This window comes from Pseudescherichia sp., from assembly GCF_031998825.1.
Classification (GTDB): Bacteria; Pseudomonadota; Gammaproteobacteria; order Enterobacterales; family Enterobacteriaceae; genus Pseudescherichia.
The window spans coordinates 1-57671 of record NZ_DAMACX010000011.1; the positions used below are offsets into that span (position 1 = coordinate 1).

Consider the following 57671-nt stretch of genomic DNA (forward strand, 5'->3'; position numbering starts at 1 on the left):
CTATCCACCACTGGACGCATGCCTGAGGTTCTTCTCGTGCCTGATATGAAGCTTTTTGCTGGTAACGCCACCCCGGAACTAGCACAACGTATTGCCAACCGCCTGTACACTTCTCTCGGCGACGCCGCCGTAGGTCGCTTTAGCGACGGCGAAGTCAGCGTACAAATCAACGAAAATGTACGCGGTGGTGATATTTTCATCATCCAGTCCACTTGTGCTCCAACGAACGACAACCTGATGGAGTTAATTGTCATGGTTGATGCGCTGCGTCGTGCTTCCGCAGGCCGTATCACCGCCGTGATCCCCTACTTCGGCTATGCCCGTCAGGACCGCCGCGTGCGCTCCGCGCGTGTGCCCATCACCGCAAAAGTGGTTGCCGACTTCCTCTCCAGCGTTGGCGTTGACCGTGTCCTGACCGTTGACCTGCACGCAGAACAGATCCAGGGCTTCTTCGATGTCCCAGTTGATAACGTATTCGGCAGCCCCATCCTGCTGGAAGATATGCTGCAGCTGAATCTCGATAACCCGATCGTTGTCTCTCCGGACATCGGCGGCGTGGTTCGCGCTCGTGCTATTGCTAAGCTGCTGAACGATACCGATATGGCCATCATCGACAAGCGTCGCCCGCGTGCCAACGTCTCTCAGGTTATGCACATCATCGGCGACGTTGCCGGCCGCGACTGCGTGCTGGTTGACGACATGATCGATACCGGCGGTACGCTGTGCAAAGCGGCAGAGGCGCTGAAAGAGCGTGGCGCCAAGCGTGTCTTCGCCTACGCCACCCATCCGATCTTCTCCGGCAATGCGGTGAACAACCTGCGCCACTCGGTGATCGACGAAGTGGTCGTCTGCGACACTATTCCGCTCTCTCCTGAGATCAAGGCGCTGCCAAACGTGCGTACTCTGACGCTCTCCGGCATGCTGGCCGAAGCGATTCGTCGTATCAGCAACGAAGAATCCATCTCCGCGATGTTCGAGCATTAATCGCAACGTATGACAAAAACCCGCCTCGGCGGGTTTTTTTGTGCCTGAAAAACATTTGTATGATGTATTCACGCATTATCTGTTATTCACATGGAGGATAATGCGTGCATGAATGACTACCCTTGTGAAGATCATGAACCTTGCAGAGATTTTACCCTTTCGCACGCTGATTGAAGCGTGCTGGAAAGAGAGATATACCCTCCCGCGTTTCACCCGTGACCTGGTGGCAGGCATCACCGTCGGCATTATTGCCATTCCACTGGCGATGGCGCTGGCTATCGGTAGCGGCGTAGCACCTCAGTACGGCCTCTATACCTCGGCAGTGGCCGGGATTGTCATTGCCCTCTGCGGCGGCTCGCGCTTTAGCGTCTCCGGCCCGACGGCGGCATTTGTGGTGATCCTCTATCCGGTCTCCCAGCAGTTTGGTCTGGCGGGCCTGCTAGTGGCGACGCTGATCTCCGGACTCTTTTTGATTCTTTTCGGCCTCGCCCGCTTTGGCCGCCTGATCGAGTACATACCGCTGCCCGTCACCCTGGGCTTTACCGCCGGGATTGGCATCACCATCGGCACCATGCAGATAAAAGATTTTCTGGGTCTGGAGATGGCCCAGGTGCCGGAGCACTACTTACAGAAGGTTGGCGCGCTGGTGATGGCGCTGCCTTCCCTTAATCTGGGCGATGCCGCCATCGGCGTGGTGACGCTCGGGGTGCTGATACTCTGGCCGCGCCTCGGGATCCGCCTGCCGGGTCATCTTCCCGCCCTGCTGGCAGGTTGTGGGGTGATGATGCTGGTTAAGCTGGCCGGTTTTGATGTGGCAACCATCGGCTCGCGCTTTCACTATCTGCTGGCTGACGGGACCCAGGGCAACGGCATTCCACAGCTTCTGCCCCAGCTGGTGCTGCCCTGGCAGATGCCCGGATCCTCTTTTACCCTGAGCTGGGCCTCCGTTCAGGCGCTGCTGCCCACCGCTTTTTCAATGGCGATGCTCGGGGCGATTGAATCCCTGCTCTGCGCGGTAGTGCTCGACGGCATGACCGGCACCCGGCATAAGGCCAATAATGAGCTGATCGGCCAGGGGCTGGGCAACCTGATTGCTCCCTTCTTCGGCGGTATTACCGCTACCGCGGCGATCGCCCGCTCGGCGGCTAACGTACGTGCAGGAGCAACCTCGCCCGTAGCAGCAATTATTCATGCTCTGCTGGTGATCCTTGCCCTGCTGGCGCTGGCTCCCCTGCTCTCATGGCTGCCGCTGTCGGCGATGGCCGCCCTGCTGCTGATGGTGGCATGGAACATGAGCGAGGCGCATAAGGTCGTTAACCTGCTGCGGCGCGCCCCCCAGGACGACATTATGGTCATGCTGATCTGTATGTCGCTGACGGTGCTGTTTGATATGGTTATCGCCATCAGCGTCGGCATCGTACTGGCGTCGCTGCTGTTTATGCGCCGCATCGCCCGCATGACGCGCCTCGCTCCGGTTAACGCCGGGGTGCCCGATGACGTTACCGTGCTGCGGGTCATCGGGCCGCTCTTCTTCGCCGCTGCCGAAGGGCTGTTTAACGATCTGGAGACGCGCATCGCCGGCAAACGTATCGTGGTGCTGAAGTGCGACGCGGTGCCGGTGCTGGATGCCGGGGGGCTGGACGCCTTCCAGCGCTTTGTCAAACGGCTGCCGGAAGGCTGTGAGCTGCGGGTCAGTAACCTGGAGTTTCAGCCCCTGCGCACGATGGCGCGCGCAGGCGTTAAGCCGATTGCCGGGAGGCTGGCGTTCTACCCCAACCGTGACGCGGCGTTGGCTGATCTGTAATGATTAGGGTGCAGCGTACCGGCGCTGCATCATTACCCCAATCGCCTGCTGTAGCCAGGCCAGCACCTCGGGGGTCATCCAGGTCCCCTTCATTAACAGCGGCTCCTGCTGCATAGCAACGCGGAACTTCTGCTGGGTAGTTGGATCCTCTCCCGCATAGGACTGGAAAAGTTCGAGCCAGTTATGCGCCAGCTGCTGGCCACGTTCAGAGGCAGGATCGTACTCCTCCCGCGTGGCCTGGTGCAGCTTTGCCACCAGCAGAGGCCACTCCATCAGTCGGTCAAAGTAGTGCGTCCGGGTAAAGGCCATCTCCTGCGGAGTAAGATAATGCTGCCAGATAGCCAGCTTGCTCTCAGCAAAGGCGCGGGTAATGTAGTCGATAATCTGCGGCGTAATCCCCGTCCGCTCGCGCATCTGCGGCTCCACGCTGTGCATCTCGTTGAGGCGGGTCAGAAATTCCGGCTTGCCCCCCGTATCCTGCTCCAGGCGATCCATCCAGCGGATCGCCAGATCCATCGCTTTGGCATCGGTTTCGGCAACCTGTTGCGCCATCAGCGACTGCGCTTCCGCGACCAGCGCCGCCCAGACAGAAGCCAGCTGTTCGCCTTCGGCGGCAAACGGCAGCTGCTGTAGCTCTTCTTTAGTAAACCAGCGATCGTACATATTCATTAACTCCAGAGTCTGTAGCCAGGACTCCAGATCCGGCTCGCTCTCCTCTTCCAGTCCCGTTCGTAGCGCACAAAGCTGGTCGCGCAGGGTATGAACAGTGCGTAGCTGCCTGTCCAGCAGCGCGATCTGCGCATCGAGCAGATCGGGAAGCGAGAGCGTATCCTGCTCCAGAAAATCCTTGATTTCGGCAAGCTCCAGCCCCGCTTTTGCCAGCGCCTGGATCATATGCAGGCGCTGTACATCGGCAAGGTTATAGAGCCGGTAGCCTGCTTCGCTTCTGGCGGAGGGCAGCAGCAGCCCGGTTTGCTCGTAGTGGTGTAGCGTGCGAACGGTGATGCCAGCACGTTTCGCCAGCTCGCCTACCTGAATTAACATTGCTGCTCCTTGTCCTGACCAGTAGCGCCACTCTGGGCCCTTACGTTACGTGAGGGTCAAGGGACTAGCAAAAAAAAGCGTAAAAAAAACGACTCTCATGAGTCGTTTACTGTTTCGTAGGCCGGGTAAGCGTAGCGCCACCCGGCGAAATGAGTGGCATCCATCAGCTATGCTTATGCTGATCCCGGCGGCAGCGTTTGTCGTAGTGGCGTACCCACCAATATTTATCGCACACCTGTTCGTGGCCGCCGATGCGTGCGCCAGCCAGCCAGAGGATCGCGCCAAGGAAAATGCTCAGTATGGCCCCGTGAGCGAAGTACTGCGGCAGGTTAAGCTGCGGGAGCTGATTTAAGATAGAGTAACCGACGCCAACCACCATCACCACTAACCCTAAACCCATAAGCGCATTTCCAAGTCTCGATGCGTTTTTGCGTTTCATATGTCACCTCCGGCGTTGTGGGCTGAACGGGAAATATCCCCAATCCTTATGGGTAAAGTATAGGCAGGGCTTATTTTGTAGGGTGCGGGCGGGATCACAATTACAAACATCATACTCACAGAACTTTACATATAACCCCCTGAACTCAATCATTTTCTAATAGTTATTAAGAGTAATTATTTCTAATTTTATCTTTTAGCCGCAGAATTTTGTCAACGCCCGCGCTACCACGTAAACTACGCGCCAAAGAGTGAACTTTTCAGGAAAAGAGACGTGACGATTAAACTGATTGTCGGCCTTGCCAACCCGGGCGCGGAGTATGCCGCCACCCGCCATAATGCCGGTGCCTGGTATGTCGATCTGCTGGCCGACCGCTACCGCGCTCCGCTGCGGGAAGAGCCTAAATTCTTTGGCTTTACCTCACGCATTAACCTTGCCGGAGCAGACGTACGCCTGCTGGTGCCGACAACCTTTATGAACCTGAGCGGTAAAGCCGTAGCGGCGATGGCAACCTTCTATCGCATTAACCCCGATGAGGTGCTGGTGGCGCACGATGAGTTGGATCTGCCCCCAGGCGTGGCAAAATTTAAGCTGGGTGGCGGTCATGGCGGCCATAACGGCCTGAAAGATATCATCAGCAAGTTTGGCAATAACCCCAACTTTCACCGCTTACGGGTGGGAATTGGCCATCCAGGGGATAAAAACAAGGTTGTTGGCTTTGTGCTGGGCAAACCGCCCGCCTCTGAACAGAAGCTTATTGATGATGCCGTTGACGAAGCGGTGCGCTGCACCGAGCTGTGGCTGAAAGAGGATCTGGTGAAAGCCACCAATCGCCTGCACGCTTTTAAGGCCCAGTAGCCCTGAGCGATGCCATTTTTGCCGCGCAGCGCGTCTGTAACGTGTATAATAGGCGAAGCTATTAACTTTTCTGCAATCTGTTTTGTCTAACAGGTTGATTATCAAGATATTAAGGTGATGTAAACCATGGGATTCAAATGCGGTATCGTCGGCTTGCCGAACGTCGGTAAATCTACCCTGTTCAACGCGCTGACCAAGGCGGGTATCGAAGCTGCCAACTTCCCGTTCTGTACTATTGAACCAAACACCGGCGTGGTGCCGATGCCGGATCCGCGCCTCGACCAGCTGGCGGAGATCGTTAAGCCGCAGCGTATTCTGCCGACCACGATGGAGTTCGTTGACATCGCCGGTCTGGTAAAAGGCGCATCCAAAGGTGAAGGCCTGGGCAACCAGTTCCTGACCAACATCCGTGAAACCGAAGCCATCGGTCACGTGGTGCGCTGCTTTGAGAACGACAACATCATCCACGTTAACAACAAAGTGGATCCGGCTGACGATATCGACGTTATCAATACCGAGCTGGCACTTTCCGACCTGGACACCTGCGAGCGCGCCCTGCAGCGCGTGCAGAAGAAAGCCAAAGGCGGCGATAAAGACGCGAAAGCGGAACAGGCGGCCCTGGAGAAATGCCTTCCCCAGCTGGAAAACGCGGGCATGCTGCGTGCGCTGAAAAACCTGACGGATGAAGATAAGGCTGCCATCAAGTACCTGAGCTTCCTGACCCTGAAGCCGACCATGTACATCGCGAACGTCAACGAAGACGGTTTCGAGAACAACCCGTACCTGGACAAAGTGCGTGAAATCGCTGCTGCGGAAGGTTCTGTAGTGGTTGCTGTCTGCGCCGCCGTTGAGTCCGACATTGCCGAGCTGGACGATGCCGACCGTGACGAGTTTATGGCCGAGCTGGGTCTGGAAGAGCCGGGCCTGAACCGCGTTATTCGCGCCGGTTACGAGCTGCTGAACCTGCAAACCTACTTCACCGCCGGTGTGAAAGAGGTTCGCGCTTGGACTATCCCGGTGGGCGCTACTGCCCCGCAGGCCGCGGGTAAGATCCACACCGATTTCGAGAAGGGCTTTATCCGCGCCCAGACCATCGCCTTTGAAGACTTTATTACCTATAAAGGCGAACAGGGTGCCAAAGAGGCCGGTAAGATGCGTGCCGAAGGGAAAGAGTACATCGTTAAAGATGGCGATGTGATGAACTTCCTGTTCAACGTGTAACGCTTCCTGCTTCAGATGTAAAAATGTCCACGCTACGGCGTGGATTTTTTTATATATAAATGTCAATTATTTTTCTCAAAACCTACCTTTTTTTGCACTAAATTCTCAAATCAATTTCCTGCCAAATTTTAACTCCTTGTTATAAATACTTTTTTTCATGCTCACCTCGAACTCAACTTCCTGCCTCATTTTTTAACATGTTGTTATCCATAATGTTTATCTAAAACTTGCCGTTAATTATGATTCATGGCGAGGCATATCACCGTAAATCTTTGATAGCGGACTGATGTGACACGACCTGTCACTTTGACATGACATTATGCACGCGCTCAGATAACAATGGACAAACTGCAAATGAGTAAAACAAACACACAGCTAGCGCTTCGTATTGCCGATCTTCTGCTGCGCCTGAATAATGGCGAAACGCTCCATCTGGCTAAGATGGCTAAAGAATATGGCGTTAGTACGCGCACTATACGTCGCGATATCGAAGAGAGACTGCTCTTTCTTGAGCTTCAGCGTGACGAGAAAAACGGCGGCTATACCCTCCCCCCAGCAATGTTAGGTCGATTCGATAGTAACAGCATTGAGCTCTATTCTCGCATCGCTGGGATTAAAGGGTTATTTCCGACGCTTGATAAACAAATGCTAAAAGCCATCCTACACCCTTCTGGACAGCATAATTTTTTGGTTCATGGTCATAAGTACATTTCAGATGACATTCAAAATGAGAACTTCCCTCGGCTGCAACGTGCAATTGATGAGCATCGGGTCGTTTCATTTCGCTTCCAACGTAAGGAAGAGCAACGAACCTATACAGTTGAACCCTATAAGCTCATAAATTACAACGGTATCTGGTATCTGGCTGCCCGGCATGAAGAGAGAATTAAAAATTTCACCCTGAGTAAAATAGCCGCTCTCGATTGCTCATTCCAGCTCTTCACGCCTGATGTGGCGCTGCTTCAGGGTATTAAACAGGAAGAGAGCGTTTGGGGAAGTGAAGAGAAATTTGAAGTAGTGCTGAAAGTATCCGCTGATGTAGCTGAATACTTCCAGCGCCGCCAGCTTCTCAATCATCAGATCATAGAGAAACAGATCAGCGATGGCAGTTTAATTATCTCTACTCAAATTTCACACAAAACCGAGATAATCCCGGTAGTGCAGTATTGGATCCCACATATGAAAATTATTGCTCCAGAAAGCCTACAGAAAGAGCTGGAGCAAGGAATTAAAAACTGGCTAGATGAGTAAAACATGGCTCCATTAAAAATACGCATCAAACGAAAGAATAAGAAACAGCCGCCCCGTAATCCTGGACGCCCTTTGACCAAGGTGAACATCCTTGTTGCTGCGACAATGAGCGCTGGCAAAACATCGCTTATCAACGCACTTCTCGGTACCGACCTGCTGTGGTCAGCTAATGAGGCGGCGACCGCGACAATTACACGCATTCACCATAACAATCGTGATGAAAAGGTTATCCGAGGGATCAGTTTTACCTGGGAGGGAGAGAGCCATCAGATAGCCGAAGCGGTGGACAATCAGCTCCTGCATGCGTGGAATGCCAGCCCGCATGTGAAACATATTGAGCTGAGCGGGCACCTAAGCGCCTTTGCCAATAGCCGTTTTATGCCGGTAATTTATGATACTCCCGGTGCAAATAACAGCCAGGACAGTACCCATGCGCTGCTGCTCAAAGAGGCGCTCAACGAGTGCGATGATGGGATTATCATCTATGTACTCAATGCCACACAGCCCGCAACGCGTGATGATGCGCATCTGTTGGGCGAGATCAAACAGCATCTGGATACGACCCCAGAAAAACGCATCATCTTTATTCTTAATAAAATTGATCAGCTGGATGAGGAGCGTGGCGAAACGCTGGCGCGGGCCGTAGAGGCCACTGCAATGTATTTGGAAAATAGCGGCTTTTCTGCGCCGATTATTATTCCCGCTATGATGAGCTCCTCACTAGTCGCGAGAAAAATGCTATCTCGCCTCAGCATTACGCGTATGCAGAAAAACCATCTGCGCAACGAACTGCTGCGTTTTCGTGTGAATAAGCACGCCCTGAATGACGTTGCTCGTATCCCCGAAAAAATACGCAAGATATTAAGCAAAGAATTGATGCGTAGCATCCCCTCTTCCGAACACAGCAATGAGTTTTGCGATAGCGAGCTGCGTCAGTTTACCGATTATAGCGGTGTGCGGACGTTGGAACTCTATCTGAAACATTACCTTTGAAGAGCAAAAAATGAATAAAATTTATATCGAACATAACCCGTTTATTGTTGAAACCCATTTTTTAATTAATGGTTCCGAGCCAGCCGAAGGATGCAAGCTTTCAAGCTTTAAAGAGCTCCGTCTTCAGGTATGGGTCGAAACCCTTTTTGATGAGCTCAGCCGCCTGCTTAACGGCGATACGGCGTTCAGTATTGAGTTCAAGGGTGTCGAATCCGATTATATGGATATCCTGGCATCCGCCGAAGCGGCCCGTCTCAAAGGCATGACCATTGAGCTTGAACCGATTGGGGTCACTGAAGTGCATCATCGCCTTAATGCGATCCAGGCGCTGATGGAAGAAGCCAGACAAAATCCGCAGTTCAACGATTACATTGAGAATAATGAGAAGGTCAGCACAGGTTTTCAGGCCGCGTTTGACCGTGACTTCAACCTGTACGTCGTGGCGACCATGTCATCCGGCAAATCCACGCTGATCAATGCCATGCTTGGTCAGGATATTTTGCCGGCAGCCAATGAAGCGACAACGGCCACTATCGCCCAGATTACTGACGATAAAACGTTAGGCTCGTCGTTTATGGCGCGTCGTATAAACAGCTCGGGGACAGCAAGCGATGAGGTAGCGGTTTCCGCTGAGCTCATGAAAGAGTGGAATATGATGGAGGACACCCGTCAGATCGAGCTGCGGGGCAACATTGTTTCCATGCAGGAGCGGGATAACGTTCGCCTGGTGCTGACCGATACCCCAGGGCCAAACAACAGCCAGGATGACGAACACGAGCGCGTCACCATGAGCTACATTCAGGATTCTCAGCGCAACCCGCTCATCCTGTATGTGCTTAACGCCTCTCAACTGGGTATTAATGACGATCAGCATCTGTTGCGTCTGGTCGCACAAACCATGAACCGCGGAGGCAAACAGAGTAAGGATCGTTTTATTTTTGCAGTTAATAAAATGGATAACTTCGATCCGGAAAGCGGCGAAAACGTCAGCGCAGCGCTGGAGCGCGTTAAAACGTATCTACAGAATAATGGTATTCAGAATCCTCAGGTTTACCCCATTTCGGCAAACCTGACTCGCCTGCTGCGTAAAAACCCTGATGCCCGCACCCGCAAAGAGCGCGGCGATCTTAACACCATGACTGAACTCTTCGAGGAAGAAGCCAGCATGGATCTGCCTTCCTACATGCCGCTGACTTCCCGGGTAAGACGCGCTCTGGACGATCGTAAGCTAATGCGAGTGGAGTACCGCAGTGGGTTACCCGCCGTTGAGGTTATGATCGACGAGTATATTAATAAATACACCTTCCCGAATCGGCTGAAACGGGCCTATGAGGCACTCAATCAGGCGATTGAGAAAGGCATGCGCGAAGCCGAGCTGACCGAGCAGCTGGAGCAGGATGAGCGCGAGCTGGCTTACCTGGCCGAGCAGATTACGTTACTGGAGCAAAAACGAAAAGAAGGTGCCAATACTGAAGTTTATAAGCAAAGCCTGCGACAAAACGGTAAGTCATTGCCGCCGCATATTGCCCAGTCATTTACTAAAAAAATAGCGCCTGTTTTAGCCGCTATCAAAGAGCAAGGTAACGAGTTCTTAAAGCATGAGCATGAAACCCAGGCCAACGCACAAAGACTCCTGCATGCCGTAGAGTACGATGCGCGTTTTCGTTTTAAAGAAGTAGTTAACGAGTACGAGTCCGCATTTCAAACTTCACAAGAGCTTATAAAAACGGAGCTGCAGGAAGAGTACAACCGTTATATTAGCGCGCTCTTTGAAAATACCCGTGAGCTAAAGCTGCCTTTACTGGAAGGGTTAAAAGCCAGTATGAGCGACTTCTCGCTTAACCTAAGCCTGGATGGAAGCATTAAAGAGAAAGAGGAGCGTTATAACCAACGTGAAGTGAAGGACTCGTCATGGTGGAACCCCTTCAGCTGGGGCCGAACCCGCACCGTCTGGGATAGCCGCACCGTCGAATACGTCGATATGCATGAGCTTTGGAATATAAAGCGCGGAGAAATTGAAGGTAATTTTAAAGACTTGATGAGCGCCGCACGGAAAAAAACCGAAGCGGATAAAGACCGCCTCGTTGAGAGCTATATCGCCTTTATCGAACGTGAATTTGAAAGCAAATTCAATGAACTTATTGTAAGCCTGAAAGAAAAACTCACTGACCATGAAGCCCGGGAGATCGCGGTGGCTAAAGCTCGCGAACAGAAAGCGTGGATTGGTGAATTCAAGTCACGTCTCGACAAAACGTTGAGCCTTGCGGAGTAACAACATGGATCAGACATTTCGTACCGCTTTTTTAGCTGCTCTCAATAGCCCACAGCGCGATTTCGCCCTGTTAAACGCCATGCTGGACGAAGCGAATACAACACGGCAAGGCATGTTTGAGCCGCACAAAGAAGATAGCGTTTGCGAGCCAATCAATACCGACACCATTGACTGGGACAGCCACTACTTTGCCCTTCAAAGCATGAGCCTTCAGCATAATTTTTCACTGGAGCGGGCCACCCATCTGATCGCCCTCTGTCAGTGGCTGACGGAGCACAAGCATGCGGGATTTGCACTCGCTGAAAACAGACATAACGATAATGGAAACAGCAGCATGTACAACGAAGAGTCAACCCACTTTACACCAAGCCAGAGCCTGCTTGCGGCCATGGAATCAGACTCAATCAACCGCATCCGTTCAGCGCTGGTCGTCGAACTGGAAAATAACCGCCTTGATGCGCAGGCGGTGCGCCAGGCTTTAAAATGGGTTGATGCTCGCACATCAGGTCTGTTTGAACCCTACGAAGAAAATAGCTTAGCGCTGGGTTTTGAACAGGATAAAAATAAGTGGGATACCGATTACTATTTTTTGCAATCGGCTTACCTGAACATGAATTTTTCGCGGGAGCGGTTCGAACACCTGATGGCGATCTATCAAGTGCTTCGTGACCGCGCGGTTGCCGGTTTCACTTATCAGCCGAAACTGTCCCAGCCTCAGCCTCAGCCTCAGTCCCGTCCCGATGCGCGGCCAGCCACGGAGCCGCGTCCATACAGGCCTGCACCTGCCGCGCCGGAACGTCGCAGCGGCTCATCGCCGCTGAATGTCGCCATGCTGGCCGGTGGCGCTGTCGCCGCGCTGGCGCTATTAATTCTCGCGCTGCTGTAGGGGGCCATCTATGCAAAAACAGATGATGCCGCTCCAGATCCAGGAGATGGAGCAGCGCGCGGCAGGGACGCTCGCTTCTGCCAACACGCTGATTAATCGCAGCTATCTGGCTGAGATGCGTCACTATCCGGTACAGCCGCTCGAAGAGTATCAGGGCGTGCCGATTCACCGCGCCGGTGATATCCGCGTGTTTCGTATTGAGCGGATTGTGCAGGAAAATAAGCAGTCGGTGCTGGAGAGCACCACTGCCGCCTACACCGCGTTAGGCGCCGCGGGTTATAGCGTCTTTTTATTGCTGAAATCCGATGGTCGGGAAACCGATGTCTATATTGGCACGCGTGGTACGCCGGGTAAAATGCTGGGGCAAAACTCTGGTGAACTGCTTAATGAAACCTTCAAGGGACACTTCCCCGGCAGCAAGCTGGTTGCGCAAAATGCGGAACAAACCGCACAGTTACTGGATGGTGCGCTGGCGCAAAAAGAGAACCCGTCCTCGGCGGTAACCGCCGTGACGGGCGTACCGTCGCTGGCAACGGAAGACAGCGAACATTTTATGCAGGGGCTGGAGCATTTTATTGATGCCGCCGAAAGCCGCGTCTATCAGGCGATTATCCTTGCAGAGCCGGTTACGCCGCCAGAGCTGGACCGCATTCGCACCGGTTATGAAAAGGTCGCCACGCAGCTCTCTATCCTCGCTAAACGCCAGTACTCGTTTGGCGTGCAGGATAGTGACAGCGTAGGGCTAAGCATCAGCGAAGGCCTGAGCCACTCTCTCGGAGAGAGTTTAGGCATGACGGTCTCTCAGGGCACCTCATTCACCCGCGGAACCAACCACGCCACCAGCGTGGGCTCCTCAAGCAGCGAATCTACTTCCGGGGTGATTGCTGACATCATGGCGGGCTATAAAAATGGCAGCCAGACATCGCTCGGCGCGGCGTTCAAAGGTGTGCTGCAAGGCGCTGCCCTTAACCGTAGCCACTCCACCAGCATGAACGAGAGCACCACCGTTGGCACATCCGAAACGCAGGGCAGCAACGCTTCCCAAAGCGAGTCGCGTACGCTGAACCGGAACGATACCACCACCCGTACTGACAGCCAGACGCTGAATAAAACAAGCGGGAGTAGCCAGCAGATTTCTCTGGAGGTACATGACAAAACCATCGAGAACCTGCTGGCAAAAATCGATCACCATCTGGATCGGGTGAACGAAGCGCGAACCTATGGCGGATGGCAAACAGCCGCCTACTTTATCGGTGACAGTACAGCCTCATCCGAATCACTGGCCAGCATCTTCCTGGGACTGATGCGCGGTACACGCTCCAGCACTGAGGATTTTGCGTTGACGACGTGGAACTCGCAAAGCAAGCGGCCCATTCTGGACTGGTTATCGGTGCTGGCCCATCCCCTGCTCAAACCGGCCATTGCTCCCATGCTGCCTATCGACTGGCTAACGCCAGCGACGCTGGTTTCAGGTAAAGAGATGGCTATTCAGCTAAGCCTGCCGCGCCGCTCTACCTCAAGCGTTGCGGTTCTGCACACGCAGTCCTTCGGACGCAAGGTTCAGCGACTCGACGGCCCGGACCCGTCGGCTAAGAACGTACGCACTCTCCGGCTGGGTCAAATGCGTCACCTCTGGAACGATCTGGATACGGCGATTGAGCTTGACGTTGATCAGCTCTCCAGCCATATGTTTATCACTGGCTCCACTGGGGCAGGCAAAAGCAATACCGTTTACGCCATCCTTGAACAGCTGGGTCAACACCGTATTCCCTTCCTCGTCATCGAACCGGCAAAAGGAGAGTATAAACAGGTATTCGGCCAGCGGGACGATGTGTCGGTCTTCGGCACGAACGGGCGCTTTTCGCCGCTGTTGCGCATTAATCCCTTCCGTTTCCCTGAAAGTACGCATGTATTTGAACATATTGACCGTCTGGTTGACGTGTTTTCTATGTGCTGGCCAATGTATGCCGCCATGCCTGCCGTGCTGAAAGATGCCATTTTACAGGCCTATACCGTCTGCGGTTGGGATCTCGTTACCTCTGAAAATCGCTGGCAGCCAGCGCTTTTTCCAACGTTTGCCGATCTGTTGGAGCAACTTCGGCAGGTGATTGAACAGTCGGAGTGGTCCCAGGAGGTGAAAAGCAACTACATCGGCTCGCTGGTCACCCGCGTCAACTCTCTTACCAATGGGTTAAACGGGCAAATTTTTAGCGGTGATGAAATTGATAACGCTGTTCTTTTTGACAGCAATACGGTTATCGATTTGAGCCGCATCGGCTCGCAGGAGACAAAATCGTTCATTACCGGCATTCTGGTTATTCGCTTGAACGAACACCGTGCCGCAATGCCTGAGATGAATCAGGCGCTGCGCCACGTTACCGTACTTGAAGAGGCCCACCATCTGTTAAAACGCAGCGCTGGCGGTCAAGGCAGCGAAGGCGCAGATATTACCGGGAAAGCGGTGGAGATGCTTGCCAACGCCATCGCTGAGATGCGAACCTGGGGCGAAGGTTTTATCATTGCCGACCAGTCGCCGTCAGCCGTAGATATGGCGGCCATCCGCAATACGAATACCAAAATTATCATGCGTCTTCCTGAAGAGATGGATCGTCGCACCGCTGGCAAATCTGCCACGCTAAGCGACGAGCAGCTTGACGAACTTGCTCGCCTGCCGCGCGGCGTCGCAGTCGTGTATCAAAACGACTGGCTGGAGCCGGTTCTGTGCAGGGTATCGAAGTTTGAATCACCCACCGTGCCGTGGCGATATACGCCATCGGAGTCGAGCGCCAAAACAGATCTACACTCCTGGGAGATGTTACTTGGCTGGTTGCTCAGTAAACGTCTGCCCCGCCCCGTGTCCATCACGCCTGCCATGCTGCCAGACGTTGTCGATGCTCTGCCTTTACCCACCCGCAGTAAAATCTTGCTGCGCTCGCTCATTGCCGAGTTTAGCGCCCATCGCACCTTACGTATTCAACATGACGGACAGTTCCGTCAGCTGGCGAAAACAGTTGTTGATCTGCTTGATTGCCGCCGCGAAGTCGTGTGCCGGGTACGCGAATGCGCTGATTTCAGCGCCGTGAGCGACGCGCTCGATACGCTGCTGAATCAGCGTATCGGTCATTTACCGCAAACGCTACGCATTGCGGTGCAACAGTGCCTGATGAAAGACCTCTCGGGCGAATCAGAAACGTGGCTAAAAATATATGCCGGATGGCGTAAGCATATACAGGAAATAGTGCAATGAGTGAAATTATCGTTCTGAAAGAGGTGCTTGAACAAGGCATGGATGAGCTTCTTGAAGCCCTCGCTGAAGGGATCGATAGCGCAGATATTGATATTGATAGCCTCGATAAATCCGTGGTCCAGGGCGACGCGCCACTCACTGAACTGAGCGACGAAATGCGCGACACTTTACGTGAAAAAGGCTATAGCGAAGAGATCATCGAGCGTATTGGCAGTGAAGAAGAGGCGCAAATTTATCTGGACGCTGGGTTGGAGTGTGAGACGGTCAATGGTAAAGATGTGCTAGTACAAAACGAAATCGATCCGGATCAAGTGGACGAGTTCGGTATGACCAATCTTGAGCGTATGGAAAAAGGCCTGCCGCCCAAAGATGCCAGCGGTAAACCGTATGAACTCCATCACATTGGACAAAATGCCGACTCCCCCCTGGCGGAGCTGACCAAAAGTGAGCATATGGGCGGCGGCAATAATAAGATCCTGCACGACGTAAATAAAGATTCTGAAATTAATCGCGGCGATTTCAAAACGGAGCGCGCCGAGCACTGGAAAACACGCGCGGAAGAAATTAAAAATCAACGAAGCGAGGTGGCAGCATGAAGCAGCTAAAGTCATTTATTGAACAACATGAGGCAATTTACCGTCCGGTAGATGCGGCGACGATTAATGCGGCAGAACAGGCGCTTCATATTACTTTCACCCCGGACTATAGAGCCTGGCTGGAAAACGTCGGGGTTCTCTCTTATGAAGCCACCGAAGTGTTTGGGCTGGGCGTTAAGGAGACCGCGTGGTTAAGCATACTGCGCTCTACAGTTGAATTGCGCCAACAATACCCCGGCTTCCCTGCCTCGGCGGTTCCGCTAATGGATGCGGAGGATGGTCACTATTATCTCTATGACAACGCGACCGGCAAAATTGTTCGTTGGTCACCGCTGTCTGGCATAATAGAGACGCTGAGCGTTTCACTGGAAACCTTCGTGCTCCAGCACATTGAGCAATAAATCGCGCTTGATTAACGTGTAACTCATTTTTCGCGGCACATTAAAATCCACGCCCCGGCGTGGATTTTTTTATGGTCTGGTGGCAGCCCTCATTTCCGTATCATAAACAGCACCGCCCCGCCCCCGGCGATCAGGCAGCCTGCCGCCAGCAGCAGCGCGGGTTCCAGCGAGGAGAAGAGCGCGACGCAGGCAGAGGAGACCAGCGGCCCCGTCAGCTGCCCGGTGGCATAGCCAGCCGTCAGCATTCCCACCATTTTCGCCATCTCACCGTTTGACACTTCCCGCGCAAGGCGCATCGACAGCTGCATAATGGACAAGAAGCACAGCCCGGTCAGCACGGTCGACATCAGCAGTCCTGCCGCGTTGTTGGCTATGACCGGTGCCGCAACCCCTACGCCCTGCACGATCATCGCTAATGCCAGGCTGATACGCGTATTCACGACGGCGGCGAACATAATCACCAACAATACTCCCGCTACCGCAGAGAGTCCGAACAGCGGCCAGAAAAAGGCAGCCTGGTTACCGCTGCTGAAGACAGCATGCGCCATCTGTGACAGGAAGGTCGCAGGCAAGATGTAACCAAAACCCGCAAGCGTATATACGCCGAGCAGCACCTTAAGGTTTCGCCCTACGGGTACCGCCCCCCTTTTCTTCTGCATTGCAGGTAACTCATGCGGCAGGCGACGAAAGATCAGCAGGATCGCGACGAGGGCAACGGCGCCATAGACATACCATGCCTGAGAGGAGTTGACGTGTTGCGCTGACATAATCCATGCCAGAACGCCGGTCAGCGTAATGCCTATACCCGGACCGCTGAATACCGCTGCGGAGAGACGTGGCGCATTTTTCGCTGCCAGCTCCAGCTGCGTCCAGGAGGTGACGATAATCAGTGCCCACGCGCCGCCCACGCCTGCAATAAAGCGGAAAAGGCATTGCAGGACAAACGAAGAGGTTACCCCTGAGAGAAGCGTGACCAGCATAGCGGCAAGCAGCCCCGTTTTCAGGTAGGTAGTGTGATTGCTCTGCATGCGGCTGACATGAATCGCGCCCAGCAGATAGCCGATATAGTTCATGGCGGCAAGGATCCCCGCACTGGACAGATTGAGAAATCCATCGTTAATCATTACCGGGATCTGCGGCGTAAGTGAAAAACGGCCAATACCCATCACCACCACCAGCGTGATTATTCCGGTGAGCATAGTGCTGATGCTCCCGGCGGCTAAACGCCCAGCGCGTAGGGTTTCTGGTATCTGTTGCGATGACATATTTCAATTTTTCCCATAACTACTCTATTCTGTGCGGCAATCGTAAGTGCTAACGCCTCCAGCAAAAATGGGGGGGATTATCCTATGACTATGAGTCATAGCCAGGAGAGGCTGATGTCCCGCAACGAGGACGTGAAACATTTTCTCACCCGCCGCCGCGCGGCCGTCGATCCCGCTGAGTACGGCTTTGTCACAACCGGACGACGGGTAAAAGGTCTGCGGCGTGAGGAGGTTGCGCAGCTGGCTGCCGTGAGTGTCAGCTGGTATACGTGGCTGGAACAAGGCAGAAGCATCAGTATCTCCCATGGCGCCCTGCAGCGTATTGCCAGAGTACTAAAACTCACCCCGGTGGAGCAGGATTACCTGGAGGATATCGTTTTCGGCCACCGGGCTGTGCCGCAGAGCGCCAGCAGGCAACTGCCTAAAGAAGTGACGGCAATGGTTGAGGCGCTGAACCCACATCCAGCGTTTATTCGCCGCGCTAACATGGACATCCTTTACTGGAATGAGGCGGCCAGAAATGAAATTTTTGACTGGTCGACCGTCGCTGAAGAGAACAGAAACTCCCTGAAGTTAATGTTTTTAAATGAAGAGTACAGGAAAATTATTCACGACTGGGATAGCGCTGCCCGGCATACTATTTCCGCCTTCCGCTCAAATTACGCCGCAGCCAAACAGGCGGAGGAGTTTGAAGCCGTTATATCCGTGCTGAATCTGCAAAGCGCGGATTTCCGGCGGATGTGGAATTACCACGACGTGAGTAAAATCGGCGCGGGATATAAGGCCATTATTGATAAGAACGGCCATATCAATCGATTCACCTATACCTCACTGGAAATAGAGAACCTGCCCGGCGTATTTGTCCTGTTCTACCTTAAGACTGTGGCCGAACCACCATTCGCCATCTGAACCACAGCTGGGCCACTAATATTAATATCCCGCCGGTGATCTTCTGCATCGGCAGTTTCTCTCCATACCAGATTGCCGCCGCGATCACCGTTAGCAGCGGCTCCAGCACCATGATAATCGCCGCATTAGCAACGGCGGCATGCTTCTGCCCCTGAAGCTGAAGGCCGAAACGCAGGCTGGTGGCGATCAGGATGCTGGCAAGCAGCCACATTGCGGTGGTAGCGGTAAAAGGCTGGGTCCACGTCTCCGTCATGCCGGACAGCACCAGCCCCACCACCCCGGTCATGCCCAGCTGCACTGCCGTCAGCGGCAGCAGAGGTACCTCCCTGGCGCAGCGGCTGGTGTAGCAGAAGGAGATCGACTGCACCACGGCGGTCAGCAGAAACCACCCCTGACTCGCGTGAAACGAGATGGGAAACTGTAGGCTCAGCAGTCCTAACCCAACGAAGGCCAGCGGCAGACACTCCCAGTAGGCGCGGGCGGGCCGGACCTTCATCATCCCCCACGCCACCAGCGGCACGAACAGCATCGACAGGCTCATGATGAATGCACCTTCGCCCAGCGAAGGGGTGGTTGAAACGGAGTAGATCCACAGGCACATGGTCAGCGCCATCCAGCCACCGCTGATGAGCACCCGTATAATCTGCTCCCTTGGGATGCGCTGCCCCCGGCAGAACGGCAGCAGGACCAACGCGGCACAACCAAAGCGTAGGCCCAGAAAGGCAAAAACCGGCATCCCGGAGATACCCTCCCGGGAAAAGATCCAGCCGCAGGCGGCGATAAGGGTGACCATAACGAGAAGTACATCAGCCTGCCGCTGCGGGTTCATTGAAATATTCATCACTACAAACAAATATAAAAAACGGTTGTGTCATCATAGTGCTAACGACATCAATTAAATAGATCGTTAGCAGGCGAAATAGTAAACCCTGTATTTTAGGGGGTTTATTTATCGCTTTAACCCTGCTCAGATTAAGCTGATATCGCCACTATTTCCGGCAAAAGCAGCAAATACCGCCAAAAAGTTGCACCCTGCGCCTATTTTATTTATGGTGTACCCCCGCCGCTAAACGTGGCGAATCATCATTATCTGCATCTTATAGCTTTCTTTTCCTCTGACATGAGTATTAAGGCTGCGAAAGCTATAAGGTTGCGCCATCCACACTCATGGGGAGTTTATGAGCAACGGAACGACGTTAAACCAGCAACAAAACCACGCTTCAACAAGCAATGAATTAACCGTAGACGACATTACCGTTATCGATAGCGGCCTGCTGAAAAAGGCCGTCGGCGCAGCTGCGCTCGGTAACACCATGGAGTGGTTCGATTTCGGTGTCTACAGCTACCTGGCGGTGATCATCGGCCAGGTCTTCTTCCCCGGTGCCAGCAGCACCGCGCAGCTGATCGCCTCCTTCGGCACCTTTGCCGCCGCCTTCCTCGTGCGGCCTATCGGCGGGATGGTATTCGGCCCGCTGGGGGATCGCTTCGGTCGCCAGAAGATCCTCGCCCTGACGATGATCATGATGTCGGTAGGCACCTTCTGTATCGGCCTGATCCCCTCCTATGACAGCATTGGTATCGCCGCGCCGATCCTGCTGCTGCTGGCGCGTCTGGTGCAGGGCTTCTCTACCGGGGGCGAGTACGGCGGAGCCGCGACCTTTATCGCGGAGTACTCCACCGACAAACGCCGCGGGTTTATGGGCAGCTTCCTGGAGTTTGGTACTCTTGGCGGCTATCTGCTGGGTGCCAGCCTGGTAACGATCATGATCGCGGTTCTGCCCACCGAGGCGATGCACGCCTGGGGCTGGCGCATTCCCTTCTTCCTGGCCGCGCCGCTGGGGCTGTTTGGCCTCTACATTCGGCTGAAGCTGGAAGAGACCCCGGCGTTTAAAGATCATATGGATAAGCAGGAGGCGCTGGAGCACAGTAAGCCGCAGCTCAGCCTGTTACAGATGCTGAACAAACATCGCAAGCAGATCCTGAAGTGCATCGGCCTGGTGCTGGTGTTCAACGTCTCGAACTACATGCTGACCTCCTATATGCCAAGCTATCTGACCAGCGTGCTGGGCATGAGCGAGCTGACCGGGCTGCTGCTGGTGATGGTAATCATGTTTGTGATGATGCCGCTGACCCTGGCCTGGGGCTACTGGACCGATCGCATCGGTCGCCGCCCGGTGATTGGCCTGGGCGCTGCGGGGCTGATCCTGCTGGCAATCCCGAGCTTTATGCTGATCGGCTCCGGCAATATGCTGGCGGTGTTTGGCGGGCTGGTTATTCTTGGCGTGCTGCACACCTGCTTTAGCGGCACCATGCCCGCTACGCTCCCGGCCCTGTTCGTGACCGACATCCGCTACAGCGCGCTGGCGATTGGCTTTAACCTGTCGGTCTCGCTGTTCGGCGGCACCACGCCGCTGGTCACCGCCTGGCTGGTAGATACCACGCACAACGTGATGATGCCCGCCTACTATATGATGGGTGCGGGGATTATCGGTCTGATTACGGTTCTGACCCTGCGTGAGACGGCCCAGAAGCCGCTGAGCGGCTCCTCCCCGGCGGTAGCAACCCGTGCCGAGGCGCACCGCCTGATCGATAAGCTGCGCAAGCAGAAGCGCGCTAAGCATCTGCGAGCGCAGGTGGCGAGCGAGTAAATAAACTTAAAACCCACGTCCGCGTGGGTTTTTTACTGCTCCTGCAAATTATCCGACCCGATGCCGCCGATAAACGGCAGGCGCAGGCGCAGGGGCGTAAAGTCGAGGCCGACGTTTAAACCAAGCACGTTAAGTTCAAACCCCTCCTCTGCCCCCAGGGTCACCCCCGCCACGCCCAGCACCGAAACCTGTAGTCCGCGTCCGGAAGGCGGCAAGCCGATGGGCCGGTAGATCGGACGGTAGTCTTTCCCTACCGCATTAGCAGGCAGATCGAGCCTCAGGTCAGGCACTTCCCGACCGATATGGGCAATAAAGGTGTTGCTGTTGGGCCCCGGCCACGCGTGATAGGTGGTCGGCCACGGATAGGAGGCAATCGCCGCCTCAATCTGCGGGATCATCGCCTCGGCTTCTGGCCCACGACGATCCACCAGCAGGCGCGGTCTGGACCCGTACCAGTAGCCATCCGCCTGGTTACGGTCGCGGCGCACCTTGTCGCCGCTGCCCCAGCTGATCACCTCGTAGCGGGTGTAGTGGTCCTCTCCGGCGCGTTTGAAGATGATCCACGGGTGCACCGCCACCGCCCCTTTCCAGCCGTAAGTTGGCGCAGCATAGACCTGAACGATCGCCAGCCGGGCAAATTTGACCGGATCGGGCGCGATGCCGGACGAGTCACGACGGGCGGACCACCACCCCTCGTTGGCCTTTGCCTCGCGCTGGCTGACCGCCTGGGCGAGACTGGCAACAAGGGAGAGCAGAATAATACACAGCAGACTCAATAGAACTGTTTTGAGAGCGATCATGGCACCTGTAGGGGAAATAAAAAAACGGCGGGAGTTAGCCTATTCTACCGCCGTTTTTTTACCCAGCAAGCGCTGTGCTTAATTTATCACCAAACTTTACGCACGCTTAAACCTCCAATCCCGCACGGAACTGGCCCCACTTCAGCACCGAGTTGACGCCAATGGAGAGGAACGGCTCCGGCGGGGTCCTGTTCGGTCCCGGCGACGCCACCAGGAAATCGATTAGCTCGTTACGCTCTCCGGCGATCATATCCGCCAGCAGTTTGCCGGTGGCGGTGCCGCGAGTGATGCCCAGCCCGTTGCAGCAGAGCGCGCCGTAGACGTTCGGTGCCAGCTGGCCGAAGAAGCCTTCGTGGTTATCCGACAGGCAGATCGCCCCGCTCCAGGAGTATTCAAAATCCACTTCAGAGAGCATTGGGAAGCGGCGCTCAAAGGATTTGCGATGCGTTTCGATATAGCCCTTCAGGAGTCGCTCACGCGGGCGGCCATCCGGCTGGAAGCTGAAGCTGTTGCGGATCAGGATGCGATTATCAACCGTGCGGCGTACCGTGCTGCCGAAGGGATGGGCAGGGATAACGCCCCACACCGGCTTGCCGCCGAGTCGGGCCTGCTCTTCGCTGCTTAGCGGACGGGTCAGGCTGCCGTAGAGGAAGGTCGGCAGCAGACGGCCCCGCAGGAAACCAAAGTGTGCGGCGAAGGCGTTATTGGCGAGGATCAGCTTATCGGCGGTGATGCTACCCTTGTCATGCACCAGGGTCACCTTCTCGCCGTAGTCAATGGAGGCGATGGGCGTGTTCTCATAGAGAGTAACGTTGGAAGGCAGGCTATCCGCCAGGCCTTTTACCAGCGCCGCGGGCTGCAGCAGGATGGTACCGGGAATATAGAGCGCCTGTTTGTAGTATGAGGTACCGATATGGTCCGGCAGATCGCGCCCGGCGATCATCTGCGATTCGCGGCCTATCTTCTCCAGCCCGCTGCGGTACGCTTCAAGGATAGCAATGCCCTGATCGCCTACCGCCGCCTGGTACTTGCCGGAGTCCGACATCTGGCACTCGATGCCGTGATCCTTAACGATGGCACGCAAATAGTTCTGACCCAGGGTGTTGAGCTTGAGGATCAGGTTGGCGGTCTTCACGTCACCGATGTAATCCTTCGCGCCAATGTCATGAGGCACATCAATGGCAAAGCCGGCATTACGCCCGGAGGAGCCGAACCCCACCTCCTGAGCCTCGATCAACACCACTTCATCGTCGGGGAAGTTGAGCGCCAGCTGGCGGGCCGCGGCCAGTCCAGTAAGCCCAGCCCCGACAATCGCCCAGCGGGCGTGCTTGTGCCCCTCATGGGCAGGACGCGGGGTACGTTTTTTACTGGTGTGATACCAGCCCGGCAGGGCGTCATCAGAAGGCAGAGAGGTGATCTTTTGCACGTTCGTTACTCCGGTACGTTTTTCTTTAATCCATCCCGCCAGAGAGCCAGCCGGATGGTGCAGGGTCATGTTACGGAAAACAGGTTTATGAATATTTCTTGTATATTTTATGTATACAACTTGTATAAAAAACATGACGCGCGTAGCAAAAATGCACTCTGCATGAAAAAAGAAAAACGTTACTGAAGGGGGGTAAAACGCAGGCTTAGCGGGGCCTGCCGGCGAGCGCCAGCAGGCGTGAGACGGTATTTAGCGGTTGGCTTCCGGCGTCTGGATCAGATGGTCAGCTTTCAGCCCCTGCGGAGCGATAAAGATCTCCATATTGACTCGGGACAGCTCCCAGTGCTCAAACACCAGATCGACAACGGCCTGTTCATCCCGCGCCTCGATGGCGGCAATAAAGGCATCGTGATGATCCGCCGCGAGCTGCAAACGCTGCTCCATATCTTCGTTCTGCGGACGGAAGAAGGTATGGCCGATGCGGCAGTGGTCAATAAGCAGACGCCCCAGGCTGGGTTGCAGATAGGGATTGCCCGCCATCTCTCCCATCAGCTCATGGAAGCGATTATTCTCCAGGGCCAGCGCTTCGGCGTCATGGGTCTGCACCGCCTTACGAAAACGCTTTTGCGTCTCCTTCAGGGCCTTTAGCTGGGCAGGCTTGTAGTTCTGCACCGCCAGTCGCCCCGTGGCGGCGTAGATCATTGGCGCGACAAGGAAGAAGTTGCGCAGCGTTGAGTGGCTCATAGGGATCACACGCACGCCGCGCTTCTCGACGATTTCGAGATAGCCCTCACCGGCCAGCCGCTGAAAAACCTCTCTCACGGGCGTCCGGGACAGGCCGTACTGCGCGGTGAGGCTGGCTTCGTCCAGTAACTCATCCGGGTCGAGTTCCATCGTTAAGATAAGACGCTTTAGATCCTCATAAAGCGCCGCTTTACCCGTTCTCATTGTCGCCTCCTGGAAATGCCCTGTGCATATTGAGTGTGATAGTGATTAACCTACAGAAAAAGCCTGTATACCACAAAAATAGTTAAAAAATTCACACCCCACACAAGGCGATGTTTTCACAGGAGATCGTTCCCCGATCCTTATGCCTCTTCCGTTGGCACATCGATCCAGATGGTCTTCAGCTCCGTGTACTGATCGAGGGCGAAGACAGACTTGTCGCGTCCGCCAAAGCCAGACTGCTTGTAGCCGCCAAACGGCGTAGTGGCATCGCCTTCGCCGAAGCAGTTAACGGTGACCGTTCCGGCCCGGATAGCACGGGAGACGCGGATCGCCCGGTTGAGTTTGCCGGTATAGACCGATGCCGCCAGACCGTACGGTGTGTCGTTAGCCAGCGCCAGCGCCTCGGCTTCCGTTTTGAAGGTGGTGACGCAGAGCACCGGCCCGAAGATCTCCTCCCGGAACAGCGCACTTTTCGGGGTAACGCCATCAATGACGGTGGGCTGGACGTAGATCCCCTGCTCGGTGTCGCCGCCCTGCACGATACGTAGCCCCTCCTTGCGCGCAGTATCGAGGTAGCCGCTGACCTTGCTGAAATGCTCGGGGGAGATCATCGTCCCTAGCTTATTCTGCGGATCGCTGGGGTTCCCCATCCGCCACTCGCCAATCTGCTCTGCAATAATGGCCAGCAGCGTCTCCTTGACCCCCTCCTGCACCAGCAGGCGCGAGGTGGCTGAGCAGTTTTCGCCCATATTCCAGAAGGCGCCGTTAAGCACGTGTCCGGCCACGGTGTGCAGATCCTCAGCATCGTCAAAGACGAGGGCCGGGTTTTTGCCGCCGCACTCCAGGACCACTTTCTTGAGGTTGGACTCCGCAGCATAGTGCAGGAAGCGTCGCCCGGTGGCGGTTGAGCCGGTAAAGCTCACCATATCGATATCCGGATGCAGGCCAATAGGCTCCCCGACCGCCTTCCCGGTTCCGGTCACGATATTCAGCACTCCTGCCGGAACGCCTGCTTTACTTGCCAGTTCCGCTACCCGCAGCGCGGTGAGCGAGGTCTGCTCGGCCGGTTTTACCACCACCGAACAACCTGCCGCAAGCGCCGGGCCGATCTTCCATGCCAGCATCAGCAGCGGGAAGTTCCACGGCAGCACGCAGCCCACGACCCCGATCGGTTCGCGCACCACCAGCGCCATGGCGCTGTTGCCTACGGGGGCAGTGTGGTCGTAGAGCTTATCAATGGCTTCCGCGTGCCAGCGCAGCACGTGGATGGTTTCCGGCACGTCCACCGCCAGGCACTCGCTGACCGGCTTGCCGCTGTCGAGGCTCTCCAGCACTGCCAGAGGGCTAATCTCCTGCTCCATCAGGTCGGCCAGCTTTAGCAGCACGGCTTTCCGCTCGCCGGGCGCCAGCTTACTCCAGCTTCCGGCCTCGAAGGCGGCACGGGCACCGCTCACCGCCGCGTCAACGTCGCTGGCGTCACAGGCGGGAATATCCGTGAGATGCTCGCCGGTGGCCGGGTTGGTGGTCGCCAGGGTTTTGCCCGAGGCAGCCGCCGTAAAGCGACCGTTGATAAAGGCCTTCTCCGGCAGGGGCAGATCCCGCGTCAGGGTGGTGACATCATTTAACGTAGAGAGCTGTTGCATAGATCCTCCTTACGCTGCCGCCACGTTGCGCTTAACGTCGGCGATAATAGTTTGCAGCTGGGCCTTCTCCTCCTCATTGAGATCAAGCAGCGGAGCGCGGACCTGACCCGAGCGCAGACCGTTCAGCTCGCAGCCGTAGCGGATAGACTGCACAAATTTACCCCCGTCGAGGAAGTTCATCAGCGGCATCATCGCCGCCATAATTTTGCGGCCCTTGTCGAAGTTCTTCTCTACTACGCAGGCTTCATACAGCGCCACATGCTCGCGCGGAATGAAGTTTGATCCAGCGCAGACCCAGCTGCGCGCACCCCAGGCGAAGAACTCCAGCGCCTGATCGTCCCAGCCGCAGGAGATGGCGATTTTCGGGAACTTACAGGCCAGCAGGTGCAGGTTGTTGAAATCGCCCGAGCTCTCTTTGATCGCCACCACGTTAGGAGACTTACTGACCTCGTTGAAGTAGGTCTCTCCCATGGTGATGCCCATACGGCCCGGATAGTTGTAGAGCATGATCGGCAGCTGGGCAGCGTTATCGATGGTCAGCGCATGATGAGCGTTCTCCAGCTCGGTGGGCAGCGCATAGGGCGGCGAGGTCACCAAAATCGCGTCAGCCCTGGTCTCCCGGGCATGCTTCGCATAGTGAACAGCATCTTCGGTGCGGGTCGCGCCGGTGCCCACGATCAGCGGCAGACGGTTGCCAATCACCTTCCGGGCGTGCTCGACCAGCGCCATCCGCTCCTCTGCGCTCTGGGCATAGTACTCACCGGTAGAGCCACCGATGATAATGCCGTGCACGCGGGCCTCAATCAGCGACTCCAGCACGTCAGCAAAGCGTGCAAAGTCAATGCTGCCGTCGGCTGCGTAAGGGGTGATTGCCGGGGTGTAAATACCTTCGAATGTCAACACGATAACCTCCAGGGTGGAAACTTATGACCATGACTGCCTGCTCACTGGCAGGGACAGGATGCGTTTGTTAAAAATCTGCACTCAGGAGCGAACGGGGTCAATGGCTGAAAAAATTTGTATACATGATAAATACAAAGGAAATACGTTTTTATAGGATATTTTTACCGTCATTAAAAAATTAAAATAAAAATATCAATAACTTAAAATCTTATACGCCACGTAGTAATTTTCTATATAAATTCCGATAACGATCACATTCCACGATTCTGGCCCATCTGGACGTATTTACACCGTCAATCTGGAGGCATAGTTTTAATCCTGCATTTAACCAGAATTTAACAGAACGGCAGTTCACCAGCGCAGCTTGTGACCGAATTGTAAACAGCGGAATGGTAAACAGAGGTAGAGGGTTATGCCCCAGAAGAAAGCGACACTCATTGGATTCATTGCCATCCTGCTGTGGAGCGCCATTGTAGGATTGATTAAAAGCGTCAGCGAAGGCTTTGGTCCCGTCGGCGGCGCAGCGCTGATCTACACCTGTAGCGCGGTGCTGCTGCTCTGTACCATCGGCTTTCCGAAGCTTCGCCGCTTCCCGGTCAGCTATCTGATCCTCGGCAGCGTGCTGTTTGTCTGCTACGAGCTCTGCCTGTCGCTGTCGCTGGGTTTTACCCATAGCGGTCGCCAGGCCATTGAGGTGGGCATGGTGAACTACCTCTGGCCGAGTATGACTATTCTGCTGTCGGTTATTGTTAACCGCCAGAGAACCAGCCCGTTGATTATTCCCGGTATTATTTTAGCCATCGCCGGAATAGGATTTGTGCTGGGCGGCGACCAGGGTTTTTCATTCGCTGAAATGGCAAATAACGTGATGGATAACCCGTTAAGCTATGGTCTGGCGTTCAGCGGCGCAATTATCTGGGCAATATATTGCGTAGTAACGAAAATTATTGCAGAGGGGAATAACGGTATCACCCTGTTCTTTATTTTAACGGCCTTAACCCTGTGGTTGAAATTCCTCTCGTCGCCGCAGCCTGAGTTTGTAATAAGCTGGCATGCAGGGATCAGCCTGCTGTTCGCCGCCATCGCCATGGGCTTTGGCTATGCCGCCTGGAACGTCGGCATCCTCCACGGCAACGTGACGGTGCTGGCGGCGGCGTCGTACTTTATCCCCATTATCTCAGCGGTGCTGGCGGCGTTTATGCTCCACTCCCACCTGACGGTCTCTTTCTGGCAGGGTACCGCCATGGTCTGTCTGGGGTCGCTACTCTGCTGGTGGTCGACCCGCACCGTGGCAGCAAAAAAGCTCTCTAATGAAGTGACGTGATTTTTAAATAGCAGGGAGTACGGGTTGTAATTTATTAATTATAAAAGTGTGGCAAGACCGATTATTTATTAAATGTGTTTTATCCGATTCGAATTTATCCGGCCTACATGAATTCCGTGCGCGTGGGAATAAAAGTTAGTAACAGACTTTTATTTAACCACGCCGGGGAAGACAGGAGTTACTATGTCCAATACCATTTCTGTTGAAGACGTACCGCTTAACCGTTTCCACCGGTTGCTTACCGTTCGCTCCGGCGGAGGATCGTTTGTTGATGGTTATGTCCTGAGTATTATCGGCATTGCCATGACGAAAGTGTCTCCCGCCCTCGGGCTAAGCGCCTTCTGGGAGGGGATGATTGCCGCCTCGGCGTTGATTGGCATCTTCTTTGGCGGCTTTATTGGCGGTGCGCTTACCGACCGCCTGGGCCGTCGCCTGCTCTATTTCGTTGGCCCGACGCTGTTCATTGTCTGCTCGCTGGCCCAGTACTGGGTTCAGAGCGGTGAGATGCTCTTTGCCCTGCGCTTCCTTAACGGCGTTGCGGTAGGTATTGAATACCCGGTCGCGACGGCTTTCCTGGTTGAGTTCCTGCCGAAGAAAAACCGCGGACCCTGTCTCGCCACCCTGACTATCCTCTGGTTCGCCGGGGCCGCTACCGCCTATCTGGTGGGGGAAGCCCTCCTCAACTTCGGCGGCCCGGAGGCCTGGCGTCTGACGCTGGCGAGCACCGCCGTTATCGGCGCCCTGCTGTTCCTGGTCCGTCTGGGCACCCCGGAATCGCCGCGCTGGCTGATCGGCAAAGGCCGCCACGCGGAAGCCGAGGTGATTATTCGCCGCGTCTACGGCGCTGACTTTGGCCTGCAAAACCTGCCGGCCCAGGCCGAGAGCAAAAACCTCTCCTTCGTTAACCTGCTGCACTCCGGCTACGGCAAGCGCATGGCCTTCGTCACTATCTTCTGGACCTGCTCGGTGATCCCGGTCTTCGCCGTCTACGCCTTCGCGCCGAAGGTGCTGGAGGCGCTGCACCTCAGCGGCGGCTGGGCCTCTTACGGCTCCATCGCCATTACCCTGCTGTTCGTGGTGGGCTGCATCATCGCGACCCGGCTGGTGAACACTCTGGGACGCCGTAAGCTGCTGCTGCAGAGCTTCCTGTGGTCCGGGCTGGCATTGCTGCTGCTGGGCCTGCTGCGTGACGGTCCGTCGATGATCATCCTGCTGATGTTTGGTGCCTACGCCCTGTTTATCGGCGGCGCACAGGTACTGCAGCTGGTCTACCCGAACGAGATCTTCCCAACGGAGATCCGCGCCGGGGCGGTTGGCGTGGGCACCTCCCTGTCGCGCATTGGCGCAGCGGTAGGCACCTGGCTGGTGCCGGTCTCGTTACAGACGCTGGGTATCGGTTCAACGATGTATATCGCCGCCGCCATTACCTTTGTTGGGCTGATCGTCTCCTGGTTCCTTGCTCCTGAGACCAACGCCCGCAGCCTGGAAGATGCGGCTGCGCTGGACGACGAGCAACCGCGCAAAGCGCGCGTCCCGGGTCAGATGCCGAAACGCAGCGCACTGCAAAAAATGTAACGATAACGCCGGGCGGCGCTGACGCTGGCCCGGCCTATACTCCCCTCGCCCTACTCCTTCACCAGCTTCTCAACCACTCTGCGCCGTTTCCTGAACGAGCTTGGCGTCTCACCGTACTGCTTACGAAACCAGGCAATCAGATGTGAGGCATCGGAGAAGCCGGTGGCGGTAGCAATAGCGTTGATGCTGTTACTGGAGTCGGCCATCAGCTTGCGCGCCTGCTCCAGGCGCATCCGCCGCCAGTAGACGGCAGCCGAGTGGCCCGTGCACTGGGTGAAAATCAGGTTGAGCTGGCGGAAGGTCACCCCCGCGAACTCGGCCACGTCGGCCAGCGGCACCGGCGAATCCAGATGGTGGCGCATAAACTCGATCACCTTGCTCACCAGCTCGTTCTCATAGACATCCGGCTGGCTGAGGCTCTCTTTCTGCTTCGCCTTTGCGCCCGGCACGGCGGCTTCGTCTACCAGCAGGTATTTAAGCACCTTCTGGGCGCGCACCAGCCCACAGTGGTGACGGATCAGATCCGCTGCCAGATCGATAGCCGTGCCTCCCGGGCAGGAGATGATCCCGCCATCCTTGATATAGGTTTTGTCGATCACCGGAATGGCTTTCGGAAAGCGCATCCTGAACTCATCCCGGGTGGTGAAATGGATCGCGCAGTGGCGACCATCCAGTAAGCCAGCACTACCCGCGACGAAAGCACCGCTGCACAAAGTAACGATGGGAATATTGCGCGCATGCAGATCCCGCAGCGCCTGCAGCAGCCAGGCCGGGGGCTGGCGCGTCTCCTCCAGCAGCCCCCCGGCGACGACGAAGTAGTCCCACTCCTTACTGAAATCGAGTTTCGCCGTGGGTGACACCGGCAGGCCGCAGCTGGCGGTCACCGGCCGATCGTCGCAGGTCATCCACTCCCAGCGACAGAAGATCTGGCGGCTGGAGAAAGACTCATCCGCCGCAAAGCGCAGGGACTCCACCAGCCCCGCCACGGAGGCCAGCGTGAACTGTTTCATCAGCAGAAAACCGATGGTGAGATCGGGTTTCGGCTCAACGTTGCTTTCAGGGACTATCCGGTGCGGCATGTTCTTCAGGCTCCTGCAATCCACTCAGCTTGCTCAGCAGGCGTTTCAGATCGGCAATATCCTGCGCATCCAGCCCAGCGGTGATACTCTTCTCGGCGCGCTTCGCCTGCTCAATCATCTGCGCCAGCATCGCCTCGCCCGCCGCCGTCATCGAGACCAGCTTACGCCGGCGGTTGGCGGGATCGGTCTGAACCTGCAGCAGGCCGCTTTTGCTCATCCGATCGATCACGTAGGTTCCGGTAGCTTTATCAAACCCGGCGCGGTTGCCGAGGGTCTGCTGATCGCAGGAGGTCTCCTCCTTCAGCACCACCAGGATGGCGTACTGTACGGCGGACAGACCGGTATCGACGTTCTGCGTCCAGCACAGGGTGGTGCGCTGCCCCGCCCGGCGCATCAGGTGCATTAATGAACAGTCGCCATGCGGCCACAGGGGCGCGGCAACGATCGGATCGCGATTTTCCGCCATCGGCTCTCTTATCTCCTTCACTTGACTCCAGTATAAAGCCAATCATATAGTTCGAACACAAACAGTTTGAACTCAAACTGTAACACAAAGGCTCTACAACGGCTTAAGGAGAGCCAGATGAAATACTATAACGACTTAAGAAGCTATATCGATGCCCTCGACGCAATGGGTGACATTATGCACATTACGCGCGAGGTAGACTGTGATTTTGAACCGAGCGCCATCACCCGTCGCAGCTATGAGCTCCACTCCCCCGCGCCGCTGTTCCACAACGTCGCTGGCGTAGCCCCCGGCTTTCGCCTGTTCGGTGCCCCGGCGGGCCTCTCGTCCCGCGCCGATATGCCCTATGCTCGCGTGGCGATGTCGCTGGGGCTGGATCCGGCCGCCAGCGGCCCGGAGATTGTCGAGGCGCTCTATGATGCGCGCCAGCAGCCGGGCATTCCGCCGATACGCGTCGAGCGGGACGCCGCGCCGTGTCAGCAGAACATTCTACGCGGTGACGATGCTAACCTCGATCGCTTCCCTATCCCCTTCGCTCATGATAAAGACGGCGGCCGCTACGCCAATACCTGGGGGACGCTGATTGTCAAAACCCCAGACGGGAAATGGGTTAACTGGTCTATCGCCAGGGTGATGAAGGTCGATGGTAAACGGATGGTGGGGCTGATGGTGCCGAGCCAGCATATCGGCCAGATCTGGACCCAGTGGGTCGCACGCGGGGAGCCCATGCCCTACGCGCTGGTGCAGGGCCCGGCTCCGGCGATCTCCTGCGTCTCCGGCATTCCTATCCCGGCGCAGGCGGACGAAGCGGACTATATCGGCACGCTGGCGGGCGAGCCGGTACCGGTGGTGAAAGCGGTCAGCCTCGATCTCGACGTCCCCGCCACGGCGGAAATTGTTATTGAAGGTCACGTCTCCATCAGCCGCGACTGCCAGGAAGGCCCCTACGGCGAATACGGCGGCTACCTTGGGGAGGGCTCCTCCGCCCAGCCGACCTTCCACGTCGAGACCATTACCCATCGCGACGATCCGATCTGGCCGATGTCGATTACCGGACGCCCCACCGACGAGTCCCATACCCTGTGGGCTATCGGGCTGGCCGCCGATGCGTTGACCCATCTACGTGAGGCAAAGCTGCCGGTAAAAACGACCTGGATCCCAGAGGACTCAACCGTGCACTGGCTGCTGGTGGTGATGCCGGAGAACTGGCGCGAGCTGCTGCCGGGCGTCTCCAGCGAAGCGCTGACCCAGCGCATTGGCGAGGTGCTGTTTAAAACCGATGCGATGGTCTTTATTCCAAAGGTCTACGTGGTGGACGATGATTTCGATCCGACCAATTTACGTGAAGTGGTCTGGGCGCTGTCGACCCGCGTCCATCCGGTTGGCCGTCGGGCAATATTCGACGACCAGCGCGTGATCCGCCTGCCGCAGTGCTATGACGAAGCGGAGTACGTAGCAGGTAAAGGGGCAAAAGTGGTTTTTGATACGCTGCAAACGACTCGCCACCTGCACGCCTCGTTTGAACAGGGCTACCCGGAAGAGGTTCGTCAGCGCGTACTTAAGCACTGGTAACGCTGCGCCCCTGGCTTGCATATACAAAAGCCAGGGGTAATTTTTGTCTCAACGCCTACTATTATTTAGCGCACGTATAAAAATAACGCTATTGATGTGGAGGCAATTATGAGCAATCAGAGCAATGAAGCGGACAGAGGGCCGTATGATTTCAGCGTAACCCGTCGGGTGCTGATCAAGGCTAGCGCCGCGTCTGCGGCAGCGGCGGCTATTTCACCCACCGTTGCGCTCAGCGCGGGGGAGCCTCCGGTGACGCCACCGCCTGAAACGATGCCGGTTTCGTTCAAGGTCAATGGCGAAACGCATCAGCTGGAGCTGGATACCCGTACCACCCTGCTCGACGCCCTGCGCGAGCATCTGCACCTTACCGGCAGCAAAAAAGGCTGCGATCACGGCCAGTGCGGAGCCTGTACCGTGATCGTTAACGGTCGTCGCCTTAACTCATGCCTGACCCTCGCCGTGATGCACCAGGATGCAGAGATCACCACCATTGAAGGTCTGGGCACGCCGGATAACCTGCACCCGATGCAGGCCGCCTTTGTGAAACACGATGGCTTTCAGTGCGGCTACTGCACGCCGGGACAGATCTGCTCCTCGGTGGCGGTACTGAAAGAGATAGAGGCGGGTATCCCCAGCCACGTCACCTTAGATCTGGTCTCTGCCCCCCAGGCAACGCCGGATGAGATCCGCGAGCGGATGAGCGGCAATATCTGCCGCTGCGGGGCCTATGCCAATATCCTCGCCGCCATTGATGACGCTGCCGGAGGCCTGAAATCATGAAGGCCTTTACCTATGAGCGCGTCACTACCCCTGCCGAAGCGGCAGCCAGCGCCGGGCGCACGCCCCACGCTAAATTTATCGCTGGCGGTACCAACCTGCTCGATCTCATGAAGCTGGAGATCGAAGCCCCGCTGCACCTTATCGATATCAACAGCCTGGCGCTGGATAAGATTGAGCAGACTACCGACGGCGGCCTGCGCATCGGCGCCCTGGTGCGCAATACCGATCTGGCTGCAGATGAGCGGGTGCGCCGCGACTACGCCGTGCTCTCGCGAGCACTGCTGGCCGGGGCCTCCGGGCAGCTGCGTAACCAGGCCACCACGGCGGGCAACCTGCTTCAGCGCACCCGCTGCCCCTACTTCTACGACACCAACCAGCCCTGCAACAAGCGTCTTCCCGGCAGCGGCTGCGCGGCGCTGGAGGGGTTCAGCCGCCAGCTTGCGGTAGTAGGCACCAGCAAAGCCTGTATCGCTACCCATCCCAGCGACATGGCCGTCGCCATGCGACTGCTCGACGCAGTGGTAGAGACGGTGCGCCCGGATGGCCAGACGCGGGCGATCCCGATCGCCCAATTTTATCGTGCGCCGGGCAATACGCCGCACATCGAAACAAACCTTGCTCCCGGAGAGCTGATTACCGCTGTGATCCTGCCCCCGCCGCTGGGCGGAACCCATATCTACCGTAAGGTAAGGGACCGCGCCTCCTACGCTTTTGCGCTGGTCTCCGTGGCCGCCATCGTGCAGCAGGACGGCAGCGGCCGGGTGGCGCTGGGCGGCGTGGCACATCAGCCATGGCGGCGGGACGATGCCGATGCGGCGGTGGCTCAGGGGGCGCAGGCGGTCTATGACCGACTGTTTGCCGAGGCACAGCCGACCCATGAAAACGCGTTTAAATTAACCCTGGCGAAGCGCACCATCGCCTCGGTGCTGGCAGAAGCGAGGGCATAAAACGATGAAATTTGATAATCCCGCCACGGAAAACCCTATCGATCGCATGAAGGTGGTTGGCCGACCGCACGATCGTATCGATGGCCCGCTGAAAACCAGCGGCACCGCGCACTACGCCTACGAGTGGCATGACAAAGCGCCCAACGCCGCCTACGGCTACGTGGTTGGCGCCGGGATTGCTAAAGGGCGAATAAGCAGCATCAATATTCAGGCTGCCCGCAGCGCGCCCGGCGTGCTGGCGGTGGTCACCGCCGACAACGCGGGGAAACTGGGCAAAGGCGAAAAGAATACCGCCATCCTGCTCGGCGGCCCGGAGATCCAGCACTATCACCAGGCGATTGCCGTCGTGGTGGCGGAGACCTTTGAGCAAGCACGAGCGGCGGCAGCGCTGATCGAGGTGGATTACCAGCGGGATCGGGGCGAGTACGATTTAGCGGAGGTGAAACCCAGCGTGACCGCGCCGCAGGAGGATCAGCCCGACAGCGTGACCGGCGATTTTGCTACTGCCTTCGCCTCTTCTCCGGTAAAGCTTGACGCAACCTATACCACGCCGGATCAGAGTCACATGGCGATGGAGCCGCACGCCTCGATGGCGGTCTGGGAGGGGGATAAGCTCACCGTCTGGACCTCTAATCAGATGATTGACTGGTGCCGCTCCGACCTTGCGCTGACGCTGAATATACCGAAAGAGAACATTCGCGTGCTGTCCCCTTACATTGGCGGCGGCTTTGGCGGCAAGCTGTTCCTGCGCAGCGATGCCCTGCTGGCCGCGCTGGGCGCTCGGGCGGCGAAGCGTCCGGTGAAGGTGATGCTCTCCCGACCGCTGATCCCCAACAACACCACCCACCGTCCGGCGACTATTCAGCAGGTACGCATCGGCACCGATGAGGCCGGGCATATTACCGCCATCGCCCACGAGAGCTGGTCCGGTAACCTGCCCGAGGGCGAGCCGGAGACCGCCGTGCAGCAGACGAACTTCCTCTATGCCGGAGCGAACCGCCACACCGGGCTGCGGCTGGCAGAGCTGGATCTGCCGGAGGGGAACGCGATGCGCGCCCCAGGGGAAGCGCCCGGCATGATGGTTCTGGAGATCGCCATCGATGAGATTGCCGAGAAGGCGGGCGTCGATCCGGTCGAGTTCCGTATCCTGAACGATACTCAGGTCGATCCCACTAACCCGGATCGCCCCTTCTCCCGTCGTCAGCTGGTGGAGTGCCTGCGTACCGGCGCTCAGCACTTCGGCTGGCAGCGTCGCAACCCGACACCGGGACAGATCCGCGACGGCCGCTGGCTGGTGGGCATGGGCGTCGCCGCCGGTTTCCGTAATAACCTGGTGATGACCTCCGGAGCGCGGGTACATCTCGACGCCCAGGGTACGCTCACCGTTGAGACCGACATGACCGATATCGGCACCGGCAGCTACACCATCATTGCCCAGACGGCAGCCGAAATGCTGGGCCTGCCGCTGGAAAACGTCGTGGTGCAGCTAGGGGACTCGACCTTCCCGGTCTCTGCTGGCTCCGGCGGCCAGTGGGGAGCCAACAGCTCCACGGCGGGGGTCTACGCTGCCTGCGTCAAGCTACGCGAGGCGGTGGCGAATAAGCTGGGATTCGATCCGCAAAACGCGGTCTTTACCGACGGCAGGGTCATCGTGGACGGGCGCAGCGCCCCGCTCACCGATGCCGCCGCAGCCGGGACGCTGACGGCTGAGGACACCATCGAGTTTGGCGATCTGCAGGAGAAGTATCAGCAGTCCACCTTTGCCGCGCACTTTGTTGAGGTCGGGGTGGATATCGCAACCGGTGAGGTGCGGGTGCGCCGGATGCTGGCCGTCTGCGCCGCCGGGCGGATCCTCAACCCGAAAACGGCGCGCAGCCAGGTAATTGGGGCGATGACCATGGGCCTTGGCGCGGCGCTGATGGAGGAGCTGGCGGTGGACACCCGGCTGGGCTACTTCGTCAATCACGACCTCGCCGCCTACGAGGTGCCGGTTCATGCCGATATCCCTGCTCAGGAGGTGATCTTCCTCGAGGATACCGATCCCGTCTCTTCTCCGATGAAAGCCAAAGGGGTCGGCGAGCTGGGCCTGTGTGGGGTGAGCGCCGCCATCGCCAATGCGATCTATAACGCCACCGGCGTGCGGGTACGCGACTACCCGATTACGCTCGACAAGCTGCTGAGCGATCTGCCGGAAGCGATATAGGAGAAGGACGTGCTGCCACAACCTGTTCACATCGCAACCGAGACCGACCCCGCTGCGACGCCGCAGCGGGCGTTTTTAACCGACGATAGCGTGGCGGTAATGCGCTTCGCAACCCAGGCGCTGGCCGCAGGCATGAGGGCGGCGCTGGTCATCCTGACCGAGATCCGCGGCGGCGCGGCGCGGCCTTTAGGGGCGCAGATGGCCGTGCGTGAGGATGGCCTCTACTGCGGCTTCGTCTCCGGCGGCTGCGTTGAGGCCGCTGCCGCGTGGGAGGCGCTGGAGGCGATCAAGTCCGGCGAGGATCGGACGGTCATCTACGGGGAGGGGTCGCCATGGTTTGATATTGTCCTGCCCTGCGGGGGCGGGATTACCTTAAGCATCCATCCGCTGCGCTCGGCGCGCCCGTTGCGGGCGGTGCTGACGGCGCTGGAGCGACGTCAACCCACTGCGCTTCGCTACAGCCCGCGTTCACGGACGCTGCATATCGGTACGCCTGAGGGTGAGACGGGTTGGGAAGAGGATGCGTTTGTCGTCAACTACCGCCCCACAACGCGGGTGATTATCTTTGGCCGTTCGGTGGAGGCCGACATGACGGCTAAACTGGCCGACGCCGCAGGCTACGATGTTCATATCGATGATGGCTCCCGGCTGCGGACTACCTCAACCCTGATCGATGCCCACACGGCGGTGATCCTCCTCTGGCACGATCTCGACAGGGAGCTGCCCCTGCTGAGCGCTGCCCTCGCCGCCGCGCCCTTTTACATCGGCGCGCTGGGTAGCCGCCGCACCCATGAAAAGCGGGTGCGCGCCCTGACCGAGCGCGGTTTCCACCCTGACGACATTGCACGAATTAAAGCGCCGATTGGCATCTTTCCACAGGCGCGGGATGCCAGCTCGCTGGCGCTTTCCGTGTTGGCAGACGTAGCGGCAGCGCGCGGCCGGAAGGGGGCGTGATGGCCGCTCTGCCTGTGGTCATTGTGCTTGCTGCCGGGCGAGGCGAACGGTTTATCGCCTCGGGGGGGACAACCCACAAGCTTGATACCCTGCTCAACGGCATAACGGTGCTCAATCACACCCTGGCGGCGGTGAAATCCTCCGGCCTGCCGTGGCACCTTGTGCGGCCGGAGGGCGGGACAGGCGGCATGGGCGAGTCCATTGCGCTTGGGGTGCAGGCCACGTCAGAGGCGGCAGGCTGGCTGATCCTGCCCGGCGATCTGCCTCTGGTGCAGGCCGCAACGCTCGGGCACGTTGCACAGGCGCTAACGGCACAGACCATCGTCATGCCCCGCTTTCAACAGCATTCGGGCCATCCGGTGGGGTTCGGACGCCGCTATTTTCAAGCCCTGGCTTCACTGGCGGGCGACGTCGGCGCGGCGGCAATTGTGCGGCAAGCCAGGGCCAGCGGTAACGTACAGGATCTGCCCGTTTCAGACGACGGCATCATGCGCGATGTGGATACGCTTGCCGATCTTGATCTGGCACAAGGTTTACTGCATACCCACCTTTGAAAATATATCCGGACGTGGGATGAAATAGGGCAAAAATTGTTTTAATAAGAATATACGCAAGCAAAGGTAATATTTAACAAACCCTTCCCAGCAGAAGGCGATTGAATTGTTATAAACTCAATGTAGAATCATCAGACTATGCTTAAGCTGTATTAATCCTTTAGTAGTCAGCGGCGGTCGGGTTTAATCATTTTTTCAGGGAAAGTTATAATGAAATTGCGAGGCCTGTTACTTCTCTTTATGGTCACTACCGTAGTCGGCTGTAAAGCACCCCCGCCAAAGATGACGGACGATACGCTGGTGACCAGCCAGGTTAACGGCATCACGCTGACGCACCGCTATGCGGTCTCACCACCTGCTACCTTTAAGCCTGTTAACGAGGCCTACCGGGCGCTCTACCCCGGCTCTATTCTCAGCACCCCCTCCTACGGTGGTAAAGTGCTCGGCCAGCTGACAAACGGCCAAACCTATACCGTTCTCGGCGAAGTGGACGACGCCTGGCTGGCGATTGCTGAAGAGGATGACGAGCAGCTGATTGGTTACGTGCCGCCGCGCGCGCTGGTAAAAAGCGCGCTCTATGCGCAGACGCTAAAAAACGATCGCCCCCGGCCTAAGCGCGCCGCGAAGAAAACCACCTGTGTGGCGGTAGACGACAGCAGCAAGGCCTGTCAAAAAGGCGACAGCGGCACCTGGATTATTGATTAATTACTCTGGCTAACAAGGAATTTTATGAAAGTCTGGCTTTCGGGTTTGGCGTTGCTGTTAGCATCCACAACCGTGTCGGCAGGGAATTATCGTATTGCCCAATCCCCCTCTCAGAAGCTGGATGTCTGGATAGACAACGTTAATGATAAATCACCGCAAAGCTGGTGCTCTGCAAGATTACCGCTGCGCATTGTAGCCAGCGGGGATAAAACGCCCTCGATTTTGACTACCTTTATGCCACGCCTTGGGGCGCTACTGGAGAGCCAGTGCAGCACCATCGGCCAGGTGAACTGGCAGATGGTCGATCCGGAAGGTGAGCTGCTTGCCGAGGGGATCGCCGCTAAGGAGAGCGAATGGGCTGTCGTCGTTACGCCGCGGGCGGCTCAGCCGGCCACTAACGCTGTTCAGGTCCAGCAGCCCTCTCCGGCTGCTGACCGTACGCCGTGGCTTGAGTTTACGTTACAGGATGGTTGCCACCTGCGCACCTTCTGGCAGGGCGACGCCAGCGCCTCGGCGCTGTTTATCCCGGCGAAAGCCAACGGTAAATGCGAGCGCGGCGGCTGGCTTAACGGCCGTAGCGAGGTGATCCAGCACGGAGCCCAGGGCGAAAAGCGCTCGGTGATGACCTTCGTGCACGGTTTCCCGGTCAGCGGCCTGAACGATAAAGCCAATGCCGACAGCCTGCTGATCACCAGCGTCAACAATGAGCGCATGGTGGTGAGCAACAGCCAGGCTCCGCAGAGCTGGATGATCCTGCCCTACGATCCGCAGCTCAACGGCTGGAAAAACAGCGGTATGGTGGCGGTAGAGGTGTCTCGGGATCAGGCCCTGGACGATGCTCGCCTACAGTCGCGGCTGAATGAGGTGCGTAAGGTCTGGTCCAGCTGGCTGGAGCCGGGCACGAGCCTGACGCTGCTGCTAATCGACAACCTGCATCCGCAGCTGCGGGATCCGGCCGCCGGTGCCTGGCGCACGCAAAAGTGATCCTGAAATACCTATTCTGAATAGCCGTCAGTTTTGAACAGAGATCCTCATATAATGACAGAGAGCGAGTACAACCCGAGCATACCCGACGCGCTGCCGCCGGGTTTTCGTTTCGATGAGCTAGAGATCCAGGACGTTATTCAAACCAGCCATACCGATATTCTCTATGATGCTCTCGATCGCGAGCTTGAGCGTTCGGTCATCATCCGGGAGTATATGCCGCGGGCGCTGACCCTGCGCGGCGAAGATATGCGCCTTGTGCTGCGCAGCAAGCAGGACAGCGCCGCCTTTGCCGCTGGCCTGAATGCATTTATCCAGCAGGCCCGCCAGCTGGCACGCTTTACCCATCCTAACCTGATGCTGGTCCTGCGCTTCTGGCAGCACAATGATACCGCCTATATTTTGACGCCGCGCTATGACGGCGTGACGCTGGCAGAGCTGCATCAGCAGCAGCCGGAGGCGATTAACGAAGCCTGGATTTTACAGCGTCTGCCCATGCTGTGCAGCGCCCTTGCCACCCTGCACCATGCGGGCGAGCTGCACCGCAACATTTCGCTCAAGAGCATTCAGATTGAGGAGAGCGGCCAGCCGCTGCTGCTTGATGTTGCCATACCTCCCGCCCCGGCGGGCGATCTGAGCGAGACCAGCAAGCTGCTGCTGCATCCCGGCTTTACGCCTCTTGAGCAGTATGCTGACGCCAGCGAGAGCCTTCTTGGGCCGTGGACCGATATCTATGCGTTAGGGGCAGTGCTCTATACGCTGATTACTGGCTCTCCGCCCCCTGCCAGCGTGGCCCGCAGCATTCAGGAGAGCTGTACGCCGCTGACCGAGAACCCGCCGCCGGGCTACTCCCCTGCGCTGCTGCAGGCGGTCGATCGCGCGCTCGCGCTGAAGCCGGAGGATCGTCCCCAGAGCATCGCAGAATTTGCGGCGCTGGCGGAGATCGCGGTGGGCGACACCGGACAACTTCCGGCAGTGAAAAAGACCGGCACGATGCTGGTGCCGGTGGAGGAGACGCCTGCCGTCACCCCCTCCCTGTGGCAGCGCGTTAAAACCCCCTCGCAAATCGCGGCGGGCGTGCTGGTGGGCGTCATCGCCGGGGCGCTGATCTTTGGCGCATCGCACAGCGAGACGGAGACGGCAGCAGCGGCTTCCCCTGCTCAGTCCACCCCGGCCCCGGCGGCGAACGTCACCAGCGCGCCCGCCAAAGGTCCTATCGCCCGGATCTATATTCGCATGAGCGATGCCGACAGGCTGCAGGTGAACGGTAAACCGCAGGAGATCGCCCCGGCGGCCAGCGGCTTTGCCTATCTACAGCTCCCTGCGGGCAAGTATGAGTTTATCCTGCAGAACGGCAGCCACCGCCGCAGCGAATCGCTGACGGTGGTGACGCCCGGCACCTGGCTTATCAATCCCCAGGGTTAAAGAAGGGGTGAAGCCCTGCACTCGCAGGGCTTTTTTTTGGCGAAAAATGTTTGTAAGGGCGCAAATTTTTACTTCTGGTACTCCGGGCGGCGGATATTCGTCTACTGTTTTCAAAGGTTGATTACAGCGGGACGCTGTTCATTGCTAAGGAGATAATAGATGATAAGAAATTTATCGCGCCGACCCCGGACGCTGTTTTTTGCCATGCAGCTGGCGCTAGGGGGCGCGTTTCTCGCGTTGACTTCCGCACAGGCGCTGGCCGCCGAGGCTGAGAGCCAAACCCCGATCCAGTCTCCAGATATCCTGCTGGGTCCGCTGTTTGCCGACGTGCAGACCGCTAAACTCTTTCCCGATCAAAAAACCTTCGCCGACGCGGTACCGAAAAGCGATCCCTACATGATCCTCGCCGACTACCGGATGCAGCGTAACCAGTCCGGCTTCGATCTGCGCCACTTTGTAGAGATGAACTTTACCCTGCCGGTTGAGAACGAAAAGTACGTTCCCCCTGCCGGGCAGACGCTGCGCCAGCATATTGACGGCCTGTGGACGGTGCTAACCCGCACCACCGATCGCACCAATAAATGGGATTCGCTGTTGCCGCTGCCGGAGCCATACGTGGTGCCAGGGGGGCGCTTCCGCGAGATCTACTACTGGGATAGCTACTTCACCATGCTCGGCCTGGCCGAGAGCGGCCACTGGGATAAAGTGGAAGATATGGTGGCGAACTTCGCCCACGAAATCGATGCCTGGGGCCATATCCCTAACGGCAACCGCACCTACTACCTCAGCCGCTCCCAGCCGCCGTTCTTTGCCTTTATGGTCGAGCTGCTGGCCAGCCACAAAGGCGATGAGGTGCTGAAAACCTATCGCCCGCAGCTGGAGAAAGAGTACAGCTACTGGATGGAGGGCGCAGACACGTTGCAGCCAGGCCAGGCCAACAAGCGCGTGGTGAAGCTGGAGGATGGCTCGATTCTCAACCGCTACTGGGACGATCGCGATACTCCGCGTCCGGAATCCTGGCTTGATGACGTAACCACCGCGAAGAACAATCCGGATCGCCCGGCCACGGAGATCTATCGCGATCTGCGCTCTGCCGCCGCCTCGGGCTGGGACTTCAGCTCGCGCTGGATGGACGATCCTAACCAGCTCGGCAGCATCCGCACCACCAGCATCGTGCCGGTGGATCTTAACGCCCTGATGTTCAAGATGGAGAAGGTGCTGGCCCGCGCCAGCCAGGCCGCAGGAGACAGCGCCAAATCGAGCCAGTATGACGCGATGGCCAGCGCCCGCCAGAAAGGGATGGAAGCCAACCTGTGGAACGATAAAGAGGGCTGGTATGCGGATTACGATCTGAAGACCAAAAAAGTGCGTAGCCCGCTGACGGCGGCGGCGCTCTTCCCGCTCTACGTTAACGCCGCAGCAAAGGATCGTGCTGACAAAGTCGCCGCGGCGGCCGAGGCGCATCTGCTTAAGCCCGGCGGCATCGCCACCACCACGGTCAACAGCGGCCAGCAGTGGGACGCCCCGAACGGCTGGGCGCCGTTGCAGTGGGTCGCCACTACCGGGCTGCAAAACTATAACCAGGATAAGCTGGCGATGGACGTCACCTGGCGCTTCCTCTCTAACGTGCAGCATACCTACGATCGTGAGCAGAAGCTGGTTGAGAAGTACGATGTCAGCAGCACCGGCACCGGCGGCGGCGGCGGTGAATATCCGCTGCAGGATGGTTTCGGCTGGACCAACGGCGTCACGCTGATGATGCTGGACCTGGTCTGTCCGAAGGCGCAGCCGTGTGACAGCGTACCGAAATCACAGCCTGCTGCGACATCCGCCACGCCATCTACCGCGCAACAGCCTGCCCCGCAGAGCGCGCCTGAAGCGCAAAAAGTGGCCCAGTAAGTCTCTTCCCCTACCCGCTACCAAATCTGGTAGCGGGTCTTACTTACCGCTGCATCAGACTTGTATACGCAAATATAAACAATAATAATTCGCGTTCCGCTTAAAAGAGTATGGATTGCGAATGAAAACAACATTAAAACGCTCTGCCTGGTTTTGCGCGTTGGGCATTGCCCTTCCCCATGCCGTTCTGGCTGAAGATACGGTCGTCGTTAACGCTACCGCGCCCCAGTCGGCCACCGCGCCAACCGAGGGCTATACGGTGCAGAGCACCCGTGGCGCAACCAAAACCGATCAGCCGCTGATCGTTACCGGGCAGTCGGTATCGGTCGTGACGCGTCAGCAGATGGAAGATCAGGGCGTAATGAACGTCAACCAGGCGCTGAGCTATACGCCTGGGGTCAACTCCAACTTTGGCGGCGGCGCAACGCGCTTCGATACCGTATCGCTACGCGGCTTCCACGGCGGCGACGTTGATAACATCTTCCTCGACGGTATGCGCCTGATGAGCGACGGCGGAAGCCACAGCGTGCTGCAGATCGACCCGTGGTTTATCGAGCGCATCGACGTGGTGAAAGGTCCCTCTTCCGCGCTGTATGGCCAGAGCGTCCCCGGCGGGCTGGTCAACCTGACCTCGAAGCGCCCCCAGTTTAAGTCCGAGGGCCATTTCCGCCTCTCCGGTGGCACGCAGAACACCAAAGGCGGCGCATTTGATTACACCGACGCCATCAACGACCAGTGGGCGTTTCGTGTGATCGGCATGACCCGCAGCAGCGACACCCAGTATGACGATACCCGCGAAGAGCGCTATGCCATCTCGCCATCGCTGCTCTGGCAGCCGGACTCCGATACCAGCCTGCTGCTGCGAGCCTATCTGCAAAAAGATCCCTCTGGCGGCTATCACGGCTCGCTGCCGATGGACGGCGCGCGCTTTGCCCACAACGGTAAAAAGCTATCGAACAGCACCAACGAGGGCGAGAGCGGAGACGGCTATCGCCGCCGGGAGCAGCTCTACAGCGTAGAGTTTGACCACCAGTTTAATGACGTCTGGTCAGTGCACTCCAGCGGCAGCTATACCCATGCCAACGTTGCCCTCGATCAGGTCTATCAGACCGGCTGGATCGACAACTCAGACAATCTTGCCCGGGGCTACAGCGGCTCACGCGGCTCCCTCGACGCCTGGTCTACCGATAACCGTGTACAGGCCGACTTTGCCACCGGCGAGGTAATGCATACCGTGATCCTTGGCGGGGAGTATCACCGCTACCGCAACGACCTCTGGACCGGCGCGGGCAGTGCCGCCCCGCTTGATCCCTTTACGGGCTATACGCCGCAGCAAGGTTACACCGTCACTTATAACGATGATAACAACCGTCGCTACTATCAGGCCGGGGCCTATCTACAGGATGAGATGGTGTGGAACCGCTGGCATCTGGATCTCTCCGGACGCTATGACCGCATTGTCTCCGAGCAGGTTAGCGACACCTCTGGTAGCGACAGTCGTCGCTCTGATGACCATATCAGCAGCCGCGCCTCCCTGCTCTACGCCTTTGAAAACGGCCTTTCACCCTACCTGAGCTACAGCCAGGCGATCACCCCGGCCTCGCTGCCAGGCCCTGACGACAAGCTGCTGAAGCCGACCACCGCCGAGCAGTATGAAGCAGGCCTGAAGTTCCAGCCGCCGGGCACGTCGGATATCTACAGCATCGCCATCTACGATCTGACGCAGAAGGACGTAGCAACCCGCGATATCAATATCGCTACTGCTACCTACCTGCCCGCCGGGAAGGTGCACTCCCAGGGCGTAGAGATCGAAGCGCGCAATCAGCTGACGCCGCGCCTGAGCACCATTGCTGGCTATACCTGGAACCACCTGCGCTTCGAGGATTCACTGGACGGCAACGAGTCTAATACGCCGCAGCTGACGCCAGATCAGATGGCCTCTCTCTGGGCGCACTACCAGTTTGATTACGGGTTGAGCGTGGGCGCAGGTGTTCGCTACATTGGCAAGCAGTATGCCGATGATGCCAATACATCACGGCTGCCATCGGCAACGCTGTTTGATGCCTCGGTCAGAGCCGATCTTGGCGCATGGTCGCCGCAGCTGAAGGGGGCATTTGTGCAGGTTAACGCCAATAACCTCGGCGACAGGAACTATATCTCAGGCTGCTACGGGACTAATAACTGCTACTTTGGCGCGGAGCGCAGCGTACTCGCTACGGTGGGATATGATTTTTGATAGGTTAAGATAAGAGAGATGCCAGCCGGCAACGTTGCCGGCTGGCATAGAGCATTAGTTCCGACGCACCATTCTGTAGATAGCCAGAACCACAATCGCACCCACTACTGCGACGAGGAAACTTGGTAAATTGAAGCCCGTTACGTCACCGCCAATACCAAACATTGTTGCCAGCCAGCCACCGACTACGGCACCGACGATACCCAGGATAACGGTAATGATGAATCCACCCCCGTCACGCCCTGGCATGATGAACTTAGCGATAATACCGGCAATAAGGCCAAAAATAATCCACGCAATAATACCCATTTTGCGTTGTCTCCTTTTACATGGTTGCTTACTTTGCAGGCCCAAACGCCTGCACCGTGAATTGAGTATAGGCAATAGTTCCAAAAAAGGTTAAATGTCACAGACTTATTAATTTTGATTGATAAAAAAATTTACATTACGGGCTGAAGTTCCCGTCCTGAATGCCGATAAGACAACGAAGGGCTATCAGTCATCAAGGAGCCATCCGGCGTGAGCAACTACAGTGAGCAGTTCCTGAAACAATCTCCTCTGGCCGTTTTGGGCGTACTGCGCGATCTGCACAAAGAGCAGGTGCCAATCTGTATTTCCTGGGGCAGCGGCCAGTTCATCAGCAAGATCCTCGATGCGGATCTCGACAGGTTGGTGATGGACCTCGGCAGTCAGGAGTACGAAAACAACGCGGTGCAGCGTGTAGAGAGCGTCACCATCACCGCAGAGACCCGAGGGGCAAAAGTTGAATTTACCGCCTCAGGATTAAGCATGGGCGATTTTCAGGCGCTGCCTGCGTTTGTCACGCCGCTTCCCGCCTCCCTGTTTTTTATTCAGCGTCGGGAATATTTCCGCATTAGCGCCCCGCTGCATCCGGCCTATTTCGGTAAGGCCCTGCTGCCGGACAAGAGTCCTATGCGCTTTCGCCTGTTTGACCTGTCGCTGGGCGGCATGGGCGCGCTGCTGGAGGGTGCAACGCCAGAGGGGGTTAAAGAGGGACAACGCTTCTCACAGATCGAGCTGGATATGGGCGGCTGGGGGCAGTTCTATTTTGATGCCCAGCTGATCTCCATCAGCGAGCGCAAGGTGGTGGACGGCAAGAACGACACCGTCTCCACCCCCCGTCTGAGCTTCCGTTTTCTTAATACTAACCCGGCGGTCGAGCGCGAGCTCCAGCGGATCATCTTCTCGCTGGAGCGTGAGGCGCGCGAGCGGGCAAGCAAGGTACGCTAACCCGCCTGCCTTGACCTACGTGCGTAGGCCCGGTAAGCGTGAGCGCCACCGGGCGTTCTCCGTTGACGCTGCAATGCCGGGCGGCACTGCGTTTGCCCGGCCTACGTTAGGCATGGTGTGGTTAGTAGGCCCAGGCGATAACAGTATCTACATCGCATCCATCGCTTTCTGTACCTTCCAGATATAGCGAGGGGCCTGCGGCGCAGGATGATTTTCGGCAACGTGTTCAACGAACTCATCCGCGTCCAGGTCGTTGATCTCGCTTATCGCCTTCTTGCGATCCGATGAGAAGGTGCGCAGCAGCGCGCCTGCGCCGTTGACGTAGGAGACCACCAGCGCGTACTGCATCACTTCCGGATCTTTAATACCGGCAAGTACGCCATGTTCAAGTATGCTCAGATAGGCTGTCCCCATGGAGATATTGCGCTCGGGGTTTTTCAACTCGCTGGTGGAGGGCTGTCCGCTCCAGCCCATATGTCGGTAAACTTCTTTCCCGGCGGTAGAGGCCTTGAGCTGCATCAGCCCCACGGCGTTAGATTTACTTACCAGCGTCGGGTTTCCGCCAGACTCAACGGCGATGATAGCCGTTATTAGCCGCGGGCTGACGCCCCATGCCGCACCCGCTTTCTCGCTGATCGGCATCCACTGCATGGCCCGTTTGACCGGGACCTCCGGGTTCCACGGCGGGTTTTTATAATCCTGTTTTGAACTACACCCTGCCAGCAGCACCACCAAAAAAGCAAACCATCTCAATTTCACACCAACAATCCTTTTCCCGGGAGTTTAGATGACAATAATAAACCTAAGCGGCATCATAACCGTTTCATCTACTATTTCACCTACATTGTCAGCAAGGATTTGCCATGTCCCGGATTCATCTGATCGCCCCCTCCGGCTACTGCATCAATCAACCCGCCGCCGTCAGGGGTGTGCAACGCCTTGAGGCCGAAGGCCACCGTGTAGAGAACCAGCAGGTGATTGCCCGCCGCGACCAGCGCTTTGCCGGCTGTGACGCCGAGCGGGTGGCGGATCTAAACCGGCTGGTTACGCTGACGGGGGCGAACACTATTGTGATGCCAGTACGCGGCGGCTACGGGGCCAGCCGCCTGCTGGACGCGATCGACTGGCAGGGGCTGGCCGACCGCCAGCGCCGGGATCCGCTGCTGATCTGCGGCCACAGCGATTTTACCGCCGTGCAGCTTGGCCTGCTGGCGACGGATAACGTCATCACCTTTTGCGGGCCGATGCTGGCGGGTAACTTTGGCGCTGAGGTGCTGGATGACTTTACGATGGAGCACTTCTGGCGCGCGCTGCGCAATGAGACCTTTACCGTGGCCTGGCAGGGCTCTGGCCCGGCGTGCGACGCCGAGGGGACGCTGTGGGGCGGCAATCTGGCGATGCTGGTCTCGCTCATCGGCACGCCGTGGCTGCCTGCCATTGAAAACGGCATTTTGGTCGTTGAGGATATTAACGAGCACCCGTTCCGCGTTGAGCGCATGCTGTTGCAGCTGCACCATGCGGGCATTCTGGCGCGACAGAAGGCGCTGATCCTCGGCAGCTTTAGCCGCAGCGACCCTAACGACTACGATGCCGGATTTACGCTTGAATCGATGGTGGACTACCTGCGATCCCGCCTGTCGATTCCCGTGGTGAGCGGCCTGGCGTTTGGCCACGAACCGCAAACGGTGACCCTGCCATTGGGTGCCCAGGCACGTCTGCGGCATCAGGATTTTCATACGCAGCTTACCCTTAGCGGTCATCCTATTTTAAGTAAATAAAAATATCGTTTTTAGCCTCTATTAAAACGCTGTTTACGGCGTGGATATGGTAATGTTTTAGAGGGTCGTGCCGCGCCATCTCTGGCGCGAGCGCCCACGGCCCCGTTTGGGTGGTAATTGTATTTAGAGGAGAAAAGCGACATTGGAAGCTGAGGCGATCATCGGTCTTTTCATTTTGGGTTCAGTGCTTGTAACCTGCAGTATCTTATTAAGTTCTTTTTCATCACGCCTTGGTATTCCCATCCTGGTCATCTTTCTCGCCATCGGCATGCTGGCCGGTGTCGACGGCGTCGGCGGTATCCCTTTTGATAACTACCCCCTCGCCTACATGATAAGTAACCTCGCGCTGGCGATCATTCTGCTGGATGGCGGTATGCGCACCCAGGCCAGTTCGTTTCGCGTCGCCCTCGGTCCAGCCCTGTCGCTGGCCACGGTCGGGGTACTGATCACCTCCGGTCTCACCGGCATGATGGCCGCCTGGCTGTTCAAGCTCGACATCATGGAGGGCATGCTGATTGGCGCCATCGTCGGCTCGACGGATGCGGCAGCAGTCTTCTCCCTGCTGGGTGGCAAGGGGCTGAACGAGCGTGTCGGCTCAACGCTGGAGATTGAGTCCGGCAGCAACGATCCGATGGCCGTCTTTCTTACCATCACGCTGATTGACATGATCCAACATCACCAGCTCGGGCTGGACTGGAAGTTTGCTCTGCATATCGTCCAGGAGTTTGGTCTCGGAATTATTGTTGGCCTGGCGGGAGGCTACCTGCTGCAGCAGATGATCAACCGCATCGCGCTCCCCGCCGGACTCTACCCGCTGCTGGCGTTGAGCGGCGGGATTCTGATCTTCGCGGTCACCACGGCGATGGAGGGCAGCGGTATTCTGGCGGTCTACCTGTGCGGTTTTGTTCTCGGCAACCGCCCCATCCGTAACCGCTATACCATTCAGCAGAACTTCGACGGCCTGGCCTGGCTGGCGCAGATCGGCATGTTCCTCGTGCTTGGCCTGCTGGTGACCCCTTCCGACCTGCTGATGATTGCTATTCCGGCCCTGCTGCTCTCGGCGTGGATGATCTTTGTCGCCCGCCCGCTGTCGGTGTTTGCTGGCCTGCTGCCGTTCCGGGGGTTCAACCTGCGCGAACGCATCTTCATTAGCTGGGTTGGGCTACGTGGCGCGGTGCCGATCATCCTCGCCGTGTTCCCGATGATGGCAGGTCTCGACAATGCCCGGCTGTTCTTCAACGTCGCCTTCTTCGTGGTGCTGGTCTCCCTGCTGTTTCAGGGTACCTCGCTGGGCTGGGCGGCGAAAAAGGCCAAGGTGGTGGTGCCTCCAGTGGGCTGGCCCGAGTCGCGGGTCGGGCTGGACATCAGCCCGGAGAACGCGTGGGAGCAGTTTATCTACCAGCTGAGCGCCGACAAGTGGTGCGTCGGCGCGGCCCTGCGCGATCTGCATATGCCGCCTGAAACGCGCATTGCAGCCCTGTTCCGCGGTAATACGCTGCTCCACCCGACCGGCAGCACCCATCTGCGGGAAGGCGATGTGCTGTGCGTGATTGGCCGCGAGCGCGACCTGCCCGCGCTGGGTAAACTCTTTAGCCATTCGCCGCCGGTGGCGCTGGATCAGCGTTTCTTCGGTGACTTTATTCTGGAAGCCAGCGCTAAGTTTGCCGACGTGGCGCTGATCTACGGCCTCGATCAGGGAACGGAGTATCCTGATAAGCAGCAGACGCTGGGGGAGATCGTGCAGAAGCTGATCGGCGCTGCACCGGTGGTCGGTGACCAGGTGGAGTTTGCCGGTATGATCTGGACGGTAGCAGAAAAAGAGGATAATGCCGTGCGTAAGGTCGGTGTCCGAGTCGCAGAGCAAGAGAGCGAGTAACCTCGTAGGCCCGGCAAGCACAGCGCCGCCGGGCAAAAAGTTACATTGTCACAATCATTGCGTAACCACAGGCACGCGGGGGGCAAGCGCACTCATCAGCTCGTAGCCCACCGTGCCCGCCGCTGCGGCGACGTCGTCTATCTTGATCTCGCTGCCCCACAGCTCAACCGGCGTGCCGATCCCGGCCTGCGGGCACGGGGTTAGATCCACCGCCAGCATGTCCATCGAAACCGTCCCCACAATGCCCGAGCGCACGCCATCCACCAGCACCGGCGTGCCGTCAGGGGCGTGGCGCGGATAGCCATCGGCATAGCCTGCCGCAACGATGCCGATCCGCTGCTCGCCGCTGGCCTGATAGCGTCCGCCATAGCCCACCCGATCGCCCTGCTTCAGGGTCTGCACGCCGATGATCTCACTGTGCAGAGTCATCACCGGTTTAATGCCGCTGGTGGCCACGTCGTGCCACTGCCCGGAGGGCGATGCGCCGTAGAGAATGATACCAGGCCTGACCCAGTCAAAGTGGGCTTCGGGATGCCAGAGCGTTGCCGCCGAGTTAGCCAGGGAGCGCGGACAGTTAAGCCCCTCCGCTGCCTGCTCAACCCGCGCCATCGCCTCTACAATGCCGTCGGGCCTCTCCCCGTTGGCAAAGTGCGACATCAGCGTCATCTGGCCGACGTTTTTCATCGCCCGTAGCTGCTGCCACACCGAGCCTACCCGCTCCGGCATAAAACCCAGCCGGTTCATGCCACTGTTGACCTTCAGATAGATATCCAGCGGGGCGCTAAGCCGGGCATTTTGCAGCGCCTTCAGCTGCCAGTTGCTGTGAATGCTGGTGGTCAGGCGCAGGCTATCCAGCAGCGGCAGCTCGTCGGCGTGAAAGAACCCCTCCAGCAGCAGGATTGGCCCCTTCCAGCCGCGCTCGCGCAGCAGCACTGCCTCCTCCAGATTCAACAGGGCAAAACCATCCGTCGTGCCCAACGCACGCCAGATACGATCGATTCCATGCCCGTAAGCGTTAGCTTTTACCACCGACCAGACCCGCGCGCCAGGCGCGGCGCGGCGAACAACCTGTAAATTATGCTGTAAGGCCGCCAGATTAAGAGTGGCCTGAACAGGACGCGTCATGACTGCCCCTTAAGTGTTGTGTGCGCCGTGCAAATGGCTTGCCTGGGCGGGGGAAAAATCGGTGCCGTAGCGAGCCACGCCTAAATCATCATGGGGGATGGCCGGCGAGCGGCCGGAGATAAGATCGCTGAGCAGCTGGCCGGAGCCGCACGCCATCGTCCAGCCGAGCGTGCCGTGTCCAGTGTTGAGCCAGAGATTCTTAAACGGCGTTCGCCCTACCACCGGCGTGCCGTCCGGGGTCATCGGGCGCAGCCCGGTCCAGAAGGTGGCCTCCTCGACGCGGCCGCCGCGCGGGAAGAGATCGCGCACCACCATCTCCAGCGTCTCCCGACGCGGTTGCAGCAGCTCGGTATTGAAGCCGACAATCTCTGCCATGCCGCCGACGCGGATGCGCCGATCGAAGCGGGTAATGGCAATCTTGTAGCTCTCATCAAGGATAGTCGATACCGGCGCACCGCTCTCTTCCGCAACGGGAATAGTGAGCGAGTAGCCTTTGAGAGGATAGACAGGAATATCGACGATGCCTTTCAGCATGGCGGTGGAGTAAGAGCCAAAGGCCATCACGTAGGCATCCGCCTTGATCACCTCATCACCACACTTCACGCCGTAGATCTTCTCGCCCTCGTAGAGCAGACGTTCAACCGGCGTGTTGTAGCGAAACACGACGCCTGCCTGCTCTGCCATCAGCGCCAGCCGTTGGGTAAAGAGCTGGCAGTCGCCGGTTTCGTCATTGGGCAGACGCAGGCCACCGGTCAGCTTGTGCGCCACCTCTGCCAGGGCCGGTTCAACTTCCGCCAGCCGGGCGGACTCCAGCAGCTGATAGGGTACGCCGGCCTCTTCCAGCACGGCGATGTCCCGGGTCGCGTTTTCATACTGCTGAGCGGTACGGAAGAGCTGGAGCGTGCCGCCCTGCCGTCCTTCGTACTCAATGCCGGTGCTGTCGCGCAGGGTCTTCAGGCAGTCGCGGCTATACTCCGCCAGACGCACCATTCGCTCCTTGTTCTCCATGTAATGGCGGGTGTCGCAGTTGCGTAGCATCTGCCACATCCACTTTAGCTGGAAGGCCGTGCCGTCAAGGCCAATCGCCAGCGGCGCGTGGCGCTCGAACATCCATTTAATTGCCTTGAGCGGCACTCCCGGTGCGGCCCAGGGCGAGGCATAGCCTGGTGAGATCTGCCCGGCGTTGGCCGCGCTGGTTTGCAGCGCCGATCCGGACTCTCGTTCAATGACCGTTACCTCATGCCCCGCTTGACTCAGATACCAGGCGCTGGTCACGCCCACGACGCCACTTCCCAGAACCACAACGCGCATAGCCACTCCCTATGAGTAAAACTGACGAGTTAAGAACATTCATCGGTTAAGAACAATCATCTGATTACAAATTGATAACTCAGATGAAAATGTTATTCAACATATGGCTTTTTTATGGTGACTTATCTCACATCTCTGCCTATGGCGGCGCACAGGGACTATTTGGCATCTCCTGCTGACCCCTCTTTTAACGCAGCATAAAATGCGGCAAACGGGGCGTCCTCTCCCCTTTTTACACGGTGATATGGCGAAGAAAAATATTCCCCGCCAGCACGGTTTCCGGTGCGGTGATCTATGCTTGAAAGGAGACTCTCCTGCTAGAGAGGGTCGCCAACAATGAGGGTGCGCTAATGGCTACGATTGACTCCATGAACAAGGACACCTCCCGTCTCAGCGATGGACCCGACTGGACATTCGAACTGCTTGATACTTACCTGGCCGAGATCGATCGGGTAGCAAAACTCTACCGACTGGACACCTATCCTCACCAGATCGAAGTCATTACCTCTGAGCAGATGATGGACGCCTACTCCAGCGTCGGGATGCCTATTAACTATACTCACTGGTCGTTCGGTAAGAAGTTTATTGAGACCGAGCGGCTCTATAAGCATGGGCAGCAGGGTTTGGCCTACGAGATTGTGATCAACTCCAACCCCTGTATCGCCTACCTGATGGAGGAGAACACCATCACCATGCAGGCGCTGGTGATGGCCCACGCCTGCTACGGGCATAACTCCTTCTTTAAAAACAACTACCTGTTCCGTAGCTGGACCGATGCCAGCTCCATTGTTGACTACCTGATTTTTGCCCGGAACTACATTACCGACTGCGAAGAGCGCTATGGCGTGGTGGAGGTAGAGAAGCTACTCGACTCCTGCCATGCCCTGATGAACTACGGCGTCGATCGCTACAAACGGCCGCAGAAGATCTCCCTGCAGGAGGAGAAAGCGCGGCAGAAAAGCCGGGAAGAGTATCTGCAGAGCCAGGTGAACACCCTGTGGCGTACCCTGCCGAAGCGCGAGGAGGAGAAGACGGTAGCCGAAGCGCGTCGCTACCCCTCTGAGCCGCAGGAGAACCTGCTCTACTTTATGGAGAAAAATGCCCCGCTGCTGGAGCCGTGGCAGCGTGAGATTTTGCGCATTGTGCGTAAGGTAAGCCAGTACTTCTATCCGCAGAAGCAGACTCAGGTGATGAACGAGGGGTGGGCCACCTTCTGGCACTACACCATCCTCAATCATCTCTATGATGAAGGGAAAGTGACCGATCGCTTTATGCTGGAGTTTCTCCACAGCCATACCAACGTGGTGTTCCAGCCGCCTTACAATAGCCCGTGGTATAGCGGCATCAACCCTTACGCGCTGGGCTTCGCCATGTTCCAGGATATCAAACGGATCTGTCAGTCCCCTACCGAGGAGGACAAGTATTGGTTCCCGGACATCGCTGGCTCCGACTGGCTGGAGACGCTGCACTTCGCGATGCGCGATTTTAAAGATGAGAGCTTTATCAGCCAGTTCCTGTCGCCGAAGGTGATGCGTGATTTCCGCTTCTTCAGCGTGCTGGACGACGATCGCAATAACTATCTGGAGATTGCGGCCATCCATAACGAAGATGGCTACCGGGAGATCCGGGCTAAGCTCTCGGCGCAGTACAATCTGAGCAACCTTGAGCCGAATATTCAGGTGTGGAATGTCGATCTGCGCGGGGATCGCTCTCTGACCCTGCGCTATGTGCCGCACAACCGTGCGCCGCTGGATAAGGGCCGCCGGGAGGTGCTGAAACACGTGCACCGTCTGTGGGGATTTGATGTGATGCTGGAGCAGCAGAACGAAGATGGCAGCGTGGAGCTGCTGGACCGCTGCCCGCCGCGCCAAAACAGCCTGTAGTACTCACCCCTCTCCTGACGGAGAGGGGGATTATCTAAACCTATCGCCCCTGGATCGCGAGATCGCCCGGCAGAGTTTTCTGCATTCGGTGCCAGATCTCTCCGCTGTCGCGTCCGTAATGGCGCACAATGTCATAGACCTTGTCATGCTCGCCACGCTCGCACACTTCGCTAAGACGGTGGTAGAAGCCCAGCGCCAGGCTACGCGCCTCGGGATTAGCAAAGTAGTGGCGCCCGATGCGGGTATAGAGCCCCTTCATGCCGTTGAGGATCAGCCCGTAGATAGGGTTGCCCGAGGCAAAGGCGAGGCCGCGGAAAACGTTATAGTCCAGGTCGGCAAAGGCGTCGGCGTGATCTTCCACTTCCCGCGCGCGCGCCAGCACCTCCAGCGCCTCTTGCGGATGCTGACGAAACGCGGTGCGGATAAAGATGGTGGCGATATTGGTGCGTACTGAGAGCAGGTTATCGATCAGCTGTGGCACACTCTCGTGATCGAGCCGGGCCAGGGTCTCAAGAATATTGAGGCCTGACGTCTCCCAAAAGTTATTCACCTTGGTCGGCTTACCGTGCTGGATGGTCAGCCAGCCGTCCCGCGCCAGCCGCTGTAATACCTCACGCAGCGTAGTGCGGGTGACGCCAATCAGTTCGGAAAGTTCTCTTTCAGCTGGCAGGATCGTTCCCGGTGGAAAGCGATTATTCCAGATACTTTCAATGATGTACTCTTCCGCGAAACCCGCCGGGCTCTGCGCCTTAATGACCATAGAGAAATTTCCATTACACAGCGAAACAAAGAGACTCATCATACCAGAGCGAAGGGGCAGCAGATAGCGTGAAACAGGAAGAAAAAGGGATCGCCGTTCTGTTTTTACGCTTTTCTTAAACACCCATTTTTAGCGTATTGTGCTGGCGGTTTTACCCTTGCCGCGCTTTTCCACTTCCGCTATAAAAGCCGCTTATTATCCGGTTTTTCACCCTCTGCTGAACCCTTTGTCATCACAGGGTGAATTCGTTTACACTGCGCTGTCTAGCATCTCCCAGGGAAATGATTATGTTGCGATTTTTAAACAAGTGCTCGCACGGGCGCGGGGCCTGGTTACTCATGGCTCTGACTGCGTTTGCACTTGAGCTGGTGGCGTTATGGTTCCAGCACGTGATGCTGCTTAAGCCGTGTGTTTTATGTATTTATGAGCGCTGTGCGCTGTTTGGCGTAATGGGTGCAGGGCTGGTGGGGGCTATCGCGCCAAAAACGCCGCTGCGCTACGTCGCCATAGCTATCTGGCTCTACAGCGCCTGGCGCGGCATTCAGCTGGCGTGGGAGCATACGATGATCCAGCTGCATCCCAATCCGTTTATGACCTGCGACTTCGCCGCTCGTTTCCCGAGCTGGCTGCCGCTGGACAAGTGGCTGCCGCAGGTATTTGTTGCTTCCGGTGACTGCGCCGAGCGTCAGTGGTCATTTCTGACCCTGGAGATGCCGCAGTGGCTGGTGGGGATTTTTATTGCCTACTTCGCCGTAGCCATTCTCGTGTTGATTGCCCAGGCGTTTAAACCGAAAAAACGCGATCTCTTTGGTCGCTAAGCGCCAGGCTTGTTGAGGATGTGATCCTCCCAGTCGCGTACCTCGGACTCCGTCACTGCAATGTGGCGGACCGAGATGCGCTCGGCGTGCATCGCCGCTTTTGATCCGCTACGCAGCGGATGCCAGATCGGCAGCGTTTTCCCCTCCGCCAGCAAGCGATAGGCACAGGTCGGCGGCAGCCACTCAAAGGTCGGCAAATTCTCCCGCGTCAGCTTGATGCAGTCCGGCTCATACTCGAAGCGCCGCTCATAGTTGCGGCACTGGCAGGTTTTGATATTAAGCTGACGACAGGCGACGTTGGTAAAGTAGATCTCATCGGTATCTTCATCCTGAAGCTTATGCAGGCAGCACTGCCCGCAGCCGTCGCACAGCGACTCCCACTCGGCATCGGTCATTTGCTCAAGGGTTTTACTCTGCCAGAAAGGTGTATCGCTCATAAGGAAGTCCGCCGTGAAATTTCAGCTGCACCTTATAACCACTCTGGCACATTGATGCAAGTTTTGCCGCCGGATTGCTACCGTTCCTTAATAAAAAAACCTATCCATTTGACCATTATGAAATCCAGGATTAAAATAATGGTCAAATGGAGGTGGTTTATGATTAAAAACGCCAGAACAAAAAGCGCCCTGAACACGACCGCTACTTTGTCTGAGTATCAGCGGAACCTTCTAAAAAGGATTAACAACCTTGCTGTCTCGTTAATGCCTGAATTTGAAGATAGAAAGCAGGCGATGAATGCGATCACTCTGGATGACGGTTCACTGATGCAACTGCTTTATACTGTTCAGATGGAGCAAAAAACCCGTGCATCTGAAGTCGAGATGCGTAAAGTACGCCGCCGTCGCGAGAATCTGGAGAGATTTTATACTGACCTTCAGGAGCTTGGTGGCACGCTGAAAGTAAATGATGTTGCTGATATCCTTGGTATCACCCGCCAGGCAGTTAACGTCCGTGTGAAGAAAAACAGGCTACTGGCCTTCAAACAGAACGGTGATTTCATTTTCCCTGCCTTTCAGTTTACTGATAAAGGATTGATACCCGGTTTTGAAGATCTCATGAACGCGTTTGATGAAGATACTCATCCGATGCTGAGGCTGGGGGTGTTAAAATCGCCGCTGGTCTTAAATAGTGAAGGACTATCTAAAACACCTATCCAGATCATGCTGGACGGTGCAGAGCCTAAAGAGTTGAGCCTTGCAATCCGTGCGGCCAGACTTTTTGGCAGCCATGCGGCCAGCTAATCATCACAGAGGGGCTTGCCCTGCCCCTCTGTGTATTACATAGGTTCAGCAGTAATCTCGAAACCTAATAGCGTTTCAAACATCTCCTCACCGGACATTGTCGTCTTGTTCCACCACTGCGGAAACATGCCTGCATCAGTTTCAAGATAGCTGGCGTAGGGCACCATTCCGTTCAGCGTGTCAGCAAAGGCTAGCTGATGACCGGGCCGCTCCCAGAAGGCGTAGCAGCGCTTGTAGCGGTTGTGTCTGCTAGTGTAGGCAATCCCGTCGAAGTCATTGGCAAAGTGTGTGTGCAAAAATGCCATTAACCATTGAGGAAAGGTGTAATCCTCATTCTCCAGGCTGTCCAGTGGGATATGTAGCAGCTGGCATAACATGACTACATCA

50 protein-coding genes (1 of these 50 running past the window's edge) are annotated in these 57671 nt (G+C 57.2%); 32 read left to right on the top strand and 18 right to left on the bottom strand.

Annotation, left to right across the window (positions count from 1 at the left end; genetic code table 11):
- Positions 1–36 precede the first annotated feature (36 nt).
- Both prs and dauA read left to right on the top strand, forming a co-directional pair.
- The gene (gene prs, locus RTP97_RS07260) at positions 37–984 is read left to right on the top strand and encodes a ribose-phosphate diphosphokinase (protein ID WP_312209439.1); all 948 of its coding nucleotides are present in this window, start codon (positions 37–39) and stop codon (positions 982–984) included.
- 133 nt (positions 985–1117) lie between these two features.
- Positions 1118–2788, top strand: coding sequence for a C4-dicarboxylic acid transporter DauA (gene dauA / locus RTP97_RS07265; RefSeq protein ID WP_312412387.1), 1671 nt, complete (start codon positions 1118–1120; stop codon positions 2786–2788).
- A gap of 3 nt (positions 2789–2791) precedes the next feature.
- Here dauA and RTP97_RS07270 read toward each other — a convergent pair whose 3' ends face one another.
- Together RTP97_RS07270 and ychH are read right to left on the bottom strand one after the other, a co-directional pair.
- A complete protein-coding gene (locus RTP97_RS07270; protein ID WP_312412160.1) occupies positions 2792–3832 on the bottom strand; it encodes a MerR family transcriptional regulator in 1041 nt (346 codons plus the stop codon).
- A 163-nt stretch (positions 3833–3995) separates the two neighbouring features.
- A complete protein-coding gene (gene ychH, locus RTP97_RS07275) occupies positions 3996–4271 on the bottom strand; it encodes a stress-induced protein YchH (RefSeq protein WP_144814695.1) in 276 nt (91 codons plus the stop codon).
- 273 nt (positions 4272–4544) lie between these two features.
- Between ychH and pth the strand changes: the two genes are divergently transcribed.
- The 9 genes from pth to RTP97_RS07320 all read left to right on the top strand — a co-directional run bounded on the left by pth (position 4545) and on the right by RTP97_RS07320 (position 15996).
- Complete coding sequence (gene pth, locus RTP97_RS07280) at positions 4545–5129, top strand: aminoacyl-tRNA hydrolase (RefSeq protein WP_312209436.1); 585 nt, start codon at positions 4545–4547, stop codon at positions 5127–5129.
- 126 nt (positions 5130–5255) lie between these two features.
- Positions 5256–6350 (top strand): redox-regulated ATPase YchF, encoded by a 1095-nt coding sequence (gene ychF / locus RTP97_RS07285; RefSeq protein ID WP_312412162.1) that lies wholly within the window; start codon positions 5256–5258, stop codon positions 6348–6350.
- Between the two features lie 354 nt (positions 6351–6704).
- The gene (locus tag RTP97_RS07290) at positions 6705–7601 is read left to right on the top strand and encodes a helix-turn-helix transcriptional regulator (protein WP_312412164.1); all 897 of its coding nucleotides are present in this window, start codon (positions 6705–6707) and stop codon (positions 7599–7601) included.
- Between the two features lie 3 nt (positions 7602–7604).
- Entirely contained in the window at positions 7605–8594 is a 990-nt protein-coding gene (locus RTP97_RS07295; RefSeq protein ID WP_312412166.1) for a dynamin family protein, read from the top strand.
- A 10-nt stretch (positions 8595–8604) separates the two neighbouring features.
- Complete coding sequence (locus RTP97_RS07300; protein ID WP_312412168.1) at positions 8605–10866, top strand: dynamin family protein; 2262 nt, start codon at positions 8605–8607, stop codon at positions 10864–10866.
- Positions 10867–10870: 4 nt separating this feature from the next.
- A complete protein-coding gene (locus RTP97_RS07305; RefSeq protein ID WP_312412170.1) occupies positions 10871–11752 on the top strand; it encodes a hypothetical protein in 882 nt (293 codons plus the stop codon).
- A gap of 10 nt (positions 11753–11762) precedes the next feature.
- Positions 11763–14999 (top strand): ATP-binding protein, encoded by a 3237-nt coding sequence (locus RTP97_RS07310; RefSeq protein ID WP_312412173.1) that lies wholly within the window; start codon positions 11763–11765, stop codon positions 14997–14999.
- Entirely contained in the window at positions 14996–15595 is a 600-nt protein-coding gene (locus RTP97_RS07315) for an HNH/ENDO VII family nuclease (protein WP_312412176.1), read from the top strand. Before RTP97_RS07310 ends, RTP97_RS07315 begins: the two co-directional genes overlap by 4 nt.
- On the top strand, positions 15592–15996 hold the full coding sequence (locus RTP97_RS07320) for an SMI1/KNR4 family protein (protein ID WP_312412179.1): 405 nt from the start codon (positions 15592–15594) through the stop codon (positions 15994–15996). Before RTP97_RS07315 ends, RTP97_RS07320 begins: the two co-directional genes overlap by 4 nt.
- Positions 15997–16085: 89 nt before the next feature.
- Here RTP97_RS07320 and RTP97_RS07325 read toward each other — a convergent pair whose 3' ends face one another.
- Positions 16086–17195 carry a YbfB/YjiJ family MFS transporter gene (locus RTP97_RS07325; protein WP_312412180.1) on the bottom strand — a complete coding sequence of 370 codons (1110 nt, stop codon included), beginning with the start codon at positions 17193–17195 and terminating at the stop codon, positions 16086–16088.
- Positions 17196–17375: 180 nt separating this feature from the next.
- Between RTP97_RS07325 and RTP97_RS07330 the strand changes: the two genes are divergently transcribed.
- Positions 17376–18170 carry a helix-turn-helix transcriptional regulator gene (locus RTP97_RS07330; protein ID WP_312412181.1) on the top strand — a complete coding sequence of 265 codons (795 nt, stop codon included), beginning with the start codon at positions 17376–17378 and terminating at the stop codon, positions 18168–18170.
- Here RTP97_RS07330 and RTP97_RS07335 read toward each other — a convergent pair.
- Positions 18136–18999 carry a DMT family transporter gene (locus RTP97_RS07335; protein WP_312412389.1) on the bottom strand — a complete coding sequence of 288 codons (864 nt, stop codon included), beginning with the start codon at positions 18997–18999 and terminating at the stop codon, positions 18136–18138. The genes RTP97_RS07330 and RTP97_RS07335 overlap by 35 nt on opposite strands.
- Before the next feature lie 349 nt (positions 19000–19348).
- Here RTP97_RS07335 and proP point away from each other — a divergent pair, with 349 nt between their 5' ends.
- On the top strand, positions 19349–20818 hold the full coding sequence (gene proP / locus RTP97_RS07340; RefSeq protein WP_312412184.1) for a glycine betaine/L-proline transporter ProP: 1470 nt from the start codon (positions 19349–19351) through the stop codon (positions 20816–20818).
- A 32-nt stretch (positions 20819–20850) separates the two neighbouring features.
- Here proP and RTP97_RS07345 read toward each other — a convergent pair whose 3' ends face one another.
- The 5 genes from RTP97_RS07345 to RTP97_RS07365 form a co-directional block, all read right to left on the bottom strand.
- Complete coding sequence (locus RTP97_RS07345; RefSeq protein WP_312412185.1) at positions 20851–21618, bottom strand: DUF3750 domain-containing protein; 768 nt, start codon at positions 21616–21618, stop codon at positions 20851–20853.
- Between the two features lie 106 nt (positions 21619–21724).
- A complete protein-coding gene (locus RTP97_RS07350) occupies positions 21725–23044 on the bottom strand; it encodes an FAD-binding oxidoreductase (protein WP_312412187.1) in 1320 nt (439 codons plus the stop codon).
- Positions 23045–23293: 249 nt separating this feature from the next.
- Entirely contained in the window at positions 23294–23992 is a 699-nt protein-coding gene (locus RTP97_RS07355; protein ID WP_312412190.1) for a GntR family transcriptional regulator, read from the bottom strand.
- Between the two features lie 140 nt (positions 23993–24132).
- Positions 24133–25635, bottom strand: coding sequence for an aldehyde dehydrogenase (locus RTP97_RS07360; RefSeq protein ID WP_312412192.1), 1503 nt, complete (start codon positions 25633–25635; stop codon positions 24133–24135).
- 9 nt (positions 25636–25644) lie between these two features.
- Complete coding sequence (locus tag RTP97_RS07365) at positions 25645–26538, bottom strand: dihydrodipicolinate synthase family protein (RefSeq protein ID WP_312412193.1); 894 nt, start codon at positions 26536–26538, stop codon at positions 25645–25647.
- 412 nt (positions 26539–26950) lie between these two features.
- Between RTP97_RS07365 and yddG the strand changes: the two genes are divergently transcribed.
- Together yddG and RTP97_RS07375 are read left to right on the top strand one after the other, a co-directional pair.
- Positions 26951–27862 (top strand): aromatic amino acid DMT transporter YddG, encoded by a 912-nt coding sequence (gene yddG / locus RTP97_RS07370; protein ID WP_312412195.1) that lies wholly within the window; start codon positions 26951–26953, stop codon positions 27860–27862.
- A gap of 183 nt (positions 27863–28045) precedes the next feature.
- Complete coding sequence (locus tag RTP97_RS07375) at positions 28046–29437, top strand: MFS transporter (RefSeq protein WP_312412198.1); 1392 nt, start codon at positions 28046–28048, stop codon at positions 29435–29437.
- A gap of 50 nt (positions 29438–29487) precedes the next feature.
- On the opposite strand, the gene RTP97_RS07380 is transcribed toward RTP97_RS07375, so the two are convergent.
- Together RTP97_RS07380 and RTP97_RS07385 are read right to left on the bottom strand one after the other, a co-directional pair.
- The gene (locus RTP97_RS07380; protein WP_312412201.1) at positions 29488–30516 is read right to left on the bottom strand and encodes a helix-turn-helix domain-containing protein; all 1029 of its coding nucleotides are present in this window, start codon (positions 30514–30516) and stop codon (positions 29488–29490) included.
- Positions 30494–31003, bottom strand: a complete 510-nt coding sequence (locus RTP97_RS07385; RefSeq protein ID WP_312412204.1) for a MarR family transcriptional regulator — start codon at positions 31001–31003, stop codon at positions 30494–30496. The genes RTP97_RS07380 and RTP97_RS07385 overlap by 23 nt, the downstream gene beginning before the upstream one ends.
- A 96-nt stretch (positions 31004–31099) precedes the next feature.
- On the opposite strand from RTP97_RS07385, the gene RTP97_RS07390 reads away from it, so the two are divergent.
- The 11 genes from RTP97_RS07390 (at position 31100) to RTP97_RS07440 (ending at position 45241) form a co-directional block, all read left to right on the top strand.
- The gene (locus RTP97_RS07390) at positions 31100–32554 is read left to right on the top strand and encodes a UbiD family decarboxylase (RefSeq protein ID WP_312412206.1); all 1455 of its coding nucleotides are present in this window, start codon (positions 31100–31102) and stop codon (positions 32552–32554) included.
- Positions 32555–32662: 108 nt separating this feature from the next.
- Entirely contained in the window at positions 32663–33334 is a 672-nt protein-coding gene (gene paoA, locus RTP97_RS07395; protein ID WP_312412207.1) for an aldehyde dehydrogenase iron-sulfur subunit PaoA, read from the top strand.
- On the top strand, positions 33331–34281 hold the full coding sequence (locus RTP97_RS07400) for a xanthine dehydrogenase family protein subunit M (protein ID WP_312412209.1): 951 nt from the start codon (positions 33331–33333) through the stop codon (positions 34279–34281). The genes paoA and RTP97_RS07400 overlap by 4 nt, the downstream gene beginning before the upstream one ends.
- Before the next feature lie 4 nt (positions 34282–34285).
- A complete protein-coding gene (gene paoC / locus RTP97_RS07405; protein WP_312412210.1) occupies positions 34286–36484 on the top strand; it encodes an aldehyde oxidoreductase molybdenum-binding subunit PaoC in 2199 nt (732 codons plus the stop codon).
- Between the two features lie 9 nt (positions 36485–36493).
- Positions 36494–37438, top strand: coding sequence for an XdhC family protein (locus RTP97_RS07410; RefSeq protein WP_312412211.1), 945 nt, complete (start codon positions 36494–36496; stop codon positions 37436–37438).
- On the top strand, positions 37438–37992 hold the full coding sequence (locus RTP97_RS07415; protein ID WP_312412212.1) for an NTP transferase domain-containing protein: 555 nt from the start codon (positions 37438–37440) through the stop codon (positions 37990–37992). Before RTP97_RS07410 ends, RTP97_RS07415 begins: the two co-directional genes overlap by 1 nt.
- A 210-nt stretch (positions 37993–38202) precedes the next feature.
- A complete protein-coding gene (locus RTP97_RS07420) occupies positions 38203–38697 on the top strand; it encodes an SH3 domain-containing protein (protein WP_312412213.1) in 495 nt (164 codons plus the stop codon).
- A gap of 24 nt (positions 38698–38721) precedes the next feature.
- Positions 38722–39681 (top strand): hypothetical protein, encoded by a 960-nt coding sequence (locus tag RTP97_RS07425; protein ID WP_312412214.1) that lies wholly within the window; start codon positions 38722–38724, stop codon positions 39679–39681.
- 54 nt (positions 39682–39735) lie between these two features.
- Positions 39736–41106 carry a protein kinase domain-containing protein gene (locus RTP97_RS07430; protein WP_312412215.1) on the top strand — a complete coding sequence of 457 codons (1371 nt, stop codon included), beginning with the start codon at positions 39736–39738 and terminating at the stop codon, positions 41104–41106.
- Between the two features lie 159 nt (positions 41107–41265).
- The gene (locus RTP97_RS07435) at positions 41266–43005 is read left to right on the top strand and encodes an alpha,alpha-trehalase (RefSeq protein WP_312412216.1); all 1740 of its coding nucleotides are present in this window, start codon (positions 41266–41268) and stop codon (positions 43003–43005) included.
- Positions 43006–43126: 121 nt separating this feature from the next.
- Positions 43127–45241, top strand: coding sequence for a TonB-dependent siderophore receptor (locus RTP97_RS07440; RefSeq protein WP_312412218.1), 2115 nt, complete (start codon positions 43127–43129; stop codon positions 45239–45241).
- Between the two features lie 54 nt (positions 45242–45295).
- Here the strand turns inward: RTP97_RS07440 and RTP97_RS07445 are convergent, their stop codons facing one another.
- A complete protein-coding gene (locus RTP97_RS07445) occupies positions 45296–45550 on the bottom strand; it encodes a GlsB/YeaQ/YmgE family stress response membrane protein (protein ID WP_312209394.1) in 255 nt (84 codons plus the stop codon).
- A 210-nt stretch (positions 45551–45760) separates the two neighbouring features.
- Here RTP97_RS07445 and RTP97_RS07450 point away from each other — a divergent pair, with 210 nt between their 5' ends.
- Positions 45761–46492 carry a flagellar brake protein gene (locus tag RTP97_RS07450; protein ID WP_312412220.1) on the top strand — a complete coding sequence of 244 codons (732 nt, stop codon included), beginning with the start codon at positions 45761–45763 and terminating at the stop codon, positions 46490–46492.
- A gap of 147 nt (positions 46493–46639) precedes the next feature.
- Here the strand turns inward: RTP97_RS07450 and emtA are convergent, their stop codons facing one another.
- Positions 46640–47251, bottom strand: coding sequence for a membrane-bound lytic murein transglycosylase EmtA (gene emtA / locus RTP97_RS07455; protein ID WP_144818703.1), 612 nt, complete (start codon positions 47249–47251; stop codon positions 46640–46642).
- Positions 47252–47355: 104 nt separating this feature from the next.
- On the opposite strand from emtA, the gene ldcA reads away from it, so the two are divergent.
- Both ldcA and RTP97_RS07465 read left to right on the top strand, forming a co-directional pair.
- A complete protein-coding gene (ldcA, locus tag RTP97_RS07460; RefSeq protein ID WP_312412222.1) occupies positions 47356–48270 on the top strand; it encodes a muramoyltetrapeptide carboxypeptidase in 915 nt (304 codons plus the stop codon).
- Positions 48271–48412: 142 nt separating this feature from the next.
- Complete coding sequence (locus tag RTP97_RS07465; protein ID WP_312412224.1) at positions 48413–50146, top strand: potassium/proton antiporter; 1734 nt, start codon at positions 48413–48415, stop codon at positions 50144–50146.
- 54 nt (positions 50147–50200) lie between these two features.
- On the opposite strand, the gene dadX is transcribed toward RTP97_RS07465, so the two are convergent.
- Complete coding sequence (gene dadX / locus RTP97_RS07470) at positions 50201–51271, bottom strand: catabolic alanine racemase DadX (protein WP_312412225.1); 1071 nt, start codon at positions 51269–51271, stop codon at positions 50201–50203.
- A 9-nt stretch (positions 51272–51280) separates the two neighbouring features.
- Entirely contained in the window at positions 51281–52582 is a 1302-nt protein-coding gene (locus RTP97_RS07475; protein ID WP_312412227.1) for a D-amino acid dehydrogenase, read from the bottom strand.
- Positions 52583–52932: 350 nt separating this feature from the next.
- Between RTP97_RS07475 and RTP97_RS07480 the strand changes: the two genes are divergently transcribed.
- Complete coding sequence (locus RTP97_RS07480) at positions 52933–54465, top strand: SpoVR family protein (RefSeq protein ID WP_312209384.1); 1533 nt, start codon at positions 52933–52935, stop codon at positions 54463–54465.
- 40 nt (positions 54466–54505) lie between these two features.
- On the opposite strand, the gene fadR is transcribed toward RTP97_RS07480, so the two are convergent.
- A complete protein-coding gene (fadR, locus tag RTP97_RS07485) occupies positions 54506–55225 on the bottom strand; it encodes a fatty acid metabolism transcriptional regulator FadR (protein ID WP_312412230.1) in 720 nt (239 codons plus the stop codon).
- 287 nt (positions 55226–55512) lie between these two features.
- Between fadR and dsbB the strand changes: the two genes are divergently transcribed.
- Complete coding sequence (gene dsbB, locus RTP97_RS07490; protein ID WP_312412232.1) at positions 55513–56043, top strand: disulfide bond formation protein DsbB; 531 nt, start codon at positions 55513–55515, stop codon at positions 56041–56043.
- On the opposite strand, the gene RTP97_RS07495 is transcribed toward dsbB, so the two are convergent.
- On the bottom strand, positions 56040–56480 hold the full coding sequence (locus RTP97_RS07495; protein WP_312412234.1) for a YcgN family cysteine cluster protein: 441 nt from the start codon (positions 56478–56480) through the stop codon (positions 56040–56042). The two genes, dsbB and RTP97_RS07495, sit on opposite strands and share 4 nt — an antisense overlap.
- 159 nt (positions 56481–56639) lie before the next feature.
- On the opposite strand from RTP97_RS07495, the gene RTP97_RS07500 reads away from it, so the two are divergent.
- The gene (locus RTP97_RS07500; RefSeq protein ID WP_312412236.1) at positions 56640–57284 is read left to right on the top strand and encodes a DNA-binding protein; all 645 of its coding nucleotides are present in this window, start codon (positions 56640–56642) and stop codon (positions 57282–57284) included.
- A 35-nt stretch (positions 57285–57319) separates the two neighbouring features.
- Here the strand turns inward: RTP97_RS07500 and RTP97_RS07505 are convergent, their stop codons facing one another.
- Positions 57320–57671: the final stretch of an RES family NAD+ phosphorylase gene (locus RTP97_RS07505; RefSeq protein WP_312412239.1), read on the bottom strand. Its footprint extends 362 nt past the window's final position; the window shows 352 of its 714 coding nt (coding positions 363–714); its start codon lies beyond the right edge, outside the window — the gene reads right to left on this strand; the stop codon is at positions 57320–57322.

Excerpts from the sequence above, each read along its gene's own strand:
- RTP97_RS07495 (WP_312412234.1), bottom strand. The coding sequence starts at position 56,480 with ATGAGCGATACACCTTTCTGGCAGAGTAAAACCCTTGAGCAAATGACC.
- RTP97_RS07420 (WP_312412213.1), top strand. The coding sequence starts at position 38,203 with ATGAAATTGCGAGGCCTGTTACTTCTCTTTATGGTCACTACCGTAGTC.
- RTP97_RS07290 (WP_312412164.1), top strand. The coding sequence starts at position 6,705 with ATGAGTAAAACAAACACACAGCTAGCGCTTCGTATTGCCGATCTTCTG.
- dadX (WP_312412225.1), bottom strand. The coding sequence starts at position 51,271 with ATGACGCGTCCTGTTCAGGCCACTCTTAATCTGGCGGCCTTACAGCAT.
- proP (WP_312412184.1), top strand. The coding sequence starts at position 19,349 with ATGAGCAACGGAACGACGTTAAACCAGCAACAAAACCACGCTTCAACA.
- RTP97_RS07380 (WP_312412201.1), bottom strand. The coding sequence starts at position 30,516 with ATGCCGCACCGGATAGTCCCTGAAAGCAACGTTGAGCCGAAACCCGAT.
- RTP97_RS07445 (WP_312209394.1), bottom strand. The coding sequence starts at position 45,550 with ATGGGTATTATTGCGTGGATTATTTTTGGCCTTATTGCCGGTATTATC.
- dauA (WP_312412387.1), top strand. The coding sequence starts at position 1,118 with ATGAACCTTGCAGAGATTTTACCCTTTCGCACGCTGATTGAAGCGTGC.
- RTP97_RS07425 (WP_312412214.1), top strand. The coding sequence starts at position 38,722 with ATGAAAGTCTGGCTTTCGGGTTTGGCGTTGCTGTTAGCATCCACAACC.
- RTP97_RS07310 (WP_312412173.1), top strand. The coding sequence starts at position 11,763 with ATGCAAAAACAGATGATGCCGCTCCAGATCCAGGAGATGGAGCAGCGC.
- RTP97_RS07435 (WP_312412216.1), top strand. The coding sequence starts at position 41,266 with ATGATAAGAAATTTATCGCGCCGACCCCGGACGCTGTTTTTTGCCATG.
- RTP97_RS07325 (WP_312412180.1), bottom strand. The coding sequence starts at position 17,195 with ATGCTCACCGGAATAATCACGCTGGTGGTGGTGATGGGTATTGGCCGT.
- RTP97_RS07400 (WP_312412209.1), top strand. The coding sequence starts at position 33,331 with ATGAAGGCCTTTACCTATGAGCGCGTCACTACCCCTGCCGAAGCGGCA.
- RTP97_RS07440 (WP_312412218.1), top strand. The coding sequence starts at position 43,127 with ATGAAAACAACATTAAAACGCTCTGCCTGGTTTTGCGCGTTGGGCATT.
- ychH (WP_144814695.1), bottom strand. The coding sequence starts at position 4,271 with ATGAAACGCAAAAACGCATCGAGACTTGGAAATGCGCTTATGGGTTTA.
- paoC (WP_312412210.1), top strand. The coding sequence starts at position 34,286 with ATGAAATTTGATAATCCCGCCACGGAAAACCCTATCGATCGCATGAAG.
- ychF (WP_312412162.1), top strand. The coding sequence starts at position 5,256 with ATGGGATTCAAATGCGGTATCGTCGGCTTGCCGAACGTCGGTAAATCT.
- RTP97_RS07355 (WP_312412190.1), bottom strand. The coding sequence starts at position 23,992 with ATGAGAACGGGTAAAGCGGCGCTTTATGAGGATCTAAAGCGTCTTATC.
- ldcA (WP_312412222.1), top strand. The coding sequence starts at position 47,356 with ATGTCCCGGATTCATCTGATCGCCCCCTCCGGCTACTGCATCAATCAA.
- RTP97_RS07360 (WP_312412192.1), bottom strand. The coding sequence starts at position 25,635 with ATGCAACAGCTCTCTACGTTAAATGATGTCACCACCCTGACGCGGGAT.
- RTP97_RS07305 (WP_312412170.1), top strand. The coding sequence starts at position 10,871 with ATGGATCAGACATTTCGTACCGCTTTTTTAGCTGCTCTCAATAGCCCA.
- RTP97_RS07415 (WP_312412212.1), top strand. The coding sequence starts at position 37,438 with ATGGCCGCTCTGCCTGTGGTCATTGTGCTTGCTGCCGGGCGAGGCGAA.
- RTP97_RS07320 (WP_312412179.1), top strand. The coding sequence starts at position 15,592 with ATGAAGCAGCTAAAGTCATTTATTGAACAACATGAGGCAATTTACCGT.
- RTP97_RS07295 (WP_312412166.1), top strand. The coding sequence starts at position 7,605 with ATGGCTCCATTAAAAATACGCATCAAACGAAAGAATAAGAAACAGCCG.
- yddG (WP_312412195.1), top strand. The coding sequence starts at position 26,951 with ATGCCCCAGAAGAAAGCGACACTCATTGGATTCATTGCCATCCTGCTG.
- RTP97_RS07475 (WP_312412227.1), bottom strand. The coding sequence starts at position 52,582 with ATGCGCGTTGTGGTTCTGGGAAGTGGCGTCGTGGGCGTGACCAGCGCC.
- RTP97_RS07480 (WP_312209384.1), top strand. The coding sequence starts at position 52,933 with ATGGCTACGATTGACTCCATGAACAAGGACACCTCCCGTCTCAGCGAT.
- RTP97_RS07375 (WP_312412198.1), top strand. The coding sequence starts at position 28,046 with ATGTCCAATACCATTTCTGTTGAAGACGTACCGCTTAACCGTTTCCAC.
- RTP97_RS07390 (WP_312412206.1), top strand. The coding sequence starts at position 31,100 with ATGAAATACTATAACGACTTAAGAAGCTATATCGATGCCCTCGACGCA.
- dsbB (WP_312412232.1), top strand. The coding sequence starts at position 55,513 with ATGTTGCGATTTTTAAACAAGTGCTCGCACGGGCGCGGGGCCTGGTTA.
- RTP97_RS07315 (WP_312412176.1), top strand. The coding sequence starts at position 14,996 with ATGAGTGAAATTATCGTTCTGAAAGAGGTGCTTGAACAAGGCATGGAT.
- RTP97_RS07500 (WP_312412236.1), top strand. The coding sequence starts at position 56,640 with ATGATTAAAAACGCCAGAACAAAAAGCGCCCTGAACACGACCGCTACT.
- paoA (WP_312412207.1), top strand. The coding sequence starts at position 32,663 with ATGAGCAATCAGAGCAATGAAGCGGACAGAGGGCCGTATGATTTCAGC.
- fadR (WP_312412230.1), bottom strand. The coding sequence starts at position 55,225 with ATGGTCATTAAGGCGCAGAGCCCGGCGGGTTTCGCGGAAGAGTACATC.
- RTP97_RS07345 (WP_312412185.1), bottom strand. The coding sequence starts at position 21,618 with ATGATCGCTCTCAAAACAGTTCTATTGAGTCTGCTGTGTATTATTCTG.
- RTP97_RS07335 (WP_312412389.1), bottom strand. The coding sequence starts at position 18,999 with ATGAACCCGCAGCGGCAGGCTGATGTACTTCTCGTTATGGTCACCCTT.
- RTP97_RS07330 (WP_312412181.1), top strand. The coding sequence starts at position 17,376 with ATGTCCCGCAACGAGGACGTGAAACATTTTCTCACCCGCCGCCGCGCG.
- RTP97_RS07270 (WP_312412160.1), bottom strand. The coding sequence starts at position 3,832 with ATGTTAATTCAGGTAGGCGAGCTGGCGAAACGTGCTGGCATCACCGTT.
- RTP97_RS07430 (WP_312412215.1), top strand. The coding sequence starts at position 39,736 with ATGACAGAGAGCGAGTACAACCCGAGCATACCCGACGCGCTGCCGCCG.
- RTP97_RS07300 (WP_312412168.1), top strand. The coding sequence starts at position 8,605 with ATGAATAAAATTTATATCGAACATAACCCGTTTATTGTTGAAACCCAT.